The following is a 56,893-nucleotide window of genomic DNA, read 5'->3' as shown; positions in this document are numbered from 1 at the left end:
CGGTGGGTGAGAGCGCCACCAAGTTGCCCGCCTTCCACACCTCATGCGTCTCGTCATCGAGTTCGATGTCGGCGAATGTGATGCGGGCCGACTCCTTGGCCTGCTCGTCGAAACCGCTGCGACGCAGCAACACCTGCAGCCGGGCGACGACCTCCTCGAGCGAGAACGGTTTGGTCACGTAGTCGTCGCCGCCGATGGTCAGTCCGTTGATCTTGTCCTCCACCGAATCGCGGGCGGACAGGAACAGCACCGGGGCGTCGATGCCGTCGGCGCGCAGCCGGCGCAGCAGCCCGAAACCGTCCATCCCCGGCATCATCACGTCGAGAATCAATACATCGGGTTTGAAGGTGCGGCAGCGGTCGAGCGCCGACGGCCCGTTCTCGGCGGTCGAAACCTCATAGCCCTGGAACTTGAGCGACACCGACAGCAGCTCGCGGATGTTCTCCTCGTCGTCGACGACGAGTACCTTGGCGCCCTGGCCGCCTGCCGGACCGTTCACAGATTCGCTCATGCCATCACTCTCGCCGACCAGCCTGCCATGGATCTGGACGGTTCCTGGGAGAACTCTGTGAATGCTCACCAGCCCTGATGCCGGATGTCGACCAGGCCGCGGGCTCAGCCACGCATGAACGGCGCAGGGTAGCCCGGGGTGGGCCGAACCTCCCCCAACCACCCCGCCAGCGCCTCGGCCTGCTCGGTCAGCGCGCGCATCGCCACCGCCGGCAGTTCCTCGAACGGGTGTAACTCGATGTGTCCTTCGTCCTTGTTCTGACGCCAACCGCCGACGATCCGCCCGTCCCACCAGGCCGTCTGCCCGCCGTTGCCGTTGCGGTCGAAGACGTGCTCGGCATGTGGGCCGAGGTAGAAACCACGCTCCTTCCAGCCCATCGTGGTGGGGTCGAGTTCGGGCAGCAGATGGGCCTGCGGTGGCGGCGCATCGTCGGCACCGTCGGGCAGGTCGTCGGGCAACAGGTAGCCGACGGCGCCGCCGTCGAGGTCGACCTCGACCGCGTCGAGGTCGGCCAGCGCGGTACGCACGACACGTTTGGTGCTGCCAACCACCAGACGATATCGGTCTCGGTGCCCGGTCCGAATGCTCGCAACCAGCGGCGCACCATGGCGCGGTGACCGTCGGCCGCCGACACCTGCGGGAGTTCGTGGCCCAGCCAACGTTCCATCGCCACCCACGATGGCCGCGACAACGTCCAGGTCGCCGAGTTGGGTCCGCGCACGATCTCCCCGGCCGCGCTCATCATGTTCAGCACACGCGGTCCCATCGCGACGCGACCACCCCACGACTTGCCCTGGCCGTAGACCACGTGGCCGTCGAGGACCGGGTTGCGGCGACGGAGTTCGGTAGAGGTCCGCGCGCAGCCGTCGGCGAGGTCGGTGGCCACCGCGGCCCGCGCCGCGTCGATCCAGGCGTCCGGGTCGTCGAAGTCGGGGCTGCGACGCAGGTCGCGGAGCATGTTGGTGCGCTCGGACGCGGTCACGCGGGGGCCGACCGCACCGATCGCCTCGGCGAGCACGGTGTGTCCGAACACGAACAACGTCCGGCGCATGGCGAGTTGTTTGATGAGAGTCCGATCGGCGTACAGCGCGCGGTCCATCGTCTCGGGATCGAACCCGGGAAGCCGCGCCCACGCCGACAGGTAGACCGTCGACGGTGTGGTGGCGTGCAGTCCGACGAGGTCGTCGACCATCTCGGTCAGCGCCGCGGTGGGGTCGGTTCGGTCGAGGTGATGACGTCGGATCAGTCGTCGGCGGCGTTCGGCGTCGTCGACGACGGGTCGGGTCGTCATGCCGCGGGTGCGGCGATCGCTTCGATCTCGACGAGCTGGTCGTCGTAGGCGAGGACGGTGACGCCCATCATCATCGCCGGCGGTACCGGGGTGCCGAACTCGGCGACGATCTCGTCCCAGGCGACCACCAGATCTGCCTGCAACTGCTCGGCGACGTAGATCGTCAGCTTCGCGATGTCAGCCATCGAGGCACCCTGATCGTCGAGCACGGAGCGCAGGTTCGCCAGACAGGTCCGCGTCTGGCCGACCACATCGCCGGGCGGGACGATCGCGCCGGCCGCGTCGAGCGGGCTGATGCCCGCGGTGAAGATCAGCGGTCCCGCGGTGACTGTCGCGCTGTAGGCGAAGCCGGCGGCCGGGAGCGTGGACGAACCGTTCAGACGGAGACGGGCCATGCCCGCGATCCTACGTCGACGCTCGAGAGGTCGACTGCAGCCGTTGCACGACCCGCACCCCCGACCTGACGGCGTCCGTCGCGCCACCGCGCGTCGGGCAACGGCTGCAGTCGCGCGTTCGATGGCGGTCTCACGCGCTGATGTCAGTTCACCCCGATCGCCGCCGCCAGGCCAGCGACCGGCGCCGGGACTCGACATCGTCGCTGTTCAGGGCGTAAACGCACATTCCGGACCGGACACCGGAGGGGATCCGGCAACGCGAAACCCCCTGGCGTGGGTCATTCACCCGAGGTGTTCGGCCTCACTGGAATGGCGATCCGGGCGACGTTGGGCGCATGATGTTCCGGAGAGTGTCGGTCGGGGGATTTTCGGTGATGGTGAGTGGACTTCGGTAGTGCGTTGGCGCGCCTGTTCGTGCAGGCGGGCCGGCCGACACTGCGGGCTGCCGCGGCACGCTCGACGGTGTCGGCGCAACGGATCAGTGACTGGCGTAACGGGCGCCACTTGCCGCGGGATTTCGCGACCGTCGAACCGCTGCTGCTGTGGCTGACGGCGCGCGCGGTGGCCGATGGGCAGGACGAGGTGTTGAGCCTGCCGCAGTGGAAGGACCTCTGGGACAAGCACCTGACCGAGGCGGACGAGCCCGACCTCGCGCGACCGACCACTTCCGCGGTGGCCCGCCCGTACGCCGGGCTCGCGACGGTCACCGCCGCCGACAGCGCCGTGTTCTTCGGCCGCGACGATCTGATCTCGACGCTCGTCGACACCATCGTGGAGGCCGCCGACGCCCCGACCGGTCCCCGACTGATCATCGTGGCCGGTGTGTCGGGCTCCGGAAAGTCTTCCCTGCTCGACGCCGGCCTGGCGCGCGACCGCCGCGTGCGGGCCCCCCGCCGGGCCGTGATCACCCCGACCGGACTGCAGCTACCCACGGCCTACCCCGGCACACATGCCGAGCCCGAGCCGGCGGACAGCGGGTCGTCGCGTCGGCTCCCCGAGGTGATCGTGCTCGATCAGTTCGAGGATGTGTTCGCGCTGCCGCCGACCGTGCTGGTCGAGACGATGCGCGCGGTCGAGGAGCTGTCGCAGGACTCGGTGGTCGTGCTGGGCGTGCGTGCCGACTTCTTCGGCCAATGCGTGGAGTTCGGGTTCCTCGCGCAGGCCTGGCAAACCCGCTGTGTGATCGTGTCGGAGATGACCGGCGCCCAGTTGCGCGAGGTCATCACCGGTCCGGTCCGGCTGGCCGGCGGGCGGATCGAGTCGGGCCTCGCCGACGTGCTGATCAGCGACCTGCATGCGGCGTCCACCGTGGGCGACCGGGCCGGCCGACTCCCGCTGCTGGCCCACGTGCTGGCGGCGACCTGGACACGCCGGTCGGGTAACCGAATGACGATCTCGGGGTATCGCGCCACCGGCGGCATCGCGCGTGCCGTCGCCGACACCGCCGAAGCCGCCTGGTCGGCTGTGGAACCCGACGACCGCAACCTGGCCCGCGCACTGCTGCTGGCGCTGGTGCATGTGGGCCCGGGCGGTGCGGCGCTGCGCGTGCCGCTGCACACCGACACCATCGCCGACCGGTTCCCGGCCCGCATCTCCGCGGTCATCGACATCTTCGCGCAGGCCCGTCTGCTGATCGTGACGTCGGACTCGGTGATGCTGGTCCACGACGTGGTCCTGACGGCATGGCCCCGGCTGGCCGAATGGATCGCCGCCGACTCCGGCATCCACCAGTGGCGACAGCAACTCGACACCGACACCACCGCGTGGCTCGACACCGATCGCAGCCGCTCGTTCCTCTACACCGGATCGCGCCTGGACGACGCCCGCCGACATCGCGCCGCGCTGCGCCGCACCTACCAGCATCTGCTCTCCGCCGAGAACGAGGCATTCCTCGACGCCGCGTTCACCCAGCAGCGCCGACGACGACTGATCCGGGTGCTGTCGATCACGGTGGTGGTGGTGCTGGCCGTGGTGTCGACGATCACCGCGGCCATCGTCCTACGTCAGGCCCACGACCTCACCCAGCAGCGCAACAACGCCGAACGGGCCGCGCTGTTGTCGCACATCGACAGCCTGCAGCAGACCAATCCGTCGATGGCGGCGCGCCTGCTGCTGGTGGCGCTCGATCTCTATCCCGACGACCCGACCATCAGCCAACGCGTGTTGGGCGCGTCCACCAGTCCGCTGTCGGAGCCGCTGACCGGGCACTCCGGTCCGGTGTACGACGTCCGGTTCTCCGCCGACAGCACAATGTTCGCGTCCGCCAGCGGCGACCGCACCGCCCGGCTGTGGCAACGTACCGCCGACGGCTCGTATCGGACGGTGTCGACGCTGGGCGGCTACGGCAACTATCTGACCTCGGTGGCCTTCCACCCCAGCCAAGCCCTGCTGGCGACAGGCAGTGGTGACGGCACCGTCCGCGTGTGGGACATCAGCGAACCGTCGGCGCCACGCCAACAGGTCTCGGTCAGTCCCGGGCACGGAACCGTCTACATGGTGCGCTTCGCGCCGGATGGGCGCCACCTCGCCGCGTCGTCAGACGACGGCACGGTCACCATCTTCGCCGTCGACGCGTCCGGGGCGGTACGCGAGACGGCCATGCTGGCCGCCCATTCCGCGGCCGCACGCACCGTGGCCTACAGCCCGGACGGTCGACTGTTGGCGACCGGTGGCGACGACAAGGTGGTGCGACTGTTCGACACCTCAGACGATGACCGACCGGTGCCCGCAGCCCCGCCGATCACCGGTTTTCCCAGCATCACCCACGCCGTCGCGTTCAGTCCCGACAGCCGCACCCTCGCGGTCACCGGCGACAGCCCCAACGCCCAGCTGTGGAATGTCGCGACGCCCTCGCGTCCCACCCCGGTGACGACCTCACTGCCCAACACCACCGCCGGTTCCTGGTCGATCACCTTCGACGACGACGGCGATCAACTCGCCTCGGCCCGCGCCGACGGGCGGGTGACGGTGTGGAACACCATCGACCCGGCGATGCCGGTGACGCAATGGACATTGCAGTCGGCCAGCATGCAGGGCACGCCGGAGCAGGGCTCGGTCCGGACGTTCTCCAGCATCTTCAGCCCGGATGGGTCGAGCATGGTGGTCGGGCGCTCCGACGGCGCCATCGACCTGTGGCATCTGCCCACCGGCGTCATCCCCGATCGTGGCGGCACCGTCACCGGCCTGGCCAACAACGCCGACGGCACGGTGCTCACCACGGTCGGCACCGACACCACCCTCAATGTGTGGTCCACCAGCCCGGAGGGATGGGCCCGGCAGTCACGCACTCCGATCCAGCGGCGGGTCAACGATCACCCGTCGGTCAGTGTGAACGCTGACGGCACGTTGGCCGCTACGGCGAACAACAACGGCGGGCTGGTGCAGCTGTGGGATATCGCCGACCACGCCGATCCGCGTCGCACCGCCGATCTGCGGGTGTCGACGCGATACACCAATGCGATCGCCTTCTCCCCAGAAGCCGACCTTCTCGCCACCGGCACCACCGACACCACCGTGCAACTCTGGGACGTCGGCGATCCCCGGCAACCGAGGGCCGTCGGCGCCCCACTGACAGGGCCCGAAGACCTCATCCGCAGTGTCGCGTTCAGCCCCGACGGCCGACGGCTGGCAGTGACCTCCGACGACAAACGCACCTACGTCTACGACCTCGACGGCGACCGGCGCGCGCCGACCGCCGTCGTCACCGACACCAGCCCGGCGGCGCGGGCGGTGTTCAGCCGCGACGGCACGGCACTGATCATCGCCGCACGTGACCTGTCCACCTGGGACGTCGGGGAGGGCGGCGCCAAGGAGATCGATCGCAAACCCAACATCCACGCGGCGACGTTGTCGCTGACGCCGACGCGACTGGTGGTGGGCACCGCGACACATCACCTCACGACCTTCGTGTTCGATCGCGGCCGGCTCGGCGCCCAGCAGTCGATCGTCCCGTTGATCACCACCACCGATACCACCACGAAGTGGCAGTTCCCGGATCACATGTACAGCGACGACACCATCATCACCGCCGGTGACGTGACCGGGAGCATCCACCTGCAGACCACCGACCTCGCCACCGCCAACCGGTGGATCTGCGACAGCACACCGCACCTGACCGAGTCGCAGCGCGAACTGTATCTGCCGCACACCGACATCGCCGACGAATGCCATAGCTGATCGCCGCGCGAGCGGCCTCGGGTCACGCGCCAGCCGATTGGGCCCGCGCGATCGTCGCCGTCACGGTCCACAGACGACGGAACCCGCCGCAGGCGTATCTGCGACGGGTTCCGGCTCGGCGTTTCGCGAAGTATCAGTACTCCGGGAACAGCGTCAAGGCCCACTCGCCGACCGACTCGAGTTCCGGATTGGTTTCGACGGCCTTGGTGATGCCCAGCTTGATGTTGTCCAGCGTCGGCGCCGCGTTCTCCACCGTCGGCTCGATGGTCGGCAGCGGCTGCGCGCTCGCGGGCGCCGCGGCGAACGCCATCGCCCCGGCCATGGCTGCCCCCGCAAACCCTGCTCCGACCACCCGACGCACGACCTTCGCCCGCGTACCGCGTGCGCTCGTCTCGTTGATTCCCCGGCCCATCTCGTCGACCGCCTTTCCCCCGCCTCAGGCGCGAGTGTCGTGTGAATGACTGCAGTGAACCAATGTATGCGGTGATCGGGCCGCCGGGCACATCGAGATGGCTTGAGTCACAAAAGTTATCGGGCAGCGACAATTGCCAGTGAGGACCGGCGGTTCACCACAGCGCAGCGACTACCGGAAGCTCAGCACCTCGTCGCCCCACGCCCGGCGAATGTCGCCGTCGAGATCGTCGACGACGCGGTCGTCGGAATCGACGACCAGCGTGGACCGCGTCTGTTCGTCGAACATCGGCCACGGCAATGCACCGCCGTCATCCGGCACGCCGTGGTGGGCGAACGAGGTCCAGCGCCGTTGCAGCCGACCGGAGATCTCCTCGCCGGTCTTGCGTCCCCCGAGCTTGAACGTGATGTCTTTGGGCCCGGCGACGAGATTGCCCCAGACGTAGGGCAGTTCGGTGGCGTGCGTGGCCCCCACCCGCAGGGCCCGCAGCATCCGGGTGGCCCAGTCGAAGCGGTACAGGTAGACCGGTGTGTGCCGTCCGTGCGCTTCGGCAAGCCACACCGTGGGCATCCGGAAGGCGATGTCCCGCGCGACACCGAGACCGGCGACCTTGGGCCGCATCCCCGAGTACGCCGAGGTGATCTGCGCGCGCGGCGGCACCGTGACATCCGGGTACTCGGCCATCATGTCGGCGAACATCCGCTCGATGTCGCTGGGGGTGATAGGCATCAACGGCGACTTCATCCACTTGAACAGCGCCGCCTCGTCCTTGTTGGTCCCGATCAACAGGGGCACCGGCATCGATTCGCCGGCCCGGAACACATCCATCGGGTGCCGGGGAACCAGGTCGCCGTCGATGACCGGGGCGAACGCGATGGTGCCGGGATTGTCCACCGGAACGTCGGTGAAGACCGTCATCGTCGCCTCGGTGATCCGTGCGACGTCAACGGTGGCGAGTTGCTCGGCGTCGGCGGATCGCAGACCGAGCGCCGCCATCAGCTTCTCGGCGATCCCCGCCGAGCGCTCGTGGTCGTACATCGACGTCGCCGGTGAACTCTGTGCGATCGCCCGATGGAACAGACCGTCGGCGGCCGCCATCGTCAGCAGCGTGGTGACGATTCCGGCGCCCGCCGACTCACCGAAAACGGTGACGTTGTCGGGATCGCCGCCGAAGCCGGCGATGTTGTCGCGCACCCACTGCAGTGCGAGAAGAATGTCGCTGAGCGCCGCATTCGACTCGAACCGAGGCTGCGTTGAGTCGAGGAGGTCGTTGAGCGATGTGAGGTCGGCGAAGCCGAGTGCGCCGAGCCGATAGTTGAGCGTCACCACGACGACGCGGCCGTCGCGGGCGAGGTCGGTCGCCTCGTAGAGCGGCTGGCTTCCGCTGCCGAACACGTAGGCACCGCCGTGCAGCCACACCATCACCGGTAGCGCCTCATCGGCGACCGGCGCCCACACATTGAGGAACAGGCAGTCCTCACCCATCTGGGCATCGGCGCCCAATGCGATGGCGGGGTTGCGTTCCTGCGGACACACCGGGCCGAACTCGGTGGCATCGACGACGTCGTCGTGGGGTTGCGGGGGCCGCGCCCGACGCCACCGCAGGCCCCCGACCGGAGCCGCGGCGTACCGGATGCCGCGCCAGACGTCGACACCGTCGCGACTGCTGCCCCGAACCGGTCCGTGGGTGGTCGTCACGACCAGATCTGCTTCGCCCATGTCCCCATCGTGGCGCGAACCCGCACACCGCGCCCACAGATGTGACACACCGGTCACCTTCTACTCTCGGAACCGTGCCTATGACCGAGTTGATCGAGTTGCCCGGTGGCCGGTTCCGGATGGGCTCGGACCGGCACTACCCGGAAGAACAACCTGCCCACGACCGGGTAGTGGAGCCGTTCGCGATCGAACGCCATCCGGTCACCACCGCACAGTTCGCCGAGTTCGTCGCAGCCACCGGATATGTCACGGTCGCCGAGCAGGCGCCGGACCCGGCCGATTTCCCCGACGCCGACCCGGCCTCCCTCCTGCCCGGCTCGGTGGTGTTCACCCCGAGCGCGGCACCGGTGGACCTGCACGACTGGCGGGTGTGGTGGCGCTGGCAGCCCGGCGCAAGCTGGCGCCGACCGACCGGCACCGACAATCTCCTCGTGGCCCGCGCCGAGCACCCGGTGGTGCATATCGCCTACCGCGACGCCGCCGCCTACGCCGACTGGGTCGGCCGGCGCCTGCCGACCGAGGCCGAGTGGGAGTTCGCGGCCAGCGGCGGTCTCGACGGGCAGGAGTACGCCTGGCCCGGCGACGAGCTGCGGCCCGGCGGGCGCGACATGGCGAACACCTGGAAGGGCCGATTTCCGTACCGCAACGACGGTTGGGGAACGACGTCGCCGGTCGGCACGTACCCGACCAACGGGTTCGGCCTGCTCGACATGATCGGCAACGTGTGGGAGCGATGCTCGGACGTGTGGGTACCGCGTCACCCGGTGTCCGACACCGCAGCCGTCGATGCCGACGGTCGCCCGAACCTCCTTGCGCCCACCACGTCACCGCAGGTCATGCGGGTCACCAAAGGTGGATCGCATCTGTGCGCACCGGAGTACTGCCGCCGCTATCGACCGGCCGCGCGCTCGGCGCAGTCCGACGACTCGGCGACGTCGCATCTGGGGTTTCGGTGCGTGGTGTGAGTAGGCAGATCTCGCGCGGATGAAACGCGTCACAACCAGGAACACACCCCGCCTCCGAGGCCGTTGACTTCTCGGTTCTGGCGCCGGAGGCGGGTTGTTGGAGCCCCCCTGCCGGAGGCGGGTTGTTGGAGCCCCCCCTGCCGGAGGCGGGTTCTTGGAGCCCCCTGTCAGGATTGAACTGACGACCGCTCGCTTACAAGGCGAGTGCTCTACCACTGAGCTAAGGAGGCATGCGTGCGCGAGTATATCGGCCGTGCGTTGGGATGGTTGAACCCCGTCCGGCTGATCGAGGACCGTCCGGCGACGATCGACACGATCGAGCCGGGCAGCATCATGGTCTCGCCGCGCAAACCGATCGACAGGTTCGACGTCGCGGCGATCACCGAGGTGCTCGACCTCGCCACCAAGATCGGTGCGGTCCTACTGGATTCGGGCACCGCTGCGATCGACACGCAGCAGCAGATCGCCTTCGTGTGCGGTGTCTACGGACTCGAGGACGTCGACGTCGACGTGACCTACAACACCATCGTGGTCAGCGCGCGCCGCGGAGCGACGTTGCCGCCCATCACGACGATGGAGCAGGTCTACTACCGCTCGATGGACTTCACCCGGTTGGCACAGATCGACCGGCTGGTCCGTCGTATCCGCGACATGGCGATCACACCGTCGACGGCACACCGCAAGGTAGACGAGATCATCACCGCGCCGCACCCGTATCCACACCGGATCGCGACCGGCGCCTGGGGCCTGATGGCCGCGGGTGTGTCGGTGTTGCTCGGCGGCGCCGAACTCGGCGCGCTCATCGCTTTTGTGACGACGGTCGTCATCGTGGTGATCAACCGCCGCCTCAATCGGATCGGTACCCCGGTGTTCTTCCAGCAGCTCGTCGGCGGATTCATCGCCGTGGTGCCGGCCGCCGCCGCGTTCGGTATCGCGCAGAACCTGAATCTGTCGATCGACCTGATGCCATCGTTCGTCATCGCGGCAGGCATCGTGGTGCTGTTGTCGGGGTTGTCGCTGGTCGGTTCGGTGCAGGACGCGATCACCGGCGCCCCGATCACCGGTGTCGCGAGATTCTTCGAGTTGTTGCTGATGACCGGTGGCCTCATCGGCGGTGTCGGTATCGCGATCAGCGTCCTGGAGCATGTCGGCATCTATCTGCCGACGATCACACCGCAGACCACCTTCCCGGCCGTCGAACTGCCGGTCCGTATCTTCGCCGGCGCCCTGGCCGCGTTCGCCTTCGCGTTGGCGAGCTACGCCGAGAAGCGCGCCCTTCCGGTGGCGTTCATGGGCGGTGCGATCGGCGCCGCGGTGGTCGCGTCGGCGTCCTTCGTCGCCGCGGTCGGTGACGTGGTGGCCAACGGTGTGGCCGCTGCCCTGGTCGGACTGGTGGGTGGTCTGCTCGCCCGCCGCGCGCTGACCCCGCCGCTGGTTGTGGCGATCGCCGGCATCACGCCGCTCCTGCCGGGTCTCGCGGTCTACCGCGCGCTCTACGGTTTGCTGGGGGATCAGACCCTCGACGGCATCACCTGGATGATGAACGCCCTGGGCATCGGCGCCGCGCTTGCGGCCGGTGTCACGCTTGGTGAGTTCATCGCCCGCTCGTTGCGGCGTCCGCAGCTGCCCGTCCGTCCGGCGTGGATGGGGATGCTGCGACGCAATCGACTGCAGGGGTATCGCCGACGCCCGTGACCTTCCCGGCGTGTGACCGGCGGCCGCCCGCGGAGCAGGTAACATCGTGATGCGCACACCAACGCCGGTCGTGCACGCGCCACCGGTCACCGCCGGCGGCACACCGCTGTGAAGCCAGAGGACTGTAATGCCTGCGAAAACCACCGACATCACCGACGACGAGTTGGAGCCGGTCGCCGACGAGACGGCAAGTTCCGCACGTCGCGTCGTCGCCGCCTACGCAACCGACGCCGACGAGTGCCGGATGCTGCTGTCCATGCTGGGAATCGCGCCGGGCGAGAACGCCTGAAACGCATGGCGGGGTCCGGGGACGAGTCCAACGGCGGGACCACCGCCGACCATGAGTTCGGTGACGCGCAGTTCGTGGTCGTCGCCAATCGACTGCCCGTCGACAAGGAGGTCCTCCCCGACGGGACGGTGAACTGGAAACGCAGCCCAGGCGGTCTGGTGACCGCGCTGGAACCGATCCTTCGGTCGCAGACCGGCGCCTGGGTGGGCTGGTCCGGTATTGCCGACTCCGACGACAACCCCGACATCGAGGGCATCGACATCCATGCGGTGCCGCTGTCCACGCAGGAGATCGCCGAGTACTACGAGGGGTTCTCCAATGCCACGCTGTGGCCGCTGTATCACGACGTTCTGGTCAAACCCGAGTATCACCGCGAGTGGTGGAACACCTACGTCGAGGTGAACCGACGCTTCGCCGAGAAGACCGCCACCGCAGCGGCCGAAGGCGCGATCGTCTGGATTCAGGACTACCAACTGCAGCTGGTCCCCAAGATGCTGCGGATGTTGCGCCCGGACCTCAAGATCGGCTTCTTCCTACACATCCCCTTCCCGCCGGTCGAGCTGTTCATGCAGCTGCCCTGGCGTACCGAGATCGTCGAGGGTCTGCTCGGCGCCGACCTCATCGGATTTCATCTGCCGGGCGGCGCCCAGAACTTCCTGTTCCTCGCGCGTCGACTCGCCGGCCAGGCCACCAGCAAGGGCACGGTCGGCGTCCGCTCACGGTTCGGTGTCGTGCAGGTGGGCTTCCGCACCGTTCGGGTCGGCGCCTTCCCGATCTCCATCGACTCCGGTGACCTCGACGCCAAGGCACGGTCCAAGGACATCCGCAAACGTGCCGCCGAGCTCCGCGAAGAACTCGGCAATCCGAAGACGATCATGCTCGGCGTCGATCGTCTCGACTACACCAAGGGCATCGACGTACGACTCGAGGCGCTCTCCGAATTGTTGGCCGAGCACCGGATCAAGCCCGAAGAGACCGTGATGATCCAGCTCGCGACGCCGAGCCGGGAACGTGTCGACAGCTATGTCCGGATGCGCGCCGGGATCGAACAACTCGTCGGCAACATCAACGGTGTCTACGCGACCGTCGGCCAGCCGGTGGTCCAGTATCTGCACCGGCCGGTGCCGCGCGACGAACTGATCGCCTTCTTCGTCGCGGCCGACGTGATGCTGGTGACGCCGCTGCGCGACGGGATGAACCTGGTCGCCAAGGAGTACGTGGCGTGCCGCAGCGACCTCGGTGGCGCCCTCGTGCTCAGCGAATTCACCGGGGCCGCAGCCGAGTTGCGCTCCGCCTATCAGGCCAACCCGTATGACCTCGACGGCGTCAAGGACGCGATCGAGGCTGCGGTGCAACAGTCCACCGAGGACGGCCGCAAACGCATGCGTGCGTTGCGTCGCCAGGTGCTCGCCCACGACGTCGCCAAATGGGCCGAGAGTTTCCTCGGCACACTGGAGTCGGTGACCGAGACCGCCGCCGACCCCAATCGCGGGGTACATCTGGTCCAGGGTGGAACGGAATCGTCGGACAGCAACGAATGAGCGCCACGGGCATCCCCGCAGACTTGCGCGAGTCACTGACCGCCGCCGCTGCAGTACCCACGCTGTTGGTCGCCTCCGATTACGACGGATGCATGTCGCCGTTGGTGTCACGCCCGGAGGATGCGGTACCCAACCCGGCGTCGGTCGCCGCCATCGAAGCGGCCGCAGCCCTCGCCGATACGGCGGCCGCCGTGGTCTCCGGCCGGGAGCTGGCGGTGTTGGCCGACCTGTCCGGGGTGAAGGGTCCGGTGACACTCGTCGGCAGCCACGGCAGCGAGTTCGACACCGGCTTCGTCGAGGAGATCTCCGAAGCACACCGCGAGCTACTTCATCGGTTGATCGACGAACTACGTTCGATCGCAGCAGATCACCCTGGTTCGCGGGTGGAGACCAAACCGGCCAGCACCGTGCTGCATGTCCGCAATGCCGCACCGGCCGACGCCGACGCAGCGCTCGAGGCGGCGCGATCAGGCCCCGCGCGATGGCCCGGAGTGCATGTCACCGAAGGCAAAGAGGTCATCGAGCTCGCCGTCATCGAGACCAGCAAGGGCCACGCCCTCGACGTGCTCCGCGACCGGGTCGGCGCCGACGCGGTCATCTACCTCGGCGATGACGTGACCGACGAGAAGGCGTTCGCGCACCTCGATTCCGAGCGCGGCGACGTGAGTATCAAGGTCGGCGCGGGTGACACCATCGCCACCCATCGGATCGGTGACACCGACGACGTCGCAACGGTGCTCGAGTTCATCGTCGCACGGCGGCGGGAGTCGACAGGCCGATAGTGCAGTCTGGCTGCGATCGATGTCGTCGACCGGCGAAGCAACGCCGCGGTCTGGGCTCCGTGTCCGTCCGCATCACCGCTGAGCCTGTCCGGATGGATAATCCAGTCGACCACTGCCACAGGTGATGCTCGCGGACACGTCCGAAACGGATAGGTCGCGTGGAATGCGCCCACCGCAGTCGAGGTCAGCCCACCGCGCCCGCCCCCACCAACGGATCAACCGTGCGCGCCCGTTTCGCCGACTCGCGGATGACGCGATGGACAAAGCCGAGCTTGCGAACCACCGGCCGCGGGATCTCGAACGGGTACAGCGGACGGGCCCCCATCGCGCCGTTCACCCGATTGAACATGGTGGACAACCACTTCCAATCGTAGAGCAACCGTTCGATCGGCTCGTCGGCGTAGGACTGCAACGGCACGATGTCACGGTCCATGGTGAACACGACTTGCGCACTGCTCAGCATCAACCCGGATTCACGCGCGGTGTCGATGGTTCCGGTGATGTGCAGGTAGTGGGCGAAACACTCCGCGAAGTCCTCCCACGGGTGCATCGTCGCGTACTCGGAGATGAAGGAGTCGCGCCAGTTGCGCGGCGGACCGTAGGTGTAATGTCTGTCGATCGCGTCGGTGTATGAGGCCCGCTCGTCGCCGAAGAGCTCCCGGGCCTCATCAAGGTATTCCGTTGCGCCGTCGCCGGTCTCGACCAGATGGTGTTCGAAGTAGTGACCCACCTCGTGCCGAAAATGACCGAGCATCGTCCGGTAGGCCTCGCCGAGGTCGACGCGCAGCCGTTCACGATGGGCGTCGAGCGATTCGGCGAGGTCGATGGTGATGACACCGTTGGCATGTCCGATGGTCACCGGCCGGCCGGTGGTCTGGCTCGACAACAGGTCGAAGGCAAGGCCGCCGTCGGTGCGCCAGAACGGCTCCACCGGCAGGCCCAGATCGACAAGCTGATACACCAACATGCGCAGGTCGCGGGTGGTGGAGTTGAGTTTTTCCAAAGCGATCGTGTCATCCGGATCGGGTTGCCGTCGGACCAGCGAGCACGGAAAACACCGGCCCCGCAGCCCGATCGACTCCGGCCCCACTTCCGCGGGGGTGACCCAATTGCAGCCGGTGCGGGTGCGGTTGGCACAGTACACCCAGCGTCGGCCGTCGATCAGCACGCCATCCTCTGCGACGACAACCAGCGAACGACTCGGAAGGTGGACGCCGACAGCGGTTCCGCATTGAGGACACTGCCGTGGGACGAACCCCGACAACGCGTTGCAGACGGGGCACGAGAGCGCATGCACAGCGCTCAGCCTATCCCGATTCGGGCCTCTCCGGTGTCGGTCGGCAGGTCGCCGGCCACCACGGCGGTCACCTTGTAGGAGTTCAGGTTGATGGTGCCCCGATGGTTGTCGAGGAACGCCGTGTCGGCGGCGTCGCGGCCGGTGGCGATCCGCACCATGGACTGCCGCGGCGCCAGCCCGGTCGCGTCGACCACCACCCACCGTCCGTCGACCAGTGCCTCGGCGACCGCGTGGAAGTCCATCGGGTCGCAGCCCGGCGCGTACACCGCGACCAGTCGGGCCGGGATGTTCAACGCACGCAGCAGAGCCACCACCAGATGTGCATAGTCGCGGCATACCCCGGCATTGGCGAGCAAGGTGTCCGCGGCTCCGTCGATCGGGTCGCTGGCGCCCGGGATGTAGCTGAGCCGATTCTCCACGTATTCGGCCACCTGCTGCAGCAGTTCACTGGGCGGCAAGTTTATGTCGAACTGGCCGGCAGCGAATCCGAAGAACTTGTCGGCCTCAGCGTATCGACTGGGACGCAGGTAGATCGAATGGTCGGTCACCTCGACCGCGATGGGGTCGGCCGGTGAGGTGACCGATGCCGAGTAGTCCACCACCACCAAGCCTGATTCGACCTGGATGCGGTGGATGCGGGATCCGTGCTCGCCGACGATCTCCTCGGGTTCGACGGCGTCGCCGTCGATGGTCATCGACAGTTCCTCGGTGAGGTCGAGACCGGGCAGCTTCGCCACGGTGATCTGGAATTCGAGCTCCGTGGCAGCGGTGACGTACACCTCGAGGTTGGCGGAGACATCGCGCGTGGCTGTGGTCATGCCCCAACGGTAGGCGATGGCTCACCGGTGGTCGCGGCGACGGGGTCGGCATAGACAACACTGAGCGCCATCACCACGGCCGCACTCTCCTGCACGCGCAGACCGAACTGCGACGGCGAGATCTCGAGCGGGCGGGCGATGGTGGTCGCCGCATCGAACGCGGCCTGCACGGGTGCCAGACCGTGCGGGTGAGCGGCGAACGCGTCGCCGGCGACGACCACACCGTCCGGGTTGAGGACGTCGCGCAGCATCGCGACCACACCACCGAGTACCTCGGCACGCTCATCGACGATCGCCGAGTCGTTCTCACCGACGCCGAGCCGTCGGGCCGCGGACTGCGCGGCACCCCGGCCGATCACATCCTGCAGGACGGGTCGCGCCGCGGAGGCGAGATGGGGTGCGACGACAGGCAGATGCGCGATGGAACCGGCGCCGCGCAGCGGCATCAACACCTTCCCGTCGACAGACATTGCCATGCCGACGGTCTCGCGGGCATAGAAGAACAGGCCGGTACCCACGATCTCCCGCGGCGAACTCAGCAACAGTTCGGCAGCCGCCATCGCCTGCACGTGCTCGCCGACCGAGACCGGGACGCCGAGAGCGGTGGCCAGCATCTGCCCCACCGGGACACGCCGCCAGCCGAGAACCGGATGGTCGATTCGTCCCGTTGCCGCATCCACGGCACCGCCGGCGGCGACACCACCCCACAGCAACCGACGCCCACTGAACCGGTCGACGAGTTCGGCCAGCTGATCGCACAGATCACCGACAGCCGCCTCGTCGCGCGGTGTGCGGACCGCATGGCTGTACAGGGTCCGTCCGCCGAGGTCGGCGATGGCCAGCAGTGTTCGCCGTGCGCCGATGTGCATTCCGGCGACGCACAATGTGTCTCGGTCGATGGTGAGGGGATGTTTGGGTCGCCCGATACCGCCGGGGTCCACCAGATCGGGCCGGTCGACGATCAGACCGATCCGAGACAATGCAGCGACCTGACGGTTGATGGTCGCCGGTGACAATGCGGTCGCGGCGGCCAGGTGATCACGCGTCACGGGGCCGCTGACCCGGATGGCGTGCAGCACGGCCGCGGCGGGCGTGGAGCCGACCTGCAGGGCCGCGGGCACGACTCCGGTCGACGACATGCACCAAACTTAGCAACGCAGTGCCGTCGCTAAGCTGAGGTCATGAGCAGCTCCCTCGAACGCGGCACGACGGACACGGACAAAAAGCTCGCGGTGGTGACCGGCGCGAGCTCGGGGATCGGCGCGGCGACCGCACGTCAGCTTGCCGAACAGGGCTATCACGTCGTCCTCGGCGCCCGACGTACCGAGCTGATCGACGAACTCGCCGCGGAGATCGGCGGCACCGGCCGTCGCCTCGACGTCACCGACGAGGATTCGGTCGCGTCCTTCGTCGACGGACTCGATACCGTCCATGTCCTGGTGAACAACGCCGGCGGCGCCAAAGGGCTCGATCCCATCGCGACCGCAGACCTCGACGACTGGCGGTGGATGTATGAGACCAACGTCCTCGGCACGCTGCGGATCACCAAGGCGCTGCTGCCCGCACTGATCGCATCGGGCGACGGCCTGATCGTGACAATCTCCTCGATCGCGGCCCTCGAGGCGTACGACAACGGCGCCGGCTACACCTCCGCGAAGCACGCACAGGGTGTGCTGCATCGCACGCTGCGCTATGAGCTGCTCGGAAAGCCGGTGCGCCTCACCGAGATCGCACCGGGCATGGTCGAAACCGAGTTCTCGCTTGTCCGGTTCCGCGGAGATCAGGACCGCGCCGATGCCGTCTACCAGGGCCTGACCCCATTGACCGCCGACGACGTGGCCGAGGTAATCGGTTTCGTCGCCTCGCGGCCGCCGCACGTGAACCTCGACCAGATCATCCTGAAACCGCGAGATCAGGCCTCGGCTCGGCGAAACATCAAGACGGGGTAGGCGCGCCCACCCGTACCCGACGAACTCAACCCGCCGGCGCCGCCGACCGCGGCGCACCGGATGGCGTTGCCGGCGCATCGATCTGCTCGGGATCGCCCTGGATCGCCGACATCCCGGTCCAGGTGTCCCAGTCGAAGATCCAGTCGAAGATGTCGCCGTCGGCCTCCGACAACTCGATGCGGGTACCGGTCACCTCCACCGGATCGCCGTAGACCGCGGTGTCGAAATATCGTTGCGCATTCTCCAGAGACAGATTGATGCAGCCGTTGGTGACGTTCGACGACCCTTGCACGCCAATGGTTTCCGGGTTGGCGTGGATGAACTCACCGTTGTTGGAGATGCGGACGGCGAAGCGTTCGCGGATGTTGAAATACCCGGCCGCGGGGTTGCTCATGTAGAAGTCTTCGTACTTCTCGGTCACCACATGGATGCCCGAACGGGTGACGTTGCGATCCAGGTCGCCCTCACCGTAGCTACACGGCAGCGTCATCAGCACGGCACCGTCACGCACCACCACGATCTGATGCGACGACGACTCGGCCTTCACGATCTGTGATCGTCCGATACCGAAGTCGCTGGTCACATCCGCTGCGCCATAGGCGCCGCCGCCGTGGTCGACGCCGTAGAGGTCGGCCGACATGTGCACCTTGGTGCCCGGCACCCAATAGTCCTTGGGTCGCCAGTGCACTCGTGACCCGTTGTCCTCGCCGAGCCAGGCCCAGGCACCCTCGGTCTCCGGTTCGGTGGTGACGCTCAGCGCCTTCTCGACGGCTTCCTTGTCGTCGACCGTCGCATTGAACTTCAGGATGATCGGCGCGGCGATACCGACCTCTTGGCCGTCGCCGATGTTGACCACCACGTTGATCTGCGACTCTGGGGTCAGCGTCGTGAACGTCCCTTCGACCGGCGCGGTGACCCGGTCGCTGCCGATGGCGCTGCCCTGCCACGTGTATTCCGACCCGTACCCCAGAGGTTCGGTGATGGTGAAGGTGGTCTGGTCATCCGACATCTCCCCCTGCACCACCTTGCCGTTCGGGTTGAGCAGCTTGATGTCGGGATTGAGTTGACCGTTTTCGGCTTTCACCGAGAACGTGTCGGTGGGGTTCGGGGCGTCCGGCGAGTCGAGCGAAGGCGTGAACACGACCTGCACGGTGGGCTCGGCGGGTCCCGCGTTTTCGCTGGCGGAGTCGCCGCCCGAACACGCGGCAACCGCCGCACCGACAGCGCCGAGTCCGGCGGCGGCAAGGACGGTGCGACGAGTGACGAGAGATTTCGCAGTCATAACATCTCGAGCCTACCGAGCGAATGTCCGGAAAACCCCATCTGCCAGCTGTGATCTGGCTGAAAAACCGACGATCACCCGGGCAGGTGGGCGCGCTCACCTTCGTGGTCGAAAATCGACACGATCTCGGCCGGCCCGTCGACGGCGGCCATTCCGTGGGGCACCATGGTCGAGAACTCCGCCGCCTGGCCGGTAGGGACCGCGATCACCCGCTCCCCGAGGTGCAGCCGGATGGTCCCGGAGATGACCGTGAACCATTCGCGGCCAGGGTGTACGCCCAGGTTGTTCGGGTCCACGACGTGCTCTTCGGTGATCCGCATCTTGGCCACCGTGACCCCACCGGGAGTCTGATTCCGCGACAGCTTCCACACGGTCATTCCGGCGGTCCGGTGCGACTCTGGACGGATCACCACGTCCTCGTCGTTGGACGGCTCGACCAGCTGGTCCAGGGTGGTGCCCAGGGCGCGCGCGATGGGCACCAGCTGGTCCAACGCCACTCTCCGATGCCCGGTCTCGATGCGACTCAGCGTCGACGGACTCAGGAAGCAGCGCGCGGCCAGTGAGTCCAAGGTCCACCCCTTGGCCACTCGCAGCCCCCGAATCCGCTGACGGACCACCGCATCAATTTCTTGCTCCATACGCAAGACTGTATGCCAATCCGGCATTTCGCCGCTACCGTCGACGGTATGACGCAGTCCGCACACCCACCGCACACCGGGCACCATCCCGGTCACGACGCACATCGGCGGCACGGCCATCACCACAGCGCCCACGCCGCGCACACGCACGATCCGGCCACCGCCGACGCGATGGCCGAAGGCATGGCCGAGGTGCTCGACCTCGACGCAGCGGCCTCCGGCGGATTCGTCGACGAGCTCGCCGAACGCATCGCCGACCTGATCGCCGCGCCACGCTCCGTCGTCGACCTCGGGTCGGGCACCGGCGGGCTCACCGCGCGCCTCGCGGCCCGCTTCCCGTCGGCACAGGTCACCGCGCTCGACAATGCGCCGGACATGCTCGACCGCGTCCGCGACGCGGCCCGGGCCGCCGGTGTCGGCGATCGTGTCCGGACGCAGGTCGCCGATCTCGACACCGCACTGCCGGGCGATCTTGCCGACCTCGACGTGGTGTGGTCGTCGTCGGCCATGCACCACTTCGCCGCGCCGGCGGACCTACTCGGCAATGTCCACGCCGCAGTCCGGCCCGGCGGCCTGCTGATCGTGGTGGAGCTCGACGGCCTTCCCGCTTTCCTCCCGCCCGACACACCCGATGGACAGCTGGAGCGTCGCCTGCACACGATCATGACCGAGCGCGGGGCCAACGCCCACCCCGACTGGTCGCCGGTGATCGTCGGCGCCGGCTTCGACCTGCTCGAGACCCACGCCATCACGAATGCACCGGCACCGCCGGATCTCACGAGTCGCTATGCGCACGCCTGGATCTCGCGGATGGCGCACGGCCTGGCCGAGGAACTGTCCGACACCGACCGGTCCCGGCTCGATGACCTGCTCGCCCCCGCCGGACCATCGTCGCTGGGCACGCGCGAGGACCTCACCGTCAGAACCCGCCGCACCGCATGGATCGCCCGGCGGCCCGAACACAACCAGGAGAAACCATGAGCAGCAAGAGTTTCGACGTCGCGATCGTCGGCGGCGGCCCCGCCGGGCTGAGCGCGGCCACCACCCTGGCGCGGTCCCTGCGCTCGGTCCTCGTCGTCGACGGCGGCCAACCCCGCAACGCCCCGGCCGACGGCGCCCACAACGTCCTCGGCCAGGAGAACATCTCACCGACCGAACTTCTGGACCGCGGGCGGGCCGAGGCGCGCAGCTACGGAGCGGATTTCGTCTCCGATGAGGTGATCGACGCTGCGCGTGGCGACAACGGCACGTTCACCCTGACCCTCGCCGGCGGCGACACGGTCGACGCACGGCGCGTGCTGCTGGCCACCGGTCTCGTCGACGAGCTACCCGAGGTACCCGGAGTGCCCGAACTCTGGGGCTCCACGGTGCTGCACTGTCCGTTCTGCCATGGATGGGAGGTACGCGGTCAGCGGATAGGCATCCTGGGCACCGGGCCGATGGCCGTCCACCAGACGTTGCTGTTCCGCCAACTGAGCGACGATGTCACGTTGTTCACCCACACCATGGGCGAGATCGAACCCGCCGAGCGCGAACAGCTCTCGGCACTCGACGTCGCCATCATCGATCAGACGGTGGACCATCTCGACATCGCCGACGGCACGCTGGCGGCCGTCGCACTGACCGACGGCGACCGTATCGAACGGGACGCACTGGTGGTCGCACCGAAGTTCGTGGTCCGATCCGCGCTCTACTCCAGCCTGGGCGGAACGCTCGCCGATCACCCGATGGGGCAGTATGTGGCGACCGATGCGATGGGCGCCACCGACATCCCCGGTGTCTGGGCCGCCGGTAACGTCGCCAACCTTGCCGCCACGGTCGCGGTGTCGATGGGTGCGGGCGTAACCGCGGCCGGCGCGCTGCACATGGATCTGATCACCGAGGACACACGCCGCGCGGTCCAGGCCCGACGCTCACGCGCCCTCGCAGATGCCCAAGAAGCTGTCTGACCGCCGCGCCGCGGTCAGTCGGCGAAACCGTCGAGCACCGCACGCGACCCGGACAGTCCAAGCCGGGTCGCGCCTGCGCCGATCAGCTCCGCCGCGAACTCGGGTGTGCGGATGCCTCCGCTGGCCTTCACCCCGACCGTCTCGCCGACCGCGGCACGCATGAGGCGGACCGCCTCGACGCTCGCGCCGCCGGATGGATGGAAGCCGGTGGAGGTCTTGACCATCGTCGCACCGGCCTGCGCCGCACGGCGACAAACCTCGGTGACCGTGTCGGGACCGGCGAACTCGAGCAGCGCAGCAGACTCGATGATGACCTTCAACACCACGTCGCCGATGGCCTCGCGGACGGTCAGCACGTCGGCGAACACCTCGTCGAAACGCCCGTCGACCGCGGCGCCGACATCGATCACCATGTCGACCTCCTCGGCTCCGGTGTCGACGGCCAGACGGGCCTCGGCCGCCTTGACCAGCGAATGATGCTTGCCCGACGGGAACCCGGCCACCACGCAGGTCTTCTGCTCGCCGGTGTCGATGGGCAGCATCGACGGCGACAGGCACACCGCATACACGCCCAGGTCGGCGGCCTCGGCGACGGTGGCCTCAGCGTCCGCGCGGGTGGCCTCGGGTTTGAGCAGAGTGTGGTCGATGAGGGCCGCGACATCGCGCCGGGTCAGGTCGGTGGTGATCACACAGACGAGCTTGGCACACTGACAGACGTGGCAGCATCAGAGCCGACGCCCGCAGCGGCCGTCGCGGCATCGACGACATCGTCCTCCCCCGACAGCGATCGGCGGTACGTCCTGACCCTCGGATGCCCCGACCGCACCGGAATCGTCGCGCGGATCTCCGGGTTCCTCGCCGAGATCGGCGGCTGGATCACCGAGGCGGGGTATCACTCCGACAGCGAGACCGGGTGGTTCTTCACCCGGCAGACCGTGCGGGCCGGATCGGTCCGGATCGGCCTCGACGAGATGCGCGAACGCTTCGCCCGTGAGGTGGCCGCCGAAATCGGCCCCGACACCGAGTGGCAGCTCACCGACACCGGCGCACCGAAGTCGGTGGTGCTGCTGGTCAGCAAGGAGAGCCACTGTCTAGTGGACCTGCTCGGCCGTGCGCATCGCGGCGAACTGCCGGCCAACGTGTCCGCGGTGATCGGCAATCATCGGGATCTCGAAGAGCTCGTCACCCGCTTCGACGTCCCGTTCCACCACGTGCCATTCCCATCCGACGGCAAGGCGCAGGCATTCGATGAGGTGGCCACCGTGGTCGAGCAGTACTCACCAGATGCCGTGGTGTTGGCGCGATTCATGCAGATCCTGCCGCCACAGCTCTGCGACGCGTGGGCAGGCCGCGCGATCAACATCCACCACAGCTTCCTGCCCAGCTTCGTCGGCGCCCGCCCGTACCACCAGGCGTTCGCACGCGGCGTCAAACTGATCGGCGCCACCTGCCACTACGTGACCGCCGACCTCGACGCGGGACCCATCATCGAGCAGGACGTGATCCGGGTCGATCACAGCGACACCGTCGCCGACATGGTGCGCCAGGGCCGCGACATCGAGACGATGGTGCTCTCCCGCGGCCTGCGCTGGCATCTCGAGGACCGCATCCTGGTGCACGGCCGCAAGACGGTCGTCTTCACCTGACGTCACCGCGGATTCGTAGTATCGACCGGCGTTTTCCGCCGGTTGATACTACAAATCGTCAGAAGCCGAAGTCGCCGAAGTCTCCGAAATCGCCGCCGCCGTCGAAGAAACCGCCGCCGGAGTCGCCACCCATGTCGCCGCCACCGAAGTCGCCACCGGCATCGCCGGCGTCACTACCGGCGTCTCCACCGTCGAGTGCGCCGGCGTCCGATCCGTCACCTGCACCGCTCTCGAAGGCGTTCGCATCGTAGTTGACACCTGCCATGCCGGAGAACAGCGCCGAGAACAGGAACATCGACCCGATGCCCCACGCGCCGGCGACCAGGGCGGGCTTCCACCACGGCTCGGAGTACCAGCCGGCCGGCACCGGGCGCCCGGCGACACGACCACCGGGATAGTAGTTGGGGGTTCGCTCCGAGGGGCCGGGCGACGCCTCGATCTGCCGGCCCTCGAAGTCGACCGTGCGGTCTTCGGTAACCGCGCCGGCGCTCTTCTGACCCTCGAGTTCGGGCACGGGTGGGCCCGGGTCGAGATTCATGGCGGTGCGGGCCGCGCGGACGTAGTAGAGACCCTCCAGCGCGGTCTGTTTGGCCAGGCGCGCCTGCGCCGGCGACGTCGCCTGCTCGATCTGCGATCCCGCGGCGTTGTAGCGTTCGCCGGCGTCGGCGAGCGCCTGCTTGGATGCGGGGCCGTCACCCACCAGCATGAACACCTGGCCGCCGAGCCGTTCGATGGCTTGGCGCGCATCGGCTTTGGCGTCGTCGAGCTGGCGAGCGGCGTTGGCCCCGGATCGTTGCTGCGACATCACCACGATGCCGACAACCACCACGACGACCACCGCGATCAAGATCAGTGCGCTCATCTCTTCCTCCGTAGGGGGTACACCTGCGCTGCCCTCCCGGGAGACCGCGGGGGCGCTCCGCCAAGATCGGCAAAATCGGACATCTCCCAGCGTACCGACGATCGTCGGCTCACCGCCGCGTCCGCATCCGGCGGCGGTCGCTCAGGCCGCCGAGCAGCCGCCGGAATCTCCGGTCATCTGACCCGACAGCGCCACATCCTGCCCGTCGACGGCGAAGTCGACGCCCTGGTCGGTCACCTTCATGTTCTGCACGGTGACCTCGTCGAACAGCGGGCCGAACATCGAATCGGACACACTGTCGACCACCTGCTGGGCGAAGTCGGAGGGGATGCCGAAGATGAAGGCGTTGGCCTCGACCACCTCGAAGTCGACGCGCCCGTCCTGCAGCACGGGTTTGATCGTGGTGGACACCGGGATCGGTAGGAAGGCGAGCTGCACCGCGGAATCGACCTTGATGGTCCCGTCGGCGGCATTGCCGGTGATCGACTCGATACTGGCGCCCTGCATCAGGCTGCTCGCCCCGTTGCCGCCGTTGCCCGAGGTCGACGGATCGGGGCTTGCGGTGGCCGACTCGCTCATCGCGACCACCCGATCGAACGGGATGAACCCGGTGCCGACCAGAGAGCGGATGTTGGTGGTGTCCCCGTCGCCGGTGATGCCCTCGGCCCGCGCATGCAACCGCATCTGGCCGGGCTCGTCGGCGGTGTCGATCTGGACGAACGGGATGTCGTTGCCGAAGCCCTGCAACAGCATCGGCTTGCGACTCAACGACACCGAGGTCTCGGTACCGGTGAGGTCGGTGAAGGCGCTCTCCATGCAGTCGGTCGCCTGGTTGCGCAGATAGAGTTCGCTGCCGACGGCGGCGATCACCAACACCAGGACCACCGCCACCGAGGCCAGTGCGACGATCTTGCCGGTGCTACGCCGTTTGGCCGGCGCCGACGACACGACACCGGGCTGCGCTTCGGGCGGTATCGGCGCGAAACCGTCGGTCCCACTCGCCGGGAACCCGCCGGTCTCCCCGGGGCCGAACTGAGCGGTCTCGGTGCGCGGCACCTGCGAATAGGCGCGCGGTGACTGATCGGTCGTCGCCGCGGCGTCGAGCCGCGCGGTGTGATCGTCCGGGTACGGATGGGCACCCGGCTCGTCGGGACGACCCGTCTGCGGGGTGGGCTCGTTGTCGGACCGCTTCTGCGGGTCCTCGCCGGCTGCCGGCCGGTCGGTGTTCTCGCTGTCGGTCATGTCGTGCGGTCCTCAGTTGCTGCTCGGTGCCGAGACCTGTCGGATGGGCCGTTCGTTGTCGAGCACGGCCAGGGCTTTGCGTGCCTTCTCCACTGCGTTCACATCGATCTCGTGAACCCCGACCTGCACGCTGTCGTCGTATGCGGCGACCACGGTACCGAAGGGATCTGTGAGTTGGCTGTGACCTGTTCCGGTGGGTGCCGACGACTCGGCCACCTGCTGATCGGTGGGTACCGCCTGCCCCACGGCGACCACGAAACTGGTCGAATCCAGTGCCCGCGCGGTGGCCAGCACCTGCCACTGGTGCACCTTGCCCGGGCCGGCACCCCACGATGCGGGCACCACGATCACCTGCGCGCCGCTGCGCGCGAGTTCGGTGAACAGCGCGGGAAAGCGGATGTCGTAGCAGGTGGCGACACCCACCGTGACGTCGCCGATCGTGAAGGTGACCGGGTCATCGCCCGGCGCAACGGTCCGGGACTCGGTGAAACCGAAGGCGTCGTAGAGATGGATCTTGTCGTAGGAGGTGCGCGACCCGTCCGGGGCGGCGATGAGCAGCGTATTCGCGACCCGATCGCCCGCGGGCGTGAACATCCCGGCGACGACGGTGACCCCGTGGCGTTCGGCGATCGACGACACTCCACGCGCCCACGGACCGTCCACCGGCTCGGCGACCGGGCCCAGCGGGACGCCGAACCGGCACATCGTCGCCTCGGGCAACACCACCAGATCGGCGTTGTCGGCGGCGGCCTCGGCCACCGCGGCCTCCACGAGCTCCAGGTTCGCCGCCGGGTCTGTGCCGGAGGCGATCTGCGCCATCGCAATTCGCATGGCCACCAGCGTACGGACCGGCACGCTGCTGACAACCGGCTGATCATGGGGCATTCGCACGATCAGATGACGAATCAGTCGGGAGAAACCACCGACCACGGCACGGTCAGCACATTGTCGACCGACCGGCCCCGGCCGATGACCACCGGGATGCCGCCCGCACGCATCGCCGTCAACGCCTGGCGCCACCGAGTCCGCGGGCCGTAGGCCGCGTGACCGGCCGCAATGTCCCAGGCGCGGTCGGCCCGGGTCAGCAGTTCATGAATCCGTTCGCCCGCAACATTGTGGTGGATCAACGCCTTCGGCAGACGTTCCGCGAGTTCCGAGGGTCGCGCCGTGTGTTCTGGCGACCAGCTCAGCGTCAGCGTGCGCGGCCCGGCGGCGTCCAGCACGATCCAACAGCAACGGCGACCGATCTCGTCGCAGGTGCCCTCCACGATGAGCCCGCCCGGGGCCAGCGCATGCCGCATCTGCGCCCAGGACGCGGCCACCTCTTCTTCGTCGTACTGCCGCAGCACGTTGAAGGCCCGAACCAGCTGCGGACGCAAGCCCGCGAGTTCGAAGCCGCCGAGGGCGAATCGCACCTCGTCGCGGGTACCGACGATGCGCTCGGGATCGATCTCCAGGCCCACCATCTCGAGGTTCGGCGCAATTGTCCGCAGGCGCCGCGCCATCTCGACGGTCGTGTCGGGGCGCGCCCCGTAGCCGAGGTCGACGACGAGCGGACGGGGCACCGAACCGAGTGCGATGCCGATCGCGGCGTCATGCACCATCCACCGGTCCACCCGCCGGAGCCGGTTGATGTTGGTGGTGCCGCGGGTGATGCGGCCGAGCGGCCTACTCTGGCCGGCCCCGCCGGCGCTCAGAGGTTCTTCTTGACCCAGTCGGCCGCGTATTCGGCTTCCGCGCGGAACAGGTCGACGAGATTGACCAGCATCAGCTGTTCGAGCTTGCCGTTGACGAACGGGATGAACACCTTGACCTCGGTGGTCTTGCGGATGGTGCAGCCGGTCTCGGTGGGGAAAAGTTCCTGCCACCCCTGCAGGCTGCCCGGGCCGGCCGGGATCGACGCGGTGTAGTCGCCCTTGGTGTTGTCCGGGTCGAATGCGCCGAAGGTCTCCTCGCGGGTGATCACCATGTCCTTCATCAGCACGGTCTGCGCGAGCGCCGGCAGCTGGTCGCGACCGATCGTCTGCTTGAGCACGACCTTCATCCCGGTCTCGTCGGCGGTGAACGAGTCGACCGCACAGTGCGGGGAGATCATCTGGAAGCCCGCCATCATGTCGTCCCAGTACTGTCGGGTGCTCTGCGCCTGGTAGAGCGTTTCCGCAGGGTGGGTGAAGCGCGCCGAGTAGCTGAGCCGTCGTGCCATGGCGACCAGGCTACGTTACCGATTCGTTGCTTCCCAATTCGTCGGCGATGTCATGGCGCCGGCCCCTTCAGCGATGCGCCGCCTCCCACGACACCGTCTGCTCGTGTTCGGCGTCGAGCAACTCCACGAGTTGGTCGATGATGGCCTTCTCGATCTTGCTGCCGACGAACGGAACGCTGACGTCGACGTCGGCGGTATATCGGGTGGTCGCCGGGTCACCACTGATGGCCACGGCCCCCGCGACCTTCGCCGGCGCCCCGGACACCGTGGCGGTCATCTCACCGGCGATCTCGTCGCCGACGAGCCGGAAGGTGTTCCGGCGCGGGATCTGCGCGTCCCCGTTGAGCACCTTGGACACCATCGACGGCAGCTTCTCCGCCGGCACGCCCTGCTGCATCGCCACGGTCACCGTGTCCCCGGACACCTCGAACGACTCGAGTTTGCCGTGGCTGGAGTTGATGGCCTCGAGCAGATCCCGCCAATAGTCTTCCGACGACAGGACCTCCCACAGCCGCTGAACCGAGAAGGGATAGGACACCGTGTGTTCCATCGTGCTGGCCATGAGGGGGACACTACCGGAGTACGACGACCCGGCTACCGTTACACGGGTGAGTGAGAGCGGCCCGCGGCACCCGACACCGACGACCCCGGACACGCGCCTGTCGACGATGACGACGCTGCGCCTGGGCGGGCCCGCACGCGCGGTGCACAGATGCCGCGAAACCGACGACCTGGCGCAAGTCGTCACGACCCTCGATCACGCCGGGGATCGCTGCCTCCTGGTCGGGGGTGGATCGAATCTGGTGGTCGCCGACGAGGGCTTCGACGGCACCGTGGTGCTCATCGAGACATCCGACGTGGTGTTCGGCGACGAGAACGGCGTCCCATTCGTCACCGCTCAGGCCGGTGTCGGCTGGGACGATCTCGTCGCGACCACCGTTCAGGCGGGCTTCGGTGGACTGGAGTGTCTTTCGGGCATCCCCGGTGCCGCGGGCGCGACACCGGTGCAGAACGTGGGCGCCTACGGCGTCGAGGTGGCCGATCTGCTGCGCAGCGTCGAACTGCTGGACCGTCGATCGGGACGACGGCATTGGGTTGCGCCGAGTGCGCTCGAACTCGGCTACCGCACCAGCAATCTCAAGCATCGTGACGATCACGTGGTGCTCGGGGTGTCGTTCTGGCTCAACGCCGATCGGATCAGCCGACCGATCCGCTACGGCGAACTGGCGATCGCGCTGGGGGTCGAGCCCGGCGCTAGGTCCGACGCCGCCGCGGTGCGCGATCGGGTGCTGACCCTGCGACGCGGCAAGGGCATGGTCCTCGACCCCGGCGATCACGACACCTGGAGCGCGGGCTCGTTTTTCACCAACCCGATCGTGTCCGACGACGATGCCTCGCAGGTCCTCGACCGCATTGCCACGCGCCTCGGGGCGCAGACCCGAGTGCCCACCTACCCTGCCGAGGGTGGGATCAAGTTGTCGGCGGGATGGCTGATCGAGCGGGCTGGCTTCACCCGCGGATATCCGGGACCGGCAGCCCCGGCCCGATTGTCGACCAAACACACTCTGGCACTGACCAACCGCGGCACCGCCCGCACCGCAGATCTCCTCGATCTGGCCCGGACGGTCCGCGACGGGGTGCACGAGGCATTCGGCATCACCCTGTATCCGGAGCCGGTGCTGGTCAACTGCGAGCTGTAGACCCCGCCGGTTCGGGGCGGGTGACCTCGGCCAACACCTCGTCGAGCAGTTCGTTGTACCGTACGCTCGCCTCGATGCTCGACATGTGCCCCACACCCTCAAGGCTCACGAGCTCACGGAGTACACCGTTGCGCCGCAACACTTCTGCCATCTCTTCGGCGTGTACGGGTGGGGTGAGCCGATCCTCGGTACCCACCACGACGGTCGTCGGCACGCGGAGTGCGTCGAGACCCGCGGTGACGTCGAGTTTGCCCATCGCCGATCCCCAGCCGGCCCGTGAACGCGGCGGGCAGGCCATGATCATGGCGTCGACGAAGTCGACGTGCGCCTTGCGCGCCTGCGGCCCGAGCGCGATGTAGTGCGACAACCAGGCGGCTCGATCGGTGTGCGGCACCGGAATCGGCGACGACGTGACAAGCCTGCCGACCGTCGACTCGAACGGTTTGGTGTAGCGGGGCAGCCCCACCGGGATGAGCATGTGGTTCTGCATCACCGCCTTGGCGGCGGTGGAGGTCAGCACCACCGACGACACCCGCGACGACACCTGATCGGCGTACTGCGCCGCCCACGACATGATCGTCATGCCGCCCATGCTGTGGCCCACCAGGATCGCCCGACGCCCGTTGGGCACCGTGGCCTCGATCACCCGATTCAGGTCCTGTCCCAACATGGCGATGGTGGGCCGCACCCGGCCGAGTTCGCTGGCACCGTGCCCACGCTGGTCGTAGGCGATAACGGGACGGTCACCGGCGAGATGGTTGATCTGCGGATACCAATAGGCGGTGTTGCAGGTCCAGCCGTGCACCATCACCACGACGTCGCCATCAGCGTCGGCGGGCCCATACCTTTCGACGTTGAGCCGCACCCCGCCGCTGCTCTCGACCGTGATCCGTCGCGGCGGCTGTTGCGGCACACTCAGAAGATCGTCGGGCCCGTCGTCGACGGCGCGCTGCGCGCGGAACGCTTCACGCAGCATGCCGGCGAAGATGGTCCCCACCCCGGCGGCGAGGACACCCACACCCACCGCCGCTCCTGCTCCGGCGGCGATCGCGATTGCGCGACGTGCCGATCGCCTCGTTGTCGATTTCTCGGTCATCGTTCCCCCTTGCAGTTCGATTTCCGCAGCCTCTACCTGCGCTTAATCCGTCCGATCGCCGACGCTGCGCGTCTCGTCACCCGTCGGTTCCCCCACGCCGGCGTCGGCATCCGGCCCCGAAATGGCATTCGCACCGGCGGCGTCACCATCGACACCACCCGGAGCGGTCGCGTCGAAGTAGGTACTGGCCTCCCCGATGGCCGCCGAGATCTGTTCGTCGAGGGCCTTCCGGAAGGTCGATTCGACGATGTCGTGGGCCATCGGCCGGACGGTCTGGATGAGCTCCGCCATCTTGCTGACCTGTTCTTCTCCCAGGTCGGGCAGGTTCTCGTCGAAGTACTTGTCGGTGATGATCGACACGAAGCTCTTGGCGACATCTTCGAGGTCGTCCTGCACCCGCACCCAGCGATCGAGCAGTACGTCGATGTCGATCCCGGCCTTGACCAGGGTCTCGGCCCCTTCGAGTAGTTCCGGATTGCGGATCGCGTAGTGCGCGCCGTCCTTGGCCAGCAGACCCAACTTCTGGCTCAGCGCGATGGAGCGGTCGGTCGCGTTCAACGTCTTGCGCAGTTCGGTGATGGTGATCGTGGCCGCCCGCTTGAAGTTGCGGAAGCGACCGCCCCTGGGGGCCCCGCGCAGCACTTGTTCGACCCGCATCCCGTAGTGCGCGGCGTGTAGCAGCTCGCTGATCGTGGCGAAGGTGTATCCGCGTTCGAGCATGCGCGAGATCAGATTCAGTCGGACCAGGTGCTCGTCGGAATACCAGCCGGTGCGGCCACGGATCGTCGGCGCCGGCAACAGCCCGCGGTCCTGATAGACGCGAATGTTGCGCACGCTGACACCCGACGCGTCTGCCAGGTCGTTGATCCGGTACTCGGCCACTTCGCCAGTCTATTGCCCGTGCCGGCGCCACCTGAAAACCCCGGCCGGACCGGGCGGGTCACTACCTCTTGCTGAACCAGCGCTTGCCCTGGATGTCGTCGACCCGGGGGCGGACATCGACCAGATAGACCAGCATGGCCACCACACCGATGATGCCCAGGAAATTGACCGCGCCGAACAGCCAGATGAACAGGGTCGCCGCAGCCAGGATCGACACCCAGATCACCTTGCTCTGTCGATCGACCGCCGGAAACGCATCCTTGCGTTGGAGGGCGGCGTGGAGCAGCGCCACCGCCGCGGCGACCCCGGCCACCAGGGTCAGCAGCAGCAAGATCAGATTCTGCCCGTAGGCCATCACAGTCAACAGGTCCACGAGACCAGCTTAGACATCGACGCCACACGCGTTCCGGGCGAACCGGTCAGGGTGCCGCCCCGGCGTCGGGATCGCGCGGTGGTTCAGGCCTCGTCCGGGTTCACCCGCTGCGGTGGGGTCTTCTTCGCGGGCGCCTTCTTGGCCGGGGCTTTTTTCGCCGCCTTTTTCGCCACTGCTTTCTTCGCCGGCTCCTGCACGGACTCGGCCTTCTTGGTCGGCGCCTTCTTGGCCGGGGATTTCTTGGCCGCCGCCTTCTTTGCGGGAGCCTTCTTTGCGGGAGCCTTCTTAGCGGGAGCCTTCTTGGCCGGCGCCTTGGTCGCAGCTACCTTCTTCGCCGGCGTTTTCTGTGCTGCCGAACTCTTCGCCGGGGCCTTCTTCGCCGGCACCGCGTCGAGCGTCACCTCATCGGCACTGCCGGTGCTCAGCCCCGCCATGGTGGCGGCGCGTTCCCCGACCGCACGGGTCTGGGTCGAGATCGTGCCCAGCGCGTCTTCGGTGATACCGAGCGCATCGTTGTACACCTTCTCCAGGCGGGGCAGGTTCTCCTCGACCAGCGGCTGGGTCTTCAGCCGCTCAACCACCTCCTCGCCGCGCTCGGACAACGCGGTCAGCAGACCGGCCGCCACGGCAAGGTACGCCTCGGCCACCTTGCGTAGCTCGTCGGGACTGAACCGGGTCAACAACTCATCGATCTCGGTGGGCAATTCCACCGGCAACGACGACAACCGGTTCTTGGCATCCTCGAACACCGTCAGCGCCGAATCCCTGGTCTCGTCCACCCGGTTCTGCGCCCGGGACTGGGCCTCACCAAGACGCTTCTGCGCCTGTTCACCTGCGGCCTCACTGCGTTCCCGCAGGTCGGTGAGCAACGCGGTCACCTGCGCGATGACCGTGTTCAAGGGATTCTCCGGCATGTTCACTCCTTGACGTCGGTGTTCTCTTTCCGAAACGACTCGTAGATCTCGAGCAGCATCTGTTTCTGGCGTTCACTGATCGAGTCATCGGCGAGAAGCGCATCACGCACCGGGCTCGCCGGCCGTTCCTCCAGGATGCCCGCACGCACGTAGAGCACCTCTGCGGACAACCGGAGGCCCTTGGCGATCTGTGCGAGGACATCGGCCGACGGTTTGCGCAAGCCACGTTCGATTTGGCTCAGATACGGGTTGCTCACCCCGGCGCGTTCGGCGAGTTGGCGCAGCGACACCTCCGCGGCAACGCGCTGTGACCGGATGAAGCCGCCGATGTCCTGCGCAGCTGTGGCCACCGCGTCTTGCGCGGCGGTAGCGACCGCCTCCACGGTTTCGACCGGACCGCTGGAACCACCGCCATCGGCGTCGTCGGTCTGATCGGCGGGTGTCCGGACGTCGCCATCACCGTCGACAGACTCGACGGGATCGGGCAATTCGTTGTCGTCCGGCTCCATCACTCTCCCGTTTCGGTCCTGCTCACCAGTATCGGCGGGCGTGCTAACACGTGCAAGCAGACGTCACCCGAAGATGAGCACCGACACCGTGTAGATGACGAGTCCGGCGAGCGCACCCACGACGGTCCCGTTGATCCGGATGAATTGCAGATCGCGCCCCACCTGCAGTTCGATCTTGCGGCTGGTGTCGTCGGCGTCCCAGCCGCGGACGGTCTCGGTGATCACCGAGATGATCTCCTGGGAGTAGTTGGCCGCGATGTGGCGTGCGGCACGAACCACCCAACCGTTCATCTTGTCCTGCAGCGGGCGGTCGTTGCGGATGCGGATGGCGAGCTGGATGGTGGCGTCCGACAACGAGTTGCGCAGTGTGCTGTTCGGGTCGGTGAGCATCTGTTCGATGACGGCCTTGCCGGTCTTCCACGCGGTCGAGGCGGCATCGGAGACCTCGTCGCGCCCGATCAGTTCCTGCTTGATCTTCTCGAAGCGGGCGATGGTGTCCGGGTCGTGCTGCAGGTCGTCGGCAAACTGTTCCACGAAGGTGTGCATCGACCTCCGCAGCTGGTGGTGCGGATCGACCTTGACCTTGTAGGTGAAGTCGACGAGTTCGCGGTAGATCCGGTCGCCGAGCAGCACGTTCACGAACTTCGGTTTCCACGACGGCCCGACGTCCTCATCGACGACACGGTCGATGAGATCCTGGCTGCCCAACGCCCATTCATGCGCGCGGTCGCAGGCGAGCTGGAAGACCGGCTCCAGCCGATCTTCGGCGATGAGTTGCTCCAGGACACGACCAAGGGGCTGTGCCCATTCCGGCTCACCGGCCCACTTGATCGCGTGCTCGATGAGCTTCTCGATGTCCTCGTCGCGCAGCATTTCCGCGGCCAGTGAGATCAGGCGGGCCGCCTCGTCGGACACCCGCGGCGCGTTGACTGGATCGGCCAGCCACGTCGACAACCGTCGTGGCAGGTCCAGGCTGCGCGCCCGGTGCTCGATCACCTCCACGGTCATGAAGTTCTCTTCGATGAATCCCCCGAGCTGATCGCCGATGTCGTCCTTCTTCTTGCGGATCAGCGCGGTGTGCGGGATCGGCAGGCCCAGCGGATGTTTGAAGAGTGCGGTGACCGCAAACCAGTCGGCCAAGGCGCCCACCATGCCCGCCTCCGACGCTGCCCGAACGTAGCCGACCCAGGCGGCGACGTCGGTGCCGTCGCGATGTTCGAGGTAGCGCGTGAACAGATAGACCGCGGCCGCGAACAGCAGGAATCCAGTGGCGACGACCTTCATCCGGCGCAGGTCACGGCGGCGTGCGGCGTCACCGGCGCCGTCGGCTCCGAAGCCGAGCGACGATCGCGGCGGCTCCACCTCGGGTGGACGATCCGGTGTGCCGGGAACGTCCGAAATGACTGTGGGCGGCATTGAACCAGTTTTACCTGCCACCCACTAGGCTGGCCAGGTGACGCCCAACCGTTCGAGCCCGGCAGCCGCCGCCCGCGCCGCCGTGGCCGCCGCCGCGAACGTCACCCGGGGTCTGGAGCATGCGTTGCTGAACTCCGTCACCGACCCCGGGGGCAAGCCGGATGGTCGGCGCCAGCGTTGGGAGAAGCACAAGGTGGCGCGCCGCTCCGAACTCACCGACGGCACGATTCGCGCCGTCCGCGAGCTGGGCGCCGACGTCGGTATGGACGGGATCGCCGCGCACATCGGTATGTCGAAGACCGTGCTCTACCGATACTTCACCGACAAGAACGACCTCGCCGTCGCCACGGCGGTGCGTTTCTTCGAGTCCACCCTGCTGCCACGCCTCACCGAGGCCATCACCGACGACGTGGACGAGTACACGCTGACCCGCACCGTCGTCGGCGTCTATGTGAACGCGGTGGCCGACGAACCGAACCTCTACAAGTTCGCGCTCACCGGCGCGCCGTCGTCGGTGGCCACCGCGGACTCGGAGAAGTTGGTCGCCCAGTTGATGACCAACGTGCTGGTCATCCGGATGACCGAGCGCGACGCCGACACCTCGGGTGCCGAGGTGTGGTCGAATGCGTTGGTCGGCGCGATCCAGCGGGCCGTCGACTGGTGGATGACCGAACGCTCCATCCCCGTCGCCGACCTCATCGACTACCTGACGATGTTGTCGTGGAGCACCATCGTGGGCATCGCCGCGGTCAACGGGTCCCGCGAGGCATTCATCGCCCAGCCTCCCCCGCTGCCCGACGCGGTCGATCACACCCCCGCACACACGACCGGTGGCGCGGCCGGGGAGAACCGATGAGTTCGACCGCACTGGTCACCGGCGGCAGCCGCGGTGTGGGACGTGGCGTGGCGACCGCGCTGATCGCGGCCGGCTGGACTGTCTATGTGACATCGCGGCATGGGACCGGACCCGACGGTGCCATCGCGCTGGCCTGTGACCACACCGACGACGACGCCGTCGCCGACGTCTTCGCACAGATCGAAGGTGACACCGACAGCCTCGATCTGCTGGTCAACAACGCGTGGGCGGCGCCCCGCGGTTTCGGCGGCTTCTCCGACAAGTTCTGGGAGCGCCCGGTCGACGACTGGGACACGCTCATCGGAGTCGGGCTGCGGGCGCACTATGTCGCCGCGGTCCATGCCGCGCAGATGATGGTGGATCGCGGTAGCGGGTTGATCGCGTCGATATCGTCATTCGGGTCGCGCGGGCACCTGCACTCGGTGCTGTACGGGATGAGTAAGGCCGGCCTGGACAAGATGGCCTTCGACATGGGCCACGAACTGTCCGGCACCGGGGTCACCGCGGTGTCGCTGTGGCTCGGGTTGATCCGTACCGAACTGCTGCTGTCGCTCGGCGTCGACGAGTTCGCCGGATTCTCCCTGCAGCGGGCGGAGGACCCAGAGTTCGTCGGACGGGTCATTGCCGCCCTCGCCGACGACCCGCAGTTGGACAGCTACAACGGGCACACGCTGGTGACCGCGGAACTCGGTGCCGCGTACGGCCTCACCAACAACGACGGCACGCCGCCCGACTCGCATCGGGCCGCCTTCGGCGGCGGACCACTGTTCCCGCCCACCCCCTCTGACTCCAAACCCAACCGTCGTTGACTGGGCGCCATTTCCCGTCGACTAGGCGCTCTTTCGGTCAATTGGGTCAATGGGCACCCGCCACGGGATGCGACGACCAAACTCTCAACGTCGTCGAATCGTTATCGCTCCGTTTTCTGATCCTGCGCCACACCGCCTACCGTCGGCGACATGAGAACACGAGCCATCACCCTGATCGGCGGCGTGGCCCTGCTTGCCGTGCATGCACCAACGACCCCGAAGGCGGGTCCCCCAATCGCGGTTCCGGATCGGAAACCGACCCCGTGAGCATCGAGAACGCCTTCATCACACCGGAAAACATCAACGGACTGTGTGCCCTGCAGGTCGGCGACGACGCCGGCTTCCGCTACATCGTGTCCAACATCTCCGACACCGACTCCGCGACCTTCACCGGGATCACCACCGATGTCGCCGAGTCGGCCGAGATGTCCCCACCCGGTCCGAAGACCGTAGAGCCACAGTCCGAGATCAACTCAGGCGTCAGCGGCGCGGACCTCGCACCCGGCGATCCGGCGTTCATCACCACCCTGCGCGGCCTCCGCGAGAACGCCGAGCCCGGTGAATCCTTCAGCGTCACCTTCACTTTCGCTGACCGGGACCCGATCGAGATCATGGTCCCGGTGGAAGCATGCCCTGCTGCGTGACGCCTCGCCTCCTCCCACGTCGAGTCCCGTCGAGTCGGCACCCAACCGGGGCCTACCGACCGGAAACAGCGCCCACTCGACGGGAAACGGCGCCCAGTCAACGGGGAGCGGCGGTTCGGGGCCGTAGCACCGTATGCGCGACCAACCCGATCACCAGACCCCAGAACGCCCCGCCGACACCGAAGAAGGTGAGCCCGGAGGCGGCGGCCACGAAAGTGAGCGCGGCCGGCACGCGGGTCTCGACAGCGGTGAACGCACCCACCACCGCTGCTGCGAAGGTACCCAGAAGCGCCAGTCCGGCAACGGCTTCCACCAGGCCACCGGGTGCGATCGCCGCGATCGTCACCAACGCCCCCGACAACGCCGCCAGTACGAGGTATCCGACGCCGGCCGACACACCTGCAATCCACCTGCGCGACCGGTCCGGCCCGGCCTCGTCGCCGGCCGCGAGCGCCGCCGACAACGCGGCGAGGTTGATCGCGTGACCACCGAACGGCGCCACGAACGCAGTGCCCGCACCGGTGACCGTCATCGCCGCCCGCCAGGGCGTCGTGTAGCCGAACGACGACAGCACCGCGACGCCAGGTATGTTCTGCGATGCCATCGTCACCACGAACAGCGGGATGGCGATGCCGACGATCGCTGCGACATCCAAATTCGGGGTGGTCCACGACAGCGTTGGCAGCCAGGTCGCCTCGAGGTGCTGCTCGTTGCCATGCACCCACACGTAGACCGCGATGACGGCGAGCGCGGTCAGCAGTGTCAACGGCAACGCCCACCGCGCCAGCCAGCGGGTCGCCACCAGCCAGACAATCAGGACCGGCAGGGTCAGAAGGGGCTCCGCGGCCACCGATTCCATCGGCGCCAGGCACAGCGACAACAACACGCCACCGAGCATCGCCTGCGCTATTGGGGTCGGAATGCGGGCGATCAGGTCACCAAGCGCCGGAATCAGCCCCACCAGAAGGATCAGGCCACCGACGACGAGGAATGCACCGACGGCCGCGGCCCACCCGGCGTCGTAGCCCGCGCCCATGCTCACCAGCAGCGCCGCCCCCGGGGTCGACCAGGCGAGAGTGACCGGCGCCCGTGACCGGATGCTGAGCACGATGATCCCGAGCCCGAACACGACGGTTAGCGCGAACAGTCCCGAGGCCGCCTGTTCGGCAGTGGCACCCACCGCTCGCAACCCTGCGATCACCACTGCGAAAGACGAGGTGAAACCGACCAGCGCCGTGACGACACCGGCGACCATAGGCTCGCGCAGCCCGGCCTGTGCTGTGATGGTCATCGGAGCAGGATAGCGCAGTCGTTCCGTAAACAGAACGGCCTAAGTAGAACGACCGCGTCGGACAGAGAGGCGACCGTGACCATCGACCAACGCCGACGCGCGGTCGGCCGCCGCATCGCCGCCGCCCGATCCGAGCGCGGGATGTCGCTGTCCGAACTCGCCCGTCGCGCGAGCATCGGCAAAGGGTCGTTGTCGGAGATCGAGTCCGGACAGCGCAATCCGACCCTGGACACCCTCTACGCCATCGCCGGCCCCCTCGGCGTGCCACTGACGGCACTGCTGGGCGAGGAGGCCGGCACCGAAGGCAGCGGCGATCATCTACTCGCCCGCGTTCTGCACGTCGAGCACCATCCCGATGGCGCAACAACCGAGGTCGTCTGGCTCACTGTCCTGCCGGGTGGCACCCGAGTGTCACCGGCACACGGAGCGGGGGTGACCGAGCACATCCTCGTTGTGGAGGGTGAGCTCACCGCCGGCCCGACCGGCGCCGAACGCCGTGCTGCATCGGGTGATTCGCTCACGTGGCACAGCGATGTCGAGCACACCTATCGCAGCGGCGACGTGCCGGCCCAGGCGGTGCTGACCATTCGCTCGCCGGGCGCATAACGGACCGTCAGTTGCCGGCCGCCCCGGCTTACCGCCGACGACGTATCCAGCTGCAGTCACAGCGGTTGGCACCGCCAATTATTGTGTCGGCCGACCGCCGACACCGCAGCCAGATCCGGCAGGGAACGCAGAATCGAGTAGGAGGGCGGGGTTTCCCGGCCCTCCTCTCACACCACCGTACGTGCGGACCTCGCATACGGCGGTTCGCTGAGTCAGTGAAACCTGGCCCAGGCAGAGTGAAAGCCCGAGCAGTACCGCGTCGACACGAATCGTCGACGCACCAGGACAGATCTCCCCAGATAAGAACATTCACTGTCCTCCTGCCGCCGCCGCATTTACACACCGACCGTTTCGGTGGAACGGGCTTCACCATCTCGTGCTGGCTTACCCCGATCGACATGCCTCATATGCGGTTCGTGTCCCTCGGTGCAGGATTTCGTCTCCGGCTTCCTTCCCACCCCACCTCGCAGTGACGCAGTTGCCATCGACTAGGAGTTAAACCACCTTCCCCTCCAGAGGACTTCCACCTCCAAGCGAATGCCCATGCTGGGCGTACACGACTCGGTCCCGCTCACCACACCGGGTGAGCGGGACCGAGATTCGAATGTAGCGTCAGATCAGCTGGTGGCCTTCTTCGCCGGCGCCTTCTTCGCGGGCGCCTTCTTGGCCGGGGCCTTCTTGGCAGCCGACACCTTCTTCGCCGGTGACGAATTCGAGGTGCGCGCCTTGGCCTCCACCGTGCCGGCAGCGCCACCGATCTCCGAAGCCGCCTCGGCGGTCTCGCCCTTGATGGTCTCGCCGGCCTCTTCGATGTCGGCGGCGACGTCCTCGACCCGGCTGCTGACCATGCTGGTCAACTTGGCGGCACGCTCACCGACGAGGCGGGTCTGCGAGGAGACCACACCGAGCGCGTCCTCGGTCATGTCGACGGCGTCGTTGTAGTACTTCTCTGCGCGCCCCAGGTTCTCCTGGACGACGGGCTGCTGACGGAGACGCTCGACGGTCGTCTCGCCGCGTTCTGCCAGCGAGTTGTAGAACTCGGTGGCGGTATCGAGGTAACCCTCGGCGAACTTGCGCAGTTCGTCCGAGGTCAGCTTGCCCCGGAGTTCTTCGATCTCGCCCGGCAGCTCCTCGGGAAGAGCGTTGATGCGGGTCCGCGCCTCCTCGATGCGGGTCTGCGCGTCGGTGCGGGTCTGCTCGAACCGGGTCTGCGCGCTCTCGGTGGCCGACTCGGTGCGCTCGCGCAACTGCGCGATGATGTCGTTGAACTGCGTGACGACGTAGTCTCCGGCGCCGACAGCGGCATAGATCGGGTTGGCCAGTGTGCGTGTGGATTCACTCACGGTTCACACCTCCTGTGTGATGTGCGGTAGGTCGGTCGTGGTCACCAGCCGCGATGCCGCGGATGACCACCCCCACAGATCACCCGACGGTGCCGGATGTCTCGACGGACCAATCGGCGTATCTGTCTGGTTCCAACAACCAGTATCCACGTCTTGCTAGCAAATGCAAGCACTATGCAAGCGCAGGTGGCACATGTCACGTGACGTTGATCTGCCGTCAACACGGCCGACGCCTGACGATCGCCTACGCGCCGACGCCCTGCTTGCCGGCGCCGGCCTCGGTGTAGCGATAGAACCCGTGGCCGGCCTTCTTGCCGAGTCGGCCCGCCTCCACCATCCGCAGCAGCAGGGGCGGAGGCGCATAGAGCGGCTCTTTGAACTCCTCGTACATCTTGTCGGCGATGGCCTTCACGGTGTCGAGACCGACGAGGTCGGTGAGCTTCAGTGGCCCCATCGGGTGCGCGCAGCCGAGCACCATGGCCTTGTCGATGTCCTCGGCGGTCGCGAAGCCACTCTCTGCCATACGAATGGCCGACAACAAATAAGGAACGAGCAGTGAGTTGACGACGAATCCGGAGCGATCGGCCGACCGAACGACCTGCTTACCGAGGACGTCGTGCGCAAAGGCTTCCGCCCGGGCACTGACATGGTTGGAGGTCATCAAGGTGGTGACGAGTTCGACCAGCGGGAGCACCGGCACCGGATTGAAGAAGTGCATGCCGATCACACGTCCGGCGTCCTGGGTGGCCATCCCCAGCTTCATGATCGGGATCGACGAGGTGTTGGACGCGAGCACTGCGCCCGGGTCGGTCACCACCTTGTCGAGATCGGCGAAGGTTTGGATCTTCACCAACTCGTCCTCGATGACGGCTTCGCACACCAACTGCCGATCCGCGAAGTCACCGAGGTCGCAGGTGAAACGTAGCTTTGCGGCGGCGTCCTCACGCTCGCGCTCGGTGAGTTTGCCGCTGGACACGCCACGATCGAGCGATCTCAGGATCCGAGCCCGACCCGCGGCGACAAGTTCGCGAGTCGCCTCGTAGACCAACACGTCGGCCCCGGCGCGCGCACAGACCTCGGCGATACCGCCGCCCATCTGGCCGGCACCGACCACACCGACCCGAGAGATCTTGTCGCTTGCCATGATCTACTCCTCGGGATTGACAACGCTGTCGCAACGTACGCGGCAGCTGGCCGAAAGCCGCACCGTTGCAGAAGGGTTCACCGGAAAGGCCCGGTGGGAGAAGACGAACCCGGGGTGGGCAAGGTGTCTACCCTGCCCGCCCCGGGTTCATCTGAAGGCAATGCTTCTCGCCAGAGCGCAATTCCTAGTGGAACTGACCTTCCTCGGTCGAGCCCTTCAGCGCCGCGGTGGACGTGTTGGGGTCGACGGTGGTGGCGATGTTGTCGAAGTAGCCGGCGCCGACCTCACGCTGGTGCTTGACGGCGGTGAAGCCACGCTCGTCGGCGGCCTTGAACTCGCGGTTCTGTAGGTCGACGAAGGCGGTCATCTGCTCACGGGCGTAGCCGTAGGCCAGATCGAACATGCCGTAGTTGAGCGAGTGGAAGCCGGCCAGGGTGATGAACTGGAAGGTGAAGCCCATGGCGCCCAGTTCGTTCTGGAACTTGGCGATGGTGCTGTCGTCGAGGTGCTTGCTCCAGTTGAACGACGGGCTGCAGTTGTAGGACAGCAGCTGGTCGGGGTACTCGGACTTGACGGCCTCGGCGAACTTGCGAGCCAGCTCGAGATCCGGGGTACCGGTCTCCATCCAGATCATGTCGGCGTACGGAGCATAGGACTTGGCACGCGCGATGCAGGGCTCGATGCCGTTGCGCACGTGGTAGTAGCCCTCGGCGGTGCGCTCACCGGTGATGAACTCGCGGTCGCGCTCGTCCACATCGGAGGTGATCAGGGTGGCGGCCTCGGCGTCGGTACGGGCGATGACGACGGTCGGGGTGCCCGCGACGTCGGCGGCCAGACGCGCCGAGTTCAGGGTGCGGATGTGCTGCTGGGTCGGGATGAGCACCTTGCCACCGAGGTGGCCGCACTTCTTCTCCGAGGCGAGCTGATCCTCCCAGTGGGTACCGGCGGCACCCGCGGCGATCATGGCCTTCTGCAGCTCGTAGACGTTGAGAGCGCCACCGAAGCCGGCCTCACCGTCGGCGACGATCGGCACGAGCCAGTTGTCGACGGAGTCGTCACCCTCGACGCGGGCGATCTCGTCGGCGCGCAGCAGCGCGTTGTTGATGCGACGCACCACGCTCGGCACCGAGTTGGCGGGGTAGAGCGACTGGTCGGGGTAGGTGTGGCCGGAGAGGTTGGCGTCACCAGCGACCTGCCAACCCGACAGGTACACAGCCTTGAGGCCGGCGCGCACCTGCTGCACGGCCTGGTTACCGGTCAGCGCACCGAGAGCGTTGATGTAGCTGCCGTCACCCTTGGTCACGCCGTCCCAGAGGATCTCGGCGCCGCGGCGGGCGAGGGTGTTCTCTTCGACGACCGAACCCTGGAGCTGGGCGACCTGCTCGGCGGTGTAATCGCGCTTGACGTTGTTCCAGCGCGGGTTGCTGTCCCAGTCCTGCTGGATCTCCGCGGCGGTGCGGGGCTTTCCGACGTTGCTCATTGCCTACTTCGCTTTCGGTTCATTGACGCGGGCACTCGTGCATCGTCCCGGTGGCGCCCGGGCCGATCTGCTGTCAGACATCCCGTCGGCGAGTGGCTTGCCGCGAATTGTGCGAACAAATCCCTCGTTGCCTTCGGTGTCTGGAACAAGAGTGCCACAGGACAAACCTGCAGGTCCAATCCCTTTCAAGTGCAAAATCCGGCCACACATCGGCCAACTTTTGCAAAGTTTGCGAATGTCGAGTTGCGAAATCCGACACGGTCACGCCAAAAAGTACGCGCGTACTGGGTTTTTAATCTACCCGTCGGTAGCCGCCGATGCACCCCTGCGCCGACGCGGATGGGCGCCGCGACCCGGCGCAGTCAGTGTGAATGTGACGCCTTTCACACTGACAGGGATCGTCGGTCAGCGTGATGCGGCGTTGACGGCGTCGTCGAACAGCTTCCCGAAGGCCGCGTCGGTCACCGGTGGTTGTGCATCGGTCGGCGGATCAGATGCCGGTGTGGACTCGCCTGACATCGTCAGCTGCACGGTCACCGCATCGCTAGCAGCGGTCTGCTCCGCAGCCGGGGAGAGCAGCGCGTAACCGGCAAATCCGACCTGCGTGCTGGCGGCCCCGTCGGGCAGGGTGGTGGTCACGTCCGAGCGCAACACCAGGGCCTGGTGCAGCCGGTCCGATCCCTGCATTTGCGCGGGCGTGGGTAGCTCCGTGTATCGGGTCACGATCCGCGCGCCCCGCAGGTTTCCCTCGCGGATGACCGTCGTGGTGATGGCGCACCGCCCGGTCGAGGCGGCAATGTCGGCGGGGATGTCGCGCTGCGCAGTGGTGACCAGCTCGACAAGCGAGGCCGTAGAGCTCCGTGCCGCCAGCACGGCGGAGTTCGCCGCGTCGATCTGCTCGTTGAGGTCGGCGTCGGCGGTGGGCCGACAGTCCGGTGGTGTGACCTCGGCAGCGTTCGCCGCTTCGATGTTTCCTCGATTGCCCTCGACCAGGTCTGCCACCGCCAGCTGGGCCGGGGCGAACCCTCCGGGCAACTGGCCTGGGGCGAGCAGCAGATCTGCCGGGACCGCCGACGTCGCCACCGACGCGGGCGGTACAGTGCCGTCGCCGCATCCGACCAGTGAGGCCGTCGCCGCCATCACGGCGATCACCATCACCGAGGCCCCCCGGCCACGCAGCACTCGGACTCGCACGCGGTCACCGTACCCTGAACAGGCGGGCGACCAGGCCGGCCGGCGTCGTCGGACCGGCCCGGGTGGTCGCCGATCGTGACGGCAGGAGGTTGGCATGACCAGGACCTACGTCGGATCGCGACTGCGCCAATTGCGGTCCGAACGCGGCCTGTCCCAGGTCGCGCTGGCTCAGACCTTGTCCATCTCGCCGTCATACCTCAACCAGATCGAACACGACGCGCGGCCTTTGACGGTGCCGGTGCTGTCCAAGATCACCGAGGTCTTCGGGATCGATGAGGAGTTCTTCGATACCCAGGACAACGTTCGGCTGGTCGCGGAGTTGCGCGAGGTCCTGCTCGACGACGACGTGGAGGCAGCGCCCGCCGCGGTGGAGGCACACGCGATCAGCTCTCTGGTGGCCGCGCATCCGGAAATCGCCCAGGCGATGGTCAACCTGCATCAGCGCTATCGGATCGCGACCGACCAGTTGGCCGCGGCGACCGACGAACGCGGCGATCGCAGCATGCGCGGCTCCATCACCGCTCCGCATGAGGAGGTGCGCGACTACTTCTACCAGCGCCGCAACTACATCCACGAGCTCGACGTGGCCGCCGAGGAGATGACGGTGCGGATGCGCATGCATTCGGCCGACATCCGGCGGGAGGTGGCCAACCGCCTGGAGACCGTGCACGGCGTACAGATCGTCCGGCGGGTGGACCTCGGGGACTACACCCTGCACCGCTTCGATCCCGACTCGCGGCGTCTCGAGTTTTCCGCAGCACTGTCGGCAGGTCAGCGCACCATGAAACTGGCTGCCGAGCTCGGGTACCTCGAGTACGGCGATCTGATGGACAGGTTGGTCGACGACGGCAACTTCACCAGCGACGAGGCTCGCTCACTCGCACTGTTGGGGCTGGCCAACTACTTTGCCGCGGCGGTGGTGCTGCCCTATCGCCAGTTCCACGGCGCAGCCGAGGATTTCCGGTATGACATCGAACGCCTGTCGGCCTTCTATGCCGTCTCCTACGAGACCATATGCCATCGGCTCTCCACCCTGCAGCGGCCGAATCTTCGGGGCATCCCGTGGACGTTCGTGCGCGTCGACCGCGCCGGGAACATGTCGAAGCGACAGTCCGCCACCGGCTTCCATTTCTCGTCGAGCGGCGGCACCTGTCCGCTGTGGAACGTGTACGAGACCTTCGCCTCCCCCGGCAAGATCCTCACCCAGATCGCGGAGATGCCCGACGGCCGTGACTACTTCTGGGTGGCACGCACCGTTGAGCGCCGCGCCGCCCGATTCGGCCAGCCGGGCAAGACCTTCGCCATCGGACTCGGCTGCGAACTGCGCCACGCCGGACGGGTGATCTACTCCGACGGTCTGGAGATCGGCCCGCAGGCACGAATCACCCCGATCGGCGCCGGTTGCCGTGTGTGCGAACGTCAGAACTGTCCGCAACGCGCGTTCCCGGCGCTTGGGGCGAGCCTGCAGATCGACGAACACCGCAGCACAGTGTCGCCCTATATGACCAGCTGATGGCCTTTCTCACTGCTTGAGGTTTGCGGCGCTGAACAGGTAGGACCCGAGCATGACAACTCCCTCTCCACACCCGCCGCTGATCGAGTAACGCCCAACCCGACGAAACCCTTGCCGCTGAACGAGTAACGCCCAACCCGACGAAACCCTTGCCGCTGAACGAGTAACGCCCAACCCGACGAAACCCTTGCCGCTGAACGAGTAACGCCCAACCCGACGAAACCCTTGTCGCTGATCGAGTAGCGTCCGAGCCGCTAGGCGAGGAGGCGTATCGAGATCAGTTGCCGCGAGCCTGGTGTCGATACGCGTCGGGCTCGCAAGCTCGCGCGCCGCTACTCAACCAGCGACGGCCGACAGCTCGCGAGTCGGGACATGGGTCGCTCGACGACACCACATCGTTTCAATCCCATAACGTTTGGGATGTGGGTCGAATGTCCCAGACGATTGTCCCGCGATCCGGCCTACGGTCATACGGTGAGGAGTTCAACGGGGAACTCCTCACACAGAAGGAGCACGTCATGGTGCCCGGACGTCCAGGTCTGCTGTCGCACTGCCGAATACGTCTGATTCGAATGCGTTGTCTGCGCTCCGGGACCGCTGGACTTGTGGTGGTGATCGCCGTGGCCGGCATGGTCATGGCACCTGCGCGGGCAGAGCCACCGAACATGATGTCCATTCCACCGCAGATTCCGGCGGCCATCGATGCCGTCGTACCGGATGCCCCCATCCCTACCCTGAGCCGGATACCGCGGCGTGCGTTTGCCGCAGGGTTCTCGCGGCAGGTTCTGGAGCTTCGGGAGGCGGTGTTACCCTCTGCCACCGGCGATCCCGTGTTCGATCGATGGCCGCACAACCTGACCGGATCACGTCCCGGCGACATCATCGCCACCCGCGACGTGACGGCGAGGGCCGCACCTGTGGTGACCACCCCCATCCGTTCGGCCACGCTGGTGAAGTTCCGCAGCACGGACGCGGTGGGCGCACCGTCATTCGGCACGGCCACGGTGCTCGTGCCTCGCAGCGGTGGAACCGACGCCCGTCCTCGCCCGATCGTGGTGAACAATCTGCCGATCGACTCGCTCGGCACCGCCTGCACACCCGGATACACCCTGTCACATGGCTTCTCGATAGCAACGAATCCAACCGACCTGGTCCCGCCGACCACACAGTTGGCCCTGGCACGCGGCTACACCGTGCTGGTCCCGGACCACCAGGGCCCCCGCATGGCTTACGCCGAACCCGTCGTCGCCGGTCACGTGATCCTCGATGCGATCCGGGCGATTGCCGCCCTGGACCACCGACAGTTCGGTACCCCACGCATTGTGATGACCGGCTACTCCGGGGGCGCGATCGCCACCGGTGGTGCCGCACGACTGCTCGACGTCTATGCGCCCGAGTTGGCGCCGCGGGTGGTCGGCGCCGCTCTCGGTGGGGTTCCGGCGGATTTCCGGATGCTCGTAGGCAGTATGAACGCCAATCTCGCGACGGGCTTCTTCCACGCGGCGACCTTCGGTATCGCCCGCGAGCGCACCGAAATACTCACCATGGCCAACGATTTCGCCCGTTGGCTGGCATCGTCGCCGCTGAAGAATCTGTGCACCATCCCGACCGCACTGGCGGGTCAGACATTCTGGCCGATGCAGCTTCTCGCAAACCACCCGGACCCATTCCACTCCCCGGTTGCCGAACGCATCTATCGCATCAACGCCATGCCCGGACGACGATCGGCCGTGCCGCTCTACATTTATCACGGCACGCACGAGTGGTGGATTCCCGCGGCCGGCGCCCGGGCGCTGTATCGCGAACAATGCCGACTCGGCGCCCACGCCGCCTATCGCGAGGTGTTCGGCGAACACCTGTCGGCCGCAGTCATCGGCTATCCGGAGGCGTTGAACTGGCTCGACCGCCGACTACAGGGCCTACCCGCTGGCGACGAATGTCCTTGATCATCGGCCCCTCGCCGTGCGAGCGGCCCGGATGCCTGCACCACACTCGACCACACGGGCGCCGAGCGCCGGCCCCGAGGTGTAGTCAATTCGGACGAATCGGGTCGATCGAAGGATCCCGGCTCCGCGAAAGTCAGTCATCCCACTTAGAATCCTTTAAGGATTGTTAGCAATAGCGAAAAGACGACGTGGTCCGAAGCGCGAGCATCGCACGGTGTCGTCGTTCGCGCAGTGAGAGGTGGGCGATGTCCACGCGGTGGTCGGGTTCAATCAAGTCGTCGGTCCGTTGTGCAGTGGCGGTCACGGTGGCCGCAGTCGCCCTGGTTGCGGGCAGTGGGTCCGCGGCGCCCGCACCGGCCAATCTGATGCCGTTTCCCGACCAGTTCCCCAACCGGATCGACTCGATGGTCCCCGCGCCCGACGTGCCACGACTGGACTCGATCCCGGCGCGCTCGGTGACCCCCGGCGCCACCCAGGACCTGCAGGAACTGCGCGAAGCCATCATGCCGACGCCCACTGGCGACGCCTTCTTCGACACCTGGCCGGCCGACCTGGACCGCCGCGCACCGGGCGAGATCATTCAGTCCCGAGACGTCGCCCCGGTCGCTGCGCCGCTCCTGGAGGTGCAGGTCGGGTATGCACGGCAGATCAAGTTCGCCACCCGCGACGCGCAGGATCGTCCGCTGTTCGCGACCGCCACGTTGTTCGTGCCGCCGACCCCGTGGACGGGTCGGGGTGCTCGGCCGGTGATGGTCAACAACCCGCCGATCGTCGCGCTCGGCACCCGCTGCACTACCGGCTACACGCTGTCGCACGGCAAGAGCGGCGACACCAACGACACCGATCTCGACCCGCCGACCACCCAGGAGTCCCTGAAAAAGGGCTACGCGGTGATCGTCCCCGATCACACCGGCGCGCGCATGGCCTACGCCGAGCCGTATGTCGCCGCACACGTCATTCTCGACGCGATCCGGGCCGCCGAAAGCTACGACGCGAAGAATTTTGCACGTGGACCGCTGGCGATGCTCGGCTACTCCGGTGGCGCGATCGCCACGAATGCCACTGCGAAGCTGGCGAAGTCGTATGCGCCAGAGGTTGCCGCGCGTTTCGTCGGGGCCGCGATCGGTGGTGTGCCCGCCGACTATCGCGAGCTTGCCGCGGCGATGAACGCCAACCTCGCCACCGGCGTCTTCCACGCCGCGATCCTCGGCATCACACGCGAACGGCCGGAATTGCTGCCGATGGCTAACAATGTCGCGCGCTGGCTGGCCACCAATGACTTCTTCAAGAATTTGTGCACCGGGACGATGGGTTATATGGGCTTCTCGTTCGTGCCCACCCAGGCGTTGTCCAACGTGCCGGACCCCTTCGGTTCGCCGGTAGCGCAGGAGATCTTCGACATCACGTCGATGAAGGACATGAAGGCGGCGATGCCGGTGTTCATCTACCACGGCGCGCAAGAATGGTGGATCCCGGCGAGCCAGGCCCGTTCACTCTTCGCCGAACAATGCCGGCTGGGGGTCAACGCGACGTATCGCGAGTACCCCGGTGAGCACATGACCACGGTGTTCACCGCATTCGACGACGCGATGAACTGGATCGAGGCCCGGCTGGCCGGGCGCGCCCCGACGAGCAGCTGCCCGCTCCGCTGACCGACCGCACTACTTCGGTCGATCAGTAGACCAGCACCCGCACACTTTCCGAGACACAGGCCGGCTTAGCCTCGCCCTCGATCTCGATGGTGTTGGTGACCACCATGTTCACCCCGGCGGGGGTCTCCTCGACGGACTTGATGATCGCGTTCGACCGGATGCGCGAACCCACCTTGACCGGGTTGGGGAAGCGCACCTTGTTCTGGCCGTAATTGATGACCAGCTTGGGCCCTTTGACGGTGAAGATGCCGCCGGCCAGCACCGGCAGCAGCGACAGCGTGAGGTAGCCGTGGGCGATCGGCGCGCCGAACGGTCCGTCCTTCGCGCGTTCGGGGTCGACGTGAATCCACTGGTGGTCGCCGGTGGCGTCGGCGAACGCGTTGACGCGCTCCTGCTCGATGGTCATCCACTCACCGGAACCGAGGTCCTCCCCGATCGCAGCCTTGAGTTCGTCGACACTGGAAAACGTCCGCTGTGTGGTGCTCGTCATAGTTTCGGTAGTCTACCGTGGCCCCATGAGCACTCCTCGCGTCGCTCCCGGCAGCTTCGGCGACCTCGGTCCGATCAACTGGGTGTTCGCGCGCGGCGCGGCCCGGGTGATCGGGGTCGACGAGGCACGCATCTTCTCCACCCTCGGCCGCGCCAAGGGGCTGTTCCGCGGCTGGCTGCACTTCGGCGCACGACTGATGCCGTTCGGGGCGTTGTCGCGCAAGGACTCCGAGATGATCATCATCCGCGTCGCACATCTCCGCCGCTGTGACTACGAACTCGACCATCATCGGCGACTCGGCGCGCGCGCCGGCATCTCATCCGACGAGTTCGACCGCATCCTGGCCGGGCCCGACGAAGGATGGGGTGACCGGGAACGGGCGTTGCTCCGCGCGACCGACGAGTTGGTGACGGACAAGGACATCTCCGATCCGACATGGGCGGCGCTGCGCCGACACCTCGACGAGGCGAAGCTCGTCGCGTTTGTCCTGCTCGTCGGGCAGTACGACATGTTGGCCACCACGATCGGGACATTGCGCGTGCAGCGAGACACCAGAGTCTGATCACCACGACAGCCGGGGGGCTACATGAGTTCGATCGCGCAGCAATTGATGCATAACCGCTTGTTCTCGCAAGTCTACGAGCGACTCTGGCGTCCCACCTTCACCCGACTGTTCAGTCTCGGTGGTTCCGGCACTGCCGACTTCGACAAGGCCCTGACCGCCTACCTGTCACGCCCCGGCGAACGTCTCATTCTCGATGTCGCCTGCGGCCCGGGCAATTACACCCGCAAGCTGGCCGACGGCCTGCGCGGCGACGGCCGCTGCATCGGCATCGACTTCTCGCCCAGCATGCTGACCCAGGCTGCGCGCACCAACGCCACCGGTCGGGCCAGCTACATTCGCGCCGATGCCCACGCAACCCCCTTCGCCGACAACACCTTCGACACCGTCACCTGTCTGGCCGCGCTGTATCTCATCCCCGACCCGCTCCCGGTGATCGATGAACTCGTCCGGGTCACCCGACCCGGCGGTGAGGTGGTGATCTTCACGTCGGTCGCCACTGAACTGACCACACTGCCGGGAGTGCGTCCCCTCACCGAGATGTCCGGGTATCGCATCTTCGGAAAACATGAGATTGTCGACCGGTTGCACACCGCGGGCGCCGACCACGTCGAGCAGACCATCACCGGACAGGGGCAGTACGTTCTCGCCGTCAAGCCCGGCTGACCCCCTGCTCCGATGCGCCCGGCACGACTCGGTCAGAACTCACGGTAGTCACGCACCGTCATCCGCGCGCCGCGCCGCTCCGGTCGCACCCCGTGTCGCTCCACCATCCGGATGATCCGTTGCCGTTGTCCTGCATAGGGTTCGAGAAGTTCCAGCATTCCGTCATCGTCGACCGATACACCGGCCAGAGTAAGACCCACCAGCTTCGGGATGTGATAGTCGCCGACGTTCACGACATCCGGGTCGCCGACGGCCCGGATGCGCGTCTCGGCCTCGGTCCAGCGGCCGACCCCCCGGAGCAGCGTCAGGCGGTCATGGTGGCGTTCCACGTCCAGCGCGGTCGCTCCCCGAATGGTGCGCATCCGTACGGGTTCGATCCCACTGCGATGCCACTCCCAGTTCGGGATACGCGCCCACTCGGACTGCGGTGGGGGCACTCGCATGGTGTCGGGCACCGGTCCCGGCGCCCGTTCGCCATAGCGCCGAACCAGATATCGCCACGCCCGAAAGGCCTCCGCCCCCACCACCTTCTGCTCGAGTATTGCCGGCACCAGCGCCGCCCAGACCCGATCGGTCCGGCCGATCCGCAGCCCTTCAGCACGCCGGACCAGTTCCCGCACGACGTCGTCACGGGGCACCAGCGCGTCGGGGTCGTCGCGCGCGCCCAAAAAGTCGGGCATCTGTTCGAGCAACCATTGTGCGCCGGGGCCCCAGGCCCGACCGCTGATGGTGGTGCCGTCTGACCGAAACGTCAGCGTGCCCGGTCCGTCGGGGGTGTGGACCGCCCGCCACACGGAGCCGTCCCGGCCGTAGACGAATGATGGATCACCACTTCCCCGCCGATGCAGTCCGACGGTGGCACGGATGTCGAGCGGCCACGGCGGGACCCAGTCGCGGGTGCGCATAGTGGTGGCCACACATCGACGGTACCGACCGCGCGCCGCGGTGGTCGGGCGGTCATCCGCGGCCGGCGACCCCTCGTCGCATCGCACCGCGAAAGGCGCCCGGCGTCATCCCGAACTCTGCCCGGAAGCGGTTGCGCAGGGTGGCTGTCGAGGAGAAACCGGAACGCGACGCCACCTCGTCCAGCCCGAGCTGCTCGTCGACGGCAAGCAGCTCACGGGCATACCGCAGTCGCCGCGCGCTGATCATCGCCGCCGGCGTCTCGCCGATGCTCTCGAGATGGCGATACAGGTGACGACGGCTGAGTTGGAGCACCTCGGCGATGGAGTCCGCGGTGAAGTGGGGATCGCTGAAGCGCTCGTCGATCAGTTCGCGTACCGCCTCGATGACGAACAGGGCGTTGTTCTCCATGCGGTGAGAATCGTGCGCGTGGTGACCGATCGCCGATCGGATCAGATCGATCACGGCGAGTTCGTCGGCAGCCGTGACTGGAAGTCCCCTTACTGCGGCATCGCAGACGAACCGGCGGATGAACGTCGCCGTCGCCCGACCGAGGGGTGAGTCGGCGACCGCCGGCAGGAACGACGTGGCCGCATCGAAGAGTTCGTGGGTGAGCATGTCACTCGGTACCAGCAACAGCGTGGTGTCACAGACGCTGGGGCACTCGTCGACGAAGGCGTGCTCGATGCTCATCACCACGAGTTGCCCTTCGCCGTACTGGCGTTGCACACCGGACTGCGTGACGCGTAGCCGGCCGTCGAGCCGATGGGAGCCGACCATGACGATGGGCGCCGGTTGGGCACGAATGATGTCGTCGGATCGTTCGGTCGTGCGCGGGGTCGACAGCTCGCAGTGCGCCGACAGGATCGACAACGGGCGGTGGTAGATGACCGCGTGAAACGCGTCGGGATCATCGACGATGACCCTGGAGAAGGCCGCGCCGTAGGCGGCTAGACCGGTTCGGCCGCGTAGTTCCATCGCGGTCGCCGCGTCGGGACCGTGCTCGTCGTCGACGCCCACGGATTTGCGCCATCTCGTCAGCGTGTCGTGGTCGATGCCGTGACGCGAGTAGGAGGCCCGTCTCATGACCCGTCGCCGGCGGAAGCGGCCGCGTCGTCGAGTCGGTGGTCGCGCCGGTACCGCTCAGGCGATACCCCATACTTCGCCCTGAAGTGTCGCCGTAGGGTGGCCGGAGAGCTGAAACCTGCGGACTTGGCAACGTGGTCGATCATGGGCGCCCGAGTGCTGCCGAGGAGGTGACGCGCGCGCTCCAACCGCTGCTCGGCAATGAGGGCGGCCGGTGAGCTCCCCGCTTCGGCCAACCGCCGGTACAGATTGCGTCGACTCATGTACAGGGCCGTCGCGATGTGGTCGGGTGAGTAGTCTGGGTCGCGGAAATTGCGGCGGATCAGCGCCCGAGCGGCCTCGCGCACAATGACTCCGTTTCCGGTCGACCGGGGCGGCGTGCCCCCGGCTGCACCGAGCAGGTCACGGACGAGGTCGACTGCGGCGAGTTCCGTTTCGGTGTCGATGTCGGCCCCGCGGACGGCGGCGGTGACGGCCAGCGTGACGATGAACGCGCCGGTTGCCCGCGCCAGCGGCGAGGATTGCACCGACTCGATTTCATGTTGTATGCAGTCGCCGTCACGACCGAGGACCTCGGCGGGAACCCAGATGCCGACTGGATCGGTGACGGCGTCGGTGGACAGCCGAAATGGCGTGCTGTAGTCGAGAACCAGCAGGTCGGATGGGTGTTGAAACTCGTGGCGCCGACCGTCAAGGTCGAGGTGGCCGCCACCGGCGGACAGTTGCGAGCACACCAGTATCGCGCGTTCGGGAGCGCGCCGGATCAACGAGGGGGTGCGCTCCGCGGTTGCCGGTGTCCGGAGCGCGGCGAACACGCCCAGCACCGAGAGTTGACGGGAGTACACGATCTCGGCGTAGTCGTCGGGGTCGGGCCGACCGATCACGTCGACGAGCGCCGGGGTCTGGTTGCCGTCGGTCGATACGGCTTGGTCGATATGGGACGCACGTGCGAATCTTGTCGGATCATCGCCGACCCCCATGCGGTCTCGCCAATGCCGAACTTGCTTTTCCGACAAACCGGTTGCGGCGGACGGCACTGCGGATGCCGTCGCGCCAGAACCGGCCAATTCACCCGTGTTCATGATCTGAAATTAACGGAACACGCCGCCGGATGAGATGCTTTATGTCACCGATGTCACGGGATTGAGGTACCCGTTTGCCGCGCGTCAACCCCTGCCACAATCTGGTGACGCACCAAAAACCCCGTGCCACAAGTTGTTTGAGCTCGACAGGGCCGCCTACGTCCACCACATGGCCGACTCCAGCCGTGTCGTGCAGGTCAGAGCTGGCACCGATTCTTCCCCCGCACGGCACAATCTTGCTGCTACACGAACCTCTCGTCCCTCCCGCCGCGGCGGTCGAGGGAACCCCGATTGTCGTCGAGAGAACCCGGCCCGCATCGCGAATCAGATGCTCTCAATGTAAATCTGGGTTCCCTCGGCAGGAATCCGGGTTCTCTCGACATGGAGAAGGGGGCCCGAAACCACCTACAGGTTGATCATGTGCCCCAACGCGCCGTGGAACGTCTCCTGCATCGCCTCACTCAGCGTCGGATGCGTGTGCACGTTGCGTGCCAGTTCCTTGGCCGTGAGGTCCCACTTGTGCGCCAGGGTCATCTCGGGGAGCATCTCGGAGACGTTGTCACCCACCAGGTGTCCGCCGAGCAGCTCGTCGGTGTCGGCGTTGGTGAGCAGCTTGGCGAAGCCGGCGGTCTCGCCGAGGCCCTGCGCCTTGCCATTGGCACTGAACGGGAAGGTGGTGGCCTTCACGTTGTAGCCCTCGTCCCTGGCCTGCGCCTCGGTGAGTCCGAACGACGCGACCTGCGGCTGGCAGAAGGTGGCGCGGGGCATGAAGCGGTAATCACCGAGCGTCATGGTCTCCGCGCCGGCCATCGCCTCGGCGGCCACCACGCCCTGCGCCTCGGCCACGTGAGCTAGCATCAGCTTGGCGGTGACGTCGCCGATGGCGTAGATACCGTCGACGTTGGTGCGCATGAAGTCGTCGATGTCGATGGCGCCGCGGTCGGTGAGCTTCACGCCGGTGTTCTCCAGGCCGAAACCCTCCACTCGTGGGGCGAACCCGACGGACATGAGGACCTTGTCGACGGTGATCTCGCCGTCGTTGTCCTTGGCATCCTTGTAGCTGACGGTGACGCTGTCGCCATCGTCCTTGACCGACTGCACCTTGGTGGAGGTCAGCACCTTCACGCCGAGCTTCTTGTACTCCTTGGCGATGGCCTTGGATGCGTCGGCGTCCTCGTTGGGCAGCACGCGGTCGAGGAACTCGACGATGGTGACGTCGACGCCGTAGTTCGCGAGCACGTAGCCGAACTCCATGCCGATGGCGCCGGCGCCGACGATGACGATCGAGGACGGCAACTCACGGGTGAGGATCTGATCCTCGTAGGTGACCACGTTGTCGCTCAGCTCGACACCGGGCAGCAGCTTCACGGTCGAGCCGGTGTTGATGATGACGTTGTCGAAGGTGATCTCACGATCGCCCACCATGATGGTCTTGGCGTCGGTGAACTTTCCGTAGCCGTCGATCTCGGTGATCTTGTTCTTCTTCATCAGGAAGTGGACGCCCTTGACGATCCCTTCCGACACCTTGCGGCTGCGGTCGAATGCCGCACCGAAGTCGAACGAGACGTCGCCGGACATGCCGAAGGTCTTCGCCTGATGGTTGAAGATGTGAGCCAGCTCGGCGTTGCGCAGCAGCGCCTTGGATGGGATACATCCAACGTTGAGACAGACGCCGCCCCAGTACTTCTCTTCGATGACGGCGGTTTTCATGCCCAGCTGGGCGGACCGGATCGCGGCCACGTACCCACCAGGACCTGCACCTAGTACAACTGTTTGAAAATGTTCAGCCACGCCTGCCAGCCTACGTCGGGCACTGTCGGGACCGCAGCGTGTCCCCGTACTCACCGGTAACTTCACCAGCTCGCGCGGGTCGGAGTGGATCACGCAGGTCCGCTCGGACCGGGGAGCGTCGTCGACAGCCCACGCCACCCAACACCATCTGCGCCACCGAAGACGCCCCGCGCCACACCTGGCCATACGCTGCGCCACCGATTTCCAACACTGATTGAATCATTGATGGAACTGTGCTTGCATCGAGCCATGCCCGCATCGACCCGCAGCGCCACGACCCGCACAGCCCTGCTGACAGCTGCCGAATCCCTCCTGCTCACCGACGGGTACGAGCAGGTATCGGTCCGCGCGATCTGCGCGGCGGCCGGCGCCAACCCCGCTGCCGTGCACTATCACTTCGGTTCCAAGGATGCGCTGGTGGTGGCACTCCTCGAGGACCGGATGGCGCCGCGATGGGCCGAGCTGCTCGACCGGTTCGACCCTGCCTCCGCGCAGGTCGACGACCTCGTCGACCTGATCCTGGAGCCGTTCACCACCATCGGTTCCGAGCCGGTCGGTCACCTGCACCTGCGCCTGTTGGCCCGGTTCGTCGCGGCCCACCCCGACGCGGAGTGGACGCGGCCGTGGTTTCGACTCGACCGGTGGTCGCAGGTGCTTGCACAGATCGTCGACGGTGTCGACGTCGGCGATGCGCGCCGCCGGTGGGGCCTGGCCTTCGGTCTGATCCTGGAGCAGTTCGCCGGCGATGCACCGCTGTCGTCGGCCGCCACCGCCGCGCTGCGCGACTTCGTGGTCGCCGGCCTGTCAACACCCGCCCGTACCAGCCCGGCACCCGAGGAGTCCTGATGAGTACGCTCGATCCCTTCAGTCCGGCTCGGCTCGGGCCGCGGACCCTGCGTAACCGCCTCATCAAATGCGCGACGTTCGAGGGCGCCACCCCCGACGCGCTCGTCACCGACGACCTGATCGAATTCCACCGCGAGGTGGCAGCCGGTGGCGTCGCCATGAGCACCGTCGCCTACTGCGCGGTCGCACCGGAGGGACGAACCGATCGGCATCAGATCTGGTTGCGCGATGAGGCGATGCCCGGGCTGCGCCACCTGACCGATGCCATCCACGCCGAAGGCGCGTTGGCTGCGGCTCAACTCGGGCATGCCGGTCCGGTGGCCAATTCCGTGTCCAACCGCCGTAAGGCGTTGGGCCCGTCTCGCATTCCCGCACCGATGGGGATGTCGGTGACCCGCAGACTCGACCGTGATGACCTCACCGAGATGGTGACGACG

Annotated in this window: 54 protein-coding genes, 1 tRNA gene and 1 pseudogene (2 of these 56 only partly in view); 22 read left to right on the top strand and 34 right to left on the bottom strand. The window is 67.0% G+C overall.

Annotation, left to right across the window (positions count from 1 at the left end; genetic code table 11):
- The 3 genes and pseudogenes from OSB52_RS04450 to OSB52_RS04440 form a co-directional block, all read right to left on the bottom strand.
- Positions 1-511, bottom strand: the 5' portion of a protein-coding gene (locus tag OSB52_RS04450; RefSeq protein ID WP_235723982.1) for a response regulator transcription factor. Its footprint begins 215 nt before the window's first position; 511 of the gene's 726 nt are visible here — the first part of the coding sequence; its start codon is at positions 509-511; its stop codon lies off the left edge, out of view.
- Positions 512-615: 104 nt separating this feature from the next.
- Positions 616-1,802: pseudogene (locus OSB52_RS04445) on the bottom strand (winged helix DNA-binding domain-containing protein).
- On the bottom strand, positions 1,799-2,197 hold the full coding sequence (locus tag OSB52_RS04440; protein WP_266060384.1) for a RidA family protein: 399 nt from the start codon (positions 2,195-2,197) through the stop codon (positions 1,799-1,801). The pseudogene OSB52_RS04445 and the gene OSB52_RS04440 overlap by 4 nt, the downstream one beginning before the upstream one ends.
- A 381-nt stretch (positions 2,198-2,578) precedes the next feature.
- On the opposite strand from OSB52_RS04440, the gene OSB52_RS25145 reads away from it, so the two are divergent.
- Positions 2,579-6,373 carry an nSTAND1 domain-containing NTPase gene (locus OSB52_RS25145; protein WP_350339587.1) on the top strand — a complete coding sequence of 1,265 codons (3,795 nt, stop codon included), beginning with the start codon at positions 2,579-2,581 and terminating at the stop codon, positions 6,371-6,373.
- 133 nt (positions 6,374-6,506) lie between these two features.
- On the opposite strand, the gene OSB52_RS04425 is transcribed toward OSB52_RS25145, so the two are convergent.
- Both OSB52_RS04425 and OSB52_RS04420 read right to left on the bottom strand, forming a co-directional pair.
- The gene (locus tag OSB52_RS04425) at positions 6,507-6,785 is read right to left on the bottom strand and encodes a hypothetical protein (RefSeq protein ID WP_235723979.1); all 279 of its coding nucleotides are present in this window, start codon (positions 6,783-6,785) and stop codon (positions 6,507-6,509) included.
- A 171-nt stretch (positions 6,786-6,956) separates the two neighbouring features.
- Entirely contained in the window at positions 6,957-8,504 is a 1,548-nt protein-coding gene (locus tag OSB52_RS04420; RefSeq protein WP_266060382.1) for a carboxylesterase/lipase family protein, read from the bottom strand.
- Positions 8,505-8,584: 80 nt separating this feature from the next.
- Here OSB52_RS04420 and OSB52_RS04415 point away from each other — a divergent pair, with 80 nt between their 5' ends.
- Complete coding sequence (locus tag OSB52_RS04415; protein ID WP_266060548.1) at positions 8,585-9,469, top strand: formylglycine-generating enzyme family protein; 885 nt, start codon at positions 8,585-8,587, stop codon at positions 9,467-9,469.
- Positions 9,470-9,624: 155 nt separating this feature from the next.
- On the opposite strand, the gene OSB52_RS04410 is transcribed toward OSB52_RS04415, so the two are convergent.
- A tRNA-Thr gene (locus OSB52_RS04410) sits at positions 9,625-9,699 on the bottom strand.
- Between the two features lie 4 nt (positions 9,700-9,703).
- On the opposite strand from OSB52_RS04410, the gene OSB52_RS04405 reads away from it, so the two are divergent.
- From OSB52_RS04405 to otsB, 4 genes are all read left to right on the top strand, one after another.
- Positions 9,704-11,164, top strand: coding sequence for a threonine/serine exporter family protein (locus OSB52_RS04405; RefSeq protein ID WP_235723977.1), 1,461 nt, complete (start codon positions 9,704-9,706; stop codon positions 11,162-11,164).
- A 127-nt stretch (positions 11,165-11,291) separates the two neighbouring features.
- On the top strand, positions 11,292-11,453 hold the full coding sequence (locus OSB52_RS04400; RefSeq protein ID WP_006330670.1) for a hypothetical protein: 162 nt from the start codon (positions 11,292-11,294) through the stop codon (positions 11,451-11,453).
- 5 nt (positions 11,454-11,458) lie between these two features.
- Positions 11,459-12,994, top strand: coding sequence for an alpha,alpha-trehalose-phosphate synthase (UDP-forming) (locus tag OSB52_RS04395; RefSeq protein ID WP_266060377.1), 1,536 nt, complete (start codon positions 11,459-11,461; stop codon positions 12,992-12,994).
- Entirely contained in the window at positions 12,991-13,776 is a 786-nt protein-coding gene (gene otsB / locus OSB52_RS04390) for a trehalose-phosphatase (RefSeq protein WP_235723975.1), read from the top strand. Before OSB52_RS04395 ends, otsB begins: the two co-directional genes overlap by 4 nt.
- A gap of 184 nt (positions 13,777-13,960) precedes the next feature.
- Here the strand turns inward: otsB and OSB52_RS04385 are convergent, their stop codons facing one another.
- The 3 genes from OSB52_RS04385 to OSB52_RS04375 are packed head-to-tail and all read right to left on the bottom strand — an operon-like array spanning position 13,961 to position 17,030.
- On the bottom strand, positions 13,961-15,073 hold the full coding sequence (locus OSB52_RS04385) for a zinc-binding metallopeptidase family protein (protein WP_266060376.1): 1,113 nt from the start codon (positions 15,071-15,073) through the stop codon (positions 13,961-13,963).
- 5 nt (positions 15,074-15,078) lie between these two features.
- Entirely contained in the window at positions 15,079-15,891 is an 813-nt protein-coding gene (locus tag OSB52_RS04380) for a transglutaminase-like domain-containing protein (RefSeq protein ID WP_266060374.1), read from the bottom strand.
- Complete coding sequence (locus OSB52_RS04375; protein ID WP_266060373.1) at positions 15,888-17,030, bottom strand: ROK family transcriptional regulator; 1,143 nt, start codon at positions 17,028-17,030, stop codon at positions 15,888-15,890. The genes OSB52_RS04380 and OSB52_RS04375 overlap by 4 nt, the downstream gene beginning before the upstream one ends.
- A gap of 42 nt (positions 17,031-17,072) precedes the next feature.
- Here OSB52_RS04375 and OSB52_RS04370 point away from each other — a divergent pair, with 42 nt between their 5' ends.
- Positions 17,073-17,840 (top strand): SDR family NAD(P)-dependent oxidoreductase, encoded by a 768-nt coding sequence (locus OSB52_RS04370; RefSeq protein WP_266060372.1) that lies wholly within the window; start codon positions 17,073-17,075, stop codon positions 17,838-17,840.
- Positions 17,841-17,865: 25 nt separating this feature from the next.
- Here OSB52_RS04370 and OSB52_RS04365 read toward each other — a convergent pair whose 3' ends face one another.
- Positions 17,866-19,122, bottom strand: coding sequence for a L,D-transpeptidase (locus tag OSB52_RS04365; protein WP_266060371.1), 1,257 nt, complete (start codon positions 19,120-19,122; stop codon positions 17,866-17,868).
- 74 nt (positions 19,123-19,196) lie between these two features.
- Positions 19,197-19,760: a helix-turn-helix domain-containing protein gene (locus tag OSB52_RS04360; protein ID WP_266060370.1), complete on the bottom strand. Its 564-nt coding sequence runs from the start codon at positions 19,758-19,760 to the stop codon at positions 19,197-19,199.
- A 48-nt stretch (positions 19,761-19,808) separates the two neighbouring features.
- On the opposite strand from OSB52_RS04360, the gene OSB52_RS04355 reads away from it, so the two are divergent.
- Together OSB52_RS04355 and OSB52_RS04350 are read left to right on the top strand one after the other, a co-directional pair.
- Positions 19,809-20,741: a class I SAM-dependent methyltransferase gene (locus OSB52_RS04355; RefSeq protein WP_266060369.1), complete on the top strand. Its 933-nt coding sequence runs from the start codon at positions 19,809-19,811 to the stop codon at positions 20,739-20,741.
- Positions 20,738-21,709 (top strand): NAD(P)/FAD-dependent oxidoreductase, encoded by a 972-nt coding sequence (locus tag OSB52_RS04350; RefSeq protein ID WP_266060368.1) that lies wholly within the window; start codon positions 20,738-20,740, stop codon positions 21,707-21,709. Before OSB52_RS04355 ends, OSB52_RS04350 begins: the two co-directional genes overlap by 4 nt.
- A 14-nt stretch (positions 21,710-21,723) precedes the next feature.
- On the opposite strand, the gene deoC is transcribed toward OSB52_RS04350, so the two are convergent.
- Positions 21,724-22,398, bottom strand: coding sequence for a deoxyribose-phosphate aldolase (gene deoC / locus OSB52_RS04345; protein ID WP_266060367.1), 675 nt, complete (start codon positions 22,396-22,398; stop codon positions 21,724-21,726).
- Positions 22,399-22,425: 27 nt separating this feature from the next.
- On the opposite strand from deoC, the gene purU reads away from it, so the two are divergent.
- Positions 22,426-23,355 carry a formyltetrahydrofolate deformylase gene (purU, locus tag OSB52_RS04340; protein ID WP_266060366.1) on the top strand — a complete coding sequence of 310 codons (930 nt, stop codon included), beginning with the start codon at positions 22,426-22,428 and terminating at the stop codon, positions 23,353-23,355.
- A gap of 58 nt (positions 23,356-23,413) precedes the next feature.
- Here the strand turns inward: purU and OSB52_RS04335 are convergent, their stop codons facing one another.
- The 6 genes from OSB52_RS04335 to OSB52_RS04310 all read right to left on the bottom strand — a co-directional run bounded on the left by OSB52_RS04335 (position 23,414) and on the right by OSB52_RS04310 (position 28,224).
- Positions 23,414-24,217, bottom strand: a complete 804-nt coding sequence (locus OSB52_RS04335) for a DUF1542 domain-containing protein (RefSeq protein ID WP_266060365.1) — start codon at positions 24,215-24,217, stop codon at positions 23,414-23,416.
- A 141-nt stretch (positions 24,218-24,358) separates the two neighbouring features.
- Entirely contained in the window at positions 24,359-25,459 is a 1,101-nt protein-coding gene (locus OSB52_RS04330; protein WP_235723964.1) for an LmeA family phospholipid-binding protein, read from the bottom strand.
- 12 nt (positions 25,460-25,471) lie between these two features.
- Positions 25,472-26,290: a carbon-nitrogen hydrolase family protein gene (locus OSB52_RS04325; protein WP_266060363.1), complete on the bottom strand. Its 819-nt coding sequence runs from the start codon at positions 26,288-26,290 to the stop codon at positions 25,472-25,474.
- A 74-nt stretch (positions 26,291-26,364) separates the two neighbouring features.
- On the bottom strand, positions 26,365-27,114 hold the full coding sequence (locus tag OSB52_RS04320) for a class I SAM-dependent methyltransferase (RefSeq protein ID WP_372475042.1): 750 nt from the start codon (positions 27,112-27,114) through the stop codon (positions 26,365-26,367).
- Between the two features lie 38 nt (positions 27,115-27,152).
- Entirely contained in the window at positions 27,153-27,662 is a 510-nt protein-coding gene (locus OSB52_RS04315) for a DUF2505 domain-containing protein (RefSeq protein ID WP_266060361.1), read from the bottom strand.
- Between the two features lie 67 nt (positions 27,663-27,729).
- Positions 27,730-28,224 (bottom strand): DUF2505 domain-containing protein, encoded by a 495-nt coding sequence (locus OSB52_RS04310; protein WP_235723960.1) that lies wholly within the window; start codon positions 28,222-28,224, stop codon positions 27,730-27,732.
- A 106-nt stretch (positions 28,225-28,330) separates the two neighbouring features.
- On the opposite strand from OSB52_RS04310, the gene OSB52_RS04305 reads away from it, so the two are divergent.
- Positions 28,331-29,362, top strand: coding sequence for a UDP-N-acetylmuramate dehydrogenase (locus tag OSB52_RS04305; RefSeq protein ID WP_266060547.1), 1,032 nt, complete (start codon positions 28,331-28,333; stop codon positions 29,360-29,362).
- Here OSB52_RS04305 and OSB52_RS04300 read toward each other — a convergent pair.
- From OSB52_RS04300 to OSB52_RS04275, 6 genes are all read right to left on the bottom strand, one after another.
- On the bottom strand, positions 29,346-30,458 hold the full coding sequence (locus tag OSB52_RS04300) for an alpha/beta fold hydrolase (RefSeq protein WP_266060359.1): 1,113 nt from the start codon (positions 30,456-30,458) through the stop codon (positions 29,346-29,348). The two genes, OSB52_RS04305 and OSB52_RS04300, sit on opposite strands and share 17 nt — an antisense overlap.
- 42 nt (positions 30,459-30,500) lie before the next feature.
- Entirely contained in the window at positions 30,501-31,340 is an 840-nt protein-coding gene (locus OSB52_RS04295) for a MerR family transcriptional regulator (protein ID WP_266060358.1), read from the bottom strand.
- Positions 31,341-31,401: 61 nt separating this feature from the next.
- Positions 31,402-31,695, bottom strand: coding sequence for a DUF2516 family protein (locus OSB52_RS04290; RefSeq protein WP_235724030.1), 294 nt, complete (start codon positions 31,693-31,695; stop codon positions 31,402-31,404).
- A 101-nt stretch (positions 31,696-31,796) separates the two neighbouring features.
- Entirely contained in the window at positions 31,797-32,627 is an 831-nt protein-coding gene (locus OSB52_RS04285; protein ID WP_266060357.1) for a histone H1-like repetitive region-containing protein, read from the bottom strand.
- A 2-nt stretch (positions 32,628-32,629) separates the two neighbouring features.
- Positions 32,630-33,136, bottom strand: a complete 507-nt coding sequence (locus OSB52_RS04280) for a helix-turn-helix domain-containing protein (RefSeq protein WP_235723956.1) — start codon at positions 33,134-33,136, stop codon at positions 32,630-32,632.
- A gap of 63 nt (positions 33,137-33,199) precedes the next feature.
- Positions 33,200-34,552 (bottom strand): DUF445 domain-containing protein, encoded by a 1,353-nt coding sequence (locus tag OSB52_RS04275; protein WP_266060356.1) that lies wholly within the window; start codon positions 34,550-34,552, stop codon positions 33,200-33,202.
- Between the two features lie 37 nt (positions 34,553-34,589).
- On the opposite strand from OSB52_RS04275, the gene OSB52_RS04270 reads away from it, so the two are divergent.
- The 3 genes from OSB52_RS04270 (at position 34,590) to OSB52_RS04260 (ending at position 36,861) form a co-directional block, all read left to right on the top strand.
- Positions 34,590-35,408, top strand: coding sequence for a TetR/AcrR family transcriptional regulator (locus tag OSB52_RS04270; protein ID WP_266060355.1), 819 nt, complete (start codon positions 34,590-34,592; stop codon positions 35,406-35,408).
- Positions 35,405-36,217 carry an SDR family NAD(P)-dependent oxidoreductase gene (locus OSB52_RS04265; protein ID WP_266060353.1) on the top strand — a complete coding sequence of 271 codons (813 nt, stop codon included), beginning with the start codon at positions 35,405-35,407 and terminating at the stop codon, positions 36,215-36,217. The genes OSB52_RS04270 and OSB52_RS04265 overlap by 4 nt, the downstream gene beginning before the upstream one ends.
- 263 nt (positions 36,218-36,480) lie before the next feature.
- The gene (locus tag OSB52_RS04260) at positions 36,481-36,861 is read left to right on the top strand and encodes a copper chaperone PCu(A)C domain-containing protein (protein ID WP_266060351.1); all 381 of its coding nucleotides are present in this window, start codon (positions 36,481-36,483) and stop codon (positions 36,859-36,861) included.
- A 97-nt stretch (positions 36,862-36,958) separates the two neighbouring features.
- Here the strand turns inward: OSB52_RS04260 and OSB52_RS04255 are convergent, their stop codons facing one another.
- Positions 36,959-38,152, bottom strand: coding sequence for a benzoate/H(+) symporter BenE family transporter (locus tag OSB52_RS04255; protein ID WP_266060350.1), 1,194 nt, complete (start codon positions 38,150-38,152; stop codon positions 36,959-36,961).
- Between the two features lie 75 nt (positions 38,153-38,227).
- Here OSB52_RS04255 and OSB52_RS04250 point away from each other — a divergent pair, with 75 nt between their 5' ends.
- The gene (locus OSB52_RS04250) at positions 38,228-38,758 is read left to right on the top strand and encodes a helix-turn-helix domain-containing protein (RefSeq protein ID WP_235723950.1); all 531 of its coding nucleotides are present in this window, start codon (positions 38,228-38,230) and stop codon (positions 38,756-38,758) included.
- Between the two features lie 617 nt (positions 38,759-39,375).
- On the opposite strand, the gene OSB52_RS04245 is transcribed toward OSB52_RS04250, so the two are convergent.
- The 4 genes from OSB52_RS04245 to OSB52_RS04230 form a co-directional block, all read right to left on the bottom strand.
- A complete protein-coding gene (locus OSB52_RS04245) occupies positions 39,376-40,101 on the bottom strand; it encodes a heparin-binding hemagglutinin (RefSeq protein ID WP_235723949.1) in 726 nt (241 codons plus the stop codon).
- A 244-nt stretch (positions 40,102-40,345) separates the two neighbouring features.
- Positions 40,346-41,245 (bottom strand): 3-hydroxybutyryl-CoA dehydrogenase, encoded by a 900-nt coding sequence (locus OSB52_RS04240; RefSeq protein WP_235723948.1) that lies wholly within the window; start codon positions 41,243-41,245, stop codon positions 40,346-40,348.
- Between the two features lie 184 nt (positions 41,246-41,429).
- The gene (gene aceA / locus OSB52_RS04235; protein ID WP_235723947.1) at positions 41,430-42,725 is read right to left on the bottom strand and encodes an isocitrate lyase; all 1,296 of its coding nucleotides are present in this window, start codon (positions 42,723-42,725) and stop codon (positions 41,430-41,432) included.
- A 405-nt stretch (positions 42,726-43,130) separates the two neighbouring features.
- Positions 43,131-43,919 (bottom strand): hypothetical protein, encoded by a 789-nt coding sequence (locus OSB52_RS04230; protein ID WP_235723946.1) that lies wholly within the window; start codon positions 43,917-43,919, stop codon positions 43,131-43,133.
- 94 nt (positions 43,920-44,013) lie between these two features.
- Here OSB52_RS04230 and ramB point away from each other — a divergent pair, with 94 nt between their 5' ends.
- The 3 genes from ramB (at position 44,014) to OSB52_RS04215 (ending at position 49,030) form a co-directional block, all read left to right on the top strand.
- The gene (ramB, locus tag OSB52_RS04225; RefSeq protein ID WP_266060349.1) at positions 44,014-45,432 is read left to right on the top strand and encodes an acetate metabolism transcriptional regulator RamB; all 1,419 of its coding nucleotides are present in this window, start codon (positions 44,014-44,016) and stop codon (positions 45,430-45,432) included.
- Positions 45,433-46,097: 665 nt separating this feature from the next.
- Entirely contained in the window at positions 46,098-47,378 is a 1,281-nt protein-coding gene (locus OSB52_RS04220; protein WP_372512330.1) for a lipase family protein, read from the top strand.
- Positions 47,379-47,623: 245 nt separating this feature from the next.
- Positions 47,624-49,030 (top strand): lipase family protein, encoded by a 1,407-nt coding sequence (locus OSB52_RS04215; protein WP_235723944.1) that lies wholly within the window; start codon positions 47,624-47,626, stop codon positions 49,028-49,030.
- 22 nt (positions 49,031-49,052) lie between these two features.
- Here OSB52_RS04215 and OSB52_RS04210 read toward each other — a convergent pair whose 3' ends face one another.
- Entirely contained in the window at positions 49,053-49,520 is a 468-nt protein-coding gene (locus tag OSB52_RS04210; protein WP_266060348.1) for a MaoC family dehydratase, read from the bottom strand.
- Between the two features lie 25 nt (positions 49,521-49,545).
- On the opposite strand from OSB52_RS04210, the gene OSB52_RS04205 reads away from it, so the two are divergent.
- Both OSB52_RS04205 and OSB52_RS04200 read left to right on the top strand, forming a co-directional pair.
- The gene (locus tag OSB52_RS04205) at positions 49,546-50,082 is read left to right on the top strand and encodes a carboxymuconolactone decarboxylase family protein (protein ID WP_235723942.1); all 537 of its coding nucleotides are present in this window, start codon (positions 49,546-49,548) and stop codon (positions 50,080-50,082) included.
- 24 nt (positions 50,083-50,106) lie between these two features.
- A complete protein-coding gene (locus OSB52_RS04200) occupies positions 50,107-50,748 on the top strand; it encodes a class I SAM-dependent methyltransferase (RefSeq protein WP_235723941.1) in 642 nt (213 codons plus the stop codon).
- Positions 50,749-50,780: 32 nt separating this feature from the next.
- Here OSB52_RS04200 and OSB52_RS04195 read toward each other — a convergent pair whose 3' ends face one another.
- The 4 genes from OSB52_RS04195 to lpdA all read right to left on the bottom strand — a co-directional run bounded on the left by OSB52_RS04195 (position 50,781) and on the right by lpdA (position 55,610).
- The gene (locus tag OSB52_RS04195) at positions 50,781-51,653 is read right to left on the bottom strand and encodes a DNA-3-methyladenine glycosylase family protein (RefSeq protein WP_266060545.1); all 873 of its coding nucleotides are present in this window, start codon (positions 51,651-51,653) and stop codon (positions 50,781-50,783) included.
- A 52-nt stretch (positions 51,654-51,705) separates the two neighbouring features.
- Positions 51,706-52,737, bottom strand: a complete 1,032-nt coding sequence (locus OSB52_RS04190; protein WP_266060347.1) for an AraC family transcriptional regulator — start codon at positions 52,735-52,737, stop codon at positions 51,706-51,708.
- A complete protein-coding gene (locus tag OSB52_RS04185) occupies positions 52,734-53,819 on the bottom strand; it encodes a helix-turn-helix domain-containing protein (RefSeq protein WP_266060345.1) in 1,086 nt (361 codons plus the stop codon). The genes OSB52_RS04190 and OSB52_RS04185 overlap by 4 nt, the downstream gene beginning before the upstream one ends.
- A gap of 405 nt (positions 53,820-54,224) precedes the next feature.
- Complete coding sequence (lpdA, locus tag OSB52_RS04180; RefSeq protein WP_266060344.1) at positions 54,225-55,610, bottom strand: dihydrolipoyl dehydrogenase; 1,386 nt, start codon at positions 55,608-55,610, stop codon at positions 54,225-54,227.
- Positions 55,611-55,859: 249 nt separating this feature from the next.
- Here lpdA and OSB52_RS04175 point away from each other — a divergent pair, with 249 nt between their 5' ends.
- On the top strand, positions 55,860-56,456 hold the full coding sequence (locus tag OSB52_RS04175; protein WP_266060343.1) for a TetR/AcrR family transcriptional regulator: 597 nt from the start codon (positions 55,860-55,862) through the stop codon (positions 56,454-56,456).
- Positions 56,456-56,893, top strand: the 5' portion of a protein-coding gene (locus OSB52_RS04170; RefSeq protein ID WP_266060342.1) for an NADH:flavin oxidoreductase. The gene runs 762 nt beyond the window's last position; 438 of the gene's 1,200 nt are visible here — the first part of the coding sequence; it begins with the start codon at positions 56,456-56,458; its stop codon lies beyond the right edge, outside the window. The genes OSB52_RS04175 and OSB52_RS04170 overlap by 1 nt, the downstream gene beginning before the upstream one ends.

The sequence above is a fragment of the Gordonia aquimaris genome (assembly GCF_026262595.1).
Classification (GTDB): domain Bacteria; phylum Actinomycetota; class Actinomycetes; order Mycobacteriales; family Mycobacteriaceae; genus Gordonia; species Gordonia tangerina.
The sequence above is the reverse complement of the archived record's forward strand: the minus strand, read 5'-3'. Positions and strand labels throughout refer to the sequence as shown.

Excerpts from the sequence above, each read along its gene's own strand:
- OSB52_RS04440 (WP_266060384.1), bottom strand. The coding sequence starts at position 2,197 with ATGGCCCGTCTCCGTCTGAACGGTTCGTCCACGCTCCCGGCCGCCGGC.
- OSB52_RS04425 (WP_235723979.1), bottom strand. The coding sequence starts at position 6,785 with ATGGGCCGGGGAATCAACGAGACGAGCGCACGCGGTACGCGGGCGAAG.
- OSB52_RS04420 (WP_266060382.1), bottom strand. The coding sequence starts at position 8,504 with ATGGGCGAAGCAGATCTGGTCGTGACGACCACCCACGGACCGGTTCGG.
- OSB52_RS04415 (WP_266060548.1), top strand. The coding sequence starts at position 8,585 with ATGACCGAGTTGATCGAGTTGCCCGGTGGCCGGTTCCGGATGGGCTCG.
- OSB52_RS04400 (WP_006330670.1), top strand. The coding sequence starts at position 11,292 with ATGCCTGCGAAAACCACCGACATCACCGACGACGAGTTGGAGCCGGTC.
- OSB52_RS04395 (WP_266060377.1), top strand. The coding sequence starts at position 11,459 with ATGGCGGGGTCCGGGGACGAGTCCAACGGCGGGACCACCGCCGACCAT.
- otsB (WP_235723975.1), top strand. The coding sequence starts at position 12,991 with ATGAGCGCCACGGGCATCCCCGCAGACTTGCGCGAGTCACTGACCGCC.
- OSB52_RS04380 (WP_266060374.1), bottom strand. The coding sequence starts at position 15,891 with ATGACCACAGCCACGCGCGATGTCTCCGCCAACCTCGAGGTGTACGTC.
- OSB52_RS04375 (WP_266060373.1), bottom strand. The coding sequence starts at position 17,030 with ATGTCGTCGACCGGAGTCGTGCCCGCGGCCCTGCAGGTCGGCTCCACG.
- OSB52_RS04370 (WP_266060372.1), top strand. The coding sequence starts at position 17,073 with ATGAGCAGCTCCCTCGAACGCGGCACGACGGACACGGACAAAAAGCTC.
- OSB52_RS04365 (WP_266060371.1), bottom strand. The coding sequence starts at position 19,122 with ATGACTGCGAAATCTCTCGTCACTCGTCGCACCGTCCTTGCCGCCGCC.
- OSB52_RS04360 (WP_266060370.1), bottom strand. The coding sequence starts at position 19,760 with ATGGAGCAAGAAATTGATGCGGTGGTCCGTCAGCGGATTCGGGGGCTG.
- OSB52_RS04355 (WP_266060369.1), top strand. The coding sequence starts at position 19,809 with ATGACGCAGTCCGCACACCCACCGCACACCGGGCACCATCCCGGTCAC.
- OSB52_RS04350 (WP_266060368.1), top strand. The coding sequence starts at position 20,738 with ATGAGCAGCAAGAGTTTCGACGTCGCGATCGTCGGCGGCGGCCCCGCC.
- OSB52_RS04335 (WP_266060365.1), bottom strand. The coding sequence starts at position 24,217 with ATGAGCGCACTGATCTTGATCGCGGTGGTCGTCGTGGTGGTTGTCGGC.
- OSB52_RS04330 (WP_235723964.1), bottom strand. The coding sequence starts at position 25,459 with ATGACCGACAGCGAGAACACCGACCGGCCGGCAGCCGGCGAGGACCCG.
- OSB52_RS04325 (WP_266060363.1), bottom strand. The coding sequence starts at position 26,290 with ATGCGAATTGCGATGGCGCAGATCGCCTCCGGCACAGACCCGGCGGCG.
- OSB52_RS04315 (WP_266060361.1), bottom strand. The coding sequence starts at position 27,662 with ATGGCACGACGGCTCAGCTACTCGGCGCGCTTCACCCACCCTGCGGAA.
- OSB52_RS04310 (WP_235723960.1), bottom strand. The coding sequence starts at position 28,224 with ATGGCCAGCACGATGGAACACACGGTGTCCTATCCCTTCTCGGTTCAG.
- OSB52_RS04305 (WP_266060547.1), top strand. The coding sequence starts at position 28,331 with ATGACGACGCTGCGCCTGGGCGGGCCCGCACGCGCGGTGCACAGATGC.
- OSB52_RS04300 (WP_266060359.1), bottom strand. The coding sequence starts at position 30,458 with ATGACCGAGAAATCGACAACGAGGCGATCGGCACGTCGCGCAATCGCG.
- OSB52_RS04290 (WP_235724030.1), bottom strand. The coding sequence starts at position 31,695 with ATGGCCTACGGGCAGAATCTGATCTTGCTGCTGCTGACCCTGGTGGCC.
- OSB52_RS04285 (WP_266060357.1), bottom strand. The coding sequence starts at position 32,627 with ATGCCGGAGAATCCCTTGAACACGGTCATCGCGCAGGTGACCGCGTTG.
- OSB52_RS04280 (WP_235723956.1), bottom strand. The coding sequence starts at position 33,136 with ATGGAGCCGGACGACAACGAATTGCCCGATCCCGTCGAGTCTGTCGAC.
- OSB52_RS04275 (WP_266060356.1), bottom strand. The coding sequence starts at position 34,552 with ATGCCGCCCACAGTCATTTCGGACGTTCCCGGCACACCGGATCGTCCA.
- OSB52_RS04265 (WP_266060353.1), top strand. The coding sequence starts at position 35,405 with ATGAGTTCGACCGCACTGGTCACCGGCGGCAGCCGCGGTGTGGGACGT.
- OSB52_RS04255 (WP_266060350.1), bottom strand. The coding sequence starts at position 38,152 with ATGACCATCACAGCACAGGCCGGGCTGCGCGAGCCTATGGTCGCCGGT.
- OSB52_RS04240 (WP_235723948.1), bottom strand. The coding sequence starts at position 41,245 with ATGGCAAGCGACAAGATCTCTCGGGTCGGTGTGGTCGGTGCCGGCCAG.
- aceA (WP_235723947.1), bottom strand. The coding sequence starts at position 42,725 with ATGAGCAACGTCGGAAAGCCCCGCACCGCCGCGGAGATCCAGCAGGAC.
- ramB (WP_266060349.1), top strand. The coding sequence starts at position 44,014 with ATGACCAGGACCTACGTCGGATCGCGACTGCGCCAATTGCGGTCCGAA.
- OSB52_RS04220 (WP_372512330.1), top strand. The coding sequence starts at position 46,098 with ATGATGTCCATTCCACCGCAGATTCCGGCGGCCATCGATGCCGTCGTA.
- OSB52_RS04215 (WP_235723944.1), top strand. The coding sequence starts at position 47,624 with ATGTCCACGCGGTGGTCGGGTTCAATCAAGTCGTCGGTCCGTTGTGCA.
- OSB52_RS04210 (WP_266060348.1), bottom strand. The coding sequence starts at position 49,520 with ATGACGAGCACCACACAGCGGACGTTTTCCAGTGTCGACGAACTCAAG.
- OSB52_RS04205 (WP_235723942.1), top strand. The coding sequence starts at position 49,546 with ATGAGCACTCCTCGCGTCGCTCCCGGCAGCTTCGGCGACCTCGGTCCG.
- OSB52_RS04200 (WP_235723941.1), top strand. The coding sequence starts at position 50,107 with ATGAGTTCGATCGCGCAGCAATTGATGCATAACCGCTTGTTCTCGCAA.
- OSB52_RS04195 (WP_266060545.1), bottom strand. The coding sequence starts at position 51,653 with ATGCGCACCCGCGACTGGGTCCCGCCGTGGCCGCTCGACATCCGTGCC.
- OSB52_RS04190 (WP_266060347.1), bottom strand. The coding sequence starts at position 52,737 with ATGAGACGGGCCTCCTACTCGCGTCACGGCATCGACCACGACACGCTG.
- OSB52_RS04185 (WP_266060345.1), bottom strand. The coding sequence starts at position 53,819 with ATGAACACGGGTGAATTGGCCGGTTCTGGCGCGACGGCATCCGCAGTG.
- OSB52_RS04175 (WP_266060343.1), top strand. The coding sequence starts at position 55,860 with ATGCCCGCATCGACCCGCAGCGCCACGACCCGCACAGCCCTGCTGACA.